Origin of the sequence: Arthrobacter sp. AG367, from assembly GCF_007828995.1 — a bacterium.
In the GTDB taxonomy this organism is placed as follows: domain Bacteria; phylum Actinomycetota; class Actinomycetes; order Actinomycetales; family Micrococcaceae; genus Arthrobacter.
Genome location: NZ_VIVE01000003.1, coordinates 114,433 through 169,878, shown reverse-complemented (window position 1 = coordinate 169,878; position 55,446 = coordinate 114,433). Strand labels below are relative to the sequence as shown.

General features: G+C 67.2%; 57 protein-coding genes, 3 tRNA genes and 1 riboswitch (2 of these 61 cut by a window edge). Of the genes, 39 read left to right on the top strand and 21 right to left on the bottom strand.

Annotated features, from left to right (window positions below; genetic code table 11):
• From FB478_RS10605 to FB478_RS10590, 4 genes are all read left to right on the top strand, one after another.
• A protein-coding gene (locus tag FB478_RS10605; protein ID WP_144600401.1) for a bifunctional o-acetylhomoserine/o-acetylserine sulfhydrylase crosses the window boundary here: on the top strand, positions 1–695 show its 3' portion. It extends 628 nt beyond the left edge of the window; the window shows 695 of its 1,323 coding nt (coding positions 629–1,323); its start codon lies beyond the left edge, outside the window; the stop codon is at positions 693–695.
• 100 nt (positions 696–795) lie between these two features.
• Positions 796–910, top strand: a riboswitch (SAM riboswitch).
• Between the two features lie 12 nt (positions 911–922).
• Entirely contained in the window at positions 923–2,038 is a 1,116-nt protein-coding gene (locus tag FB478_RS10600; protein WP_144600399.1) for a homoserine O-acetyltransferase, read from the top strand.
• 166 nt (positions 2,039–2,204) lie between these two features.
• A complete protein-coding gene (locus tag FB478_RS10595) occupies positions 2,205–3,587 on the top strand; it encodes an MFS transporter (RefSeq protein ID WP_018771618.1) in 1,383 nt (460 codons plus the stop codon).
• A gap of 8 nt (positions 3,588–3,595) precedes the next feature.
• The gene (locus FB478_RS10590; RefSeq protein WP_144600397.1) at positions 3,596–4,741 is read left to right on the top strand and encodes a zinc-binding dehydrogenase; all 1,146 of its coding nucleotides are present in this window, start codon (positions 3,596–3,598) and stop codon (positions 4,739–4,741) included.
• A gap of 34 nt (positions 4,742–4,775) precedes the next feature.
• Here FB478_RS10590 and FB478_RS10585 read toward each other — a convergent pair whose 3' ends face one another.
• Positions 4,776–5,678, bottom strand: coding sequence for a LysR family transcriptional regulator (locus FB478_RS10585; RefSeq protein ID WP_026266127.1), 903 nt, complete (start codon positions 5,676–5,678; stop codon positions 4,776–4,778).
• A gap of 141 nt (positions 5,679–5,819) precedes the next feature.
• Between FB478_RS10585 and mmsB the strand changes: the two genes are divergently transcribed.
• Positions 5,820–6,740: a 3-hydroxyisobutyrate dehydrogenase gene (gene mmsB, locus FB478_RS10580; RefSeq protein WP_144600394.1), complete on the top strand. Its 921-nt coding sequence runs from the start codon at positions 5,820–5,822 to the stop codon at positions 6,738–6,740.
• 34 nt (positions 6,741–6,774) lie between these two features.
• Complete coding sequence (locus FB478_RS10575; protein WP_018771622.1) at positions 6,775–8,259, top strand: CoA-acylating methylmalonate-semialdehyde dehydrogenase; 1,485 nt, start codon at positions 6,775–6,777, stop codon at positions 8,257–8,259.
• Between the two features lie 64 nt (positions 8,260–8,323).
• On the opposite strand, the gene FB478_RS10570 is transcribed toward FB478_RS10575, so the two are convergent.
• Positions 8,324–8,929: a hypothetical protein gene (locus tag FB478_RS10570; protein WP_144600392.1), complete on the bottom strand. Its 606-nt coding sequence runs from the start codon at positions 8,927–8,929 to the stop codon at positions 8,324–8,326.
• Between the two features lie 49 nt (positions 8,930–8,978).
• Positions 8,979–9,848: an SGNH/GDSL hydrolase family protein gene (locus FB478_RS10565; RefSeq protein ID WP_018771624.1), complete on the bottom strand. Its 870-nt coding sequence runs from the start codon at positions 9,846–9,848 to the stop codon at positions 8,979–8,981.
• Positions 9,849–9,926: 78 nt separating this feature from the next.
• On the opposite strand from FB478_RS10565, the gene FB478_RS10560 reads away from it, so the two are divergent.
• The gene (locus FB478_RS10560; RefSeq protein ID WP_144600390.1) at positions 9,927–10,577 is read left to right on the top strand and encodes an alpha/beta hydrolase; all 651 of its coding nucleotides are present in this window, start codon (positions 9,927–9,929) and stop codon (positions 10,575–10,577) included.
• A gap of 41 nt (positions 10,578–10,618) precedes the next feature.
• Here the strand turns inward: FB478_RS10560 and FB478_RS10555 are convergent, their stop codons facing one another.
• A complete protein-coding gene (locus FB478_RS10555) occupies positions 10,619–10,849 on the bottom strand; it encodes an RNA-binding S4 domain-containing protein (protein ID WP_144600388.1) in 231 nt (76 codons plus the stop codon).
• 32 nt (positions 10,850–10,881) lie between these two features.
• Between FB478_RS10555 and FB478_RS10550 the strand changes: the two genes are divergently transcribed.
• From FB478_RS10550 to FB478_RS10540, 3 genes are all read left to right on the top strand, one after another.
• A complete protein-coding gene (locus tag FB478_RS10550) occupies positions 10,882–11,880 on the top strand; it encodes a DMT family transporter (protein WP_144600386.1) in 999 nt (332 codons plus the stop codon).
• A gap of 132 nt (positions 11,881–12,012) precedes the next feature.
• Complete coding sequence (locus tag FB478_RS10545; RefSeq protein ID WP_018771628.1) at positions 12,013–13,398, top strand: glycine--tRNA ligase; 1,386 nt, start codon at positions 12,013–12,015, stop codon at positions 13,396–13,398.
• Positions 13,399–13,400: 2 nt separating this feature from the next.
• Positions 13,401–14,441 (top strand): GNAT family N-acetyltransferase, encoded by a 1,041-nt coding sequence (locus tag FB478_RS10540; protein ID WP_144600384.1) that lies wholly within the window; start codon positions 13,401–13,403, stop codon positions 14,439–14,441.
• A gap of 69 nt (positions 14,442–14,510) precedes the next feature.
• On the opposite strand, the gene FB478_RS10535 is transcribed toward FB478_RS10540, so the two are convergent.
• Genes FB478_RS10535 through FB478_RS21340 form a run of 3 tightly spaced genes read right to left on the bottom strand, consistent with a single transcriptional unit; the run spans position 14,511 to position 16,274 of the window.
• Entirely contained in the window at positions 14,511–15,368 is an 858-nt protein-coding gene (locus FB478_RS10535) for a 1-acyl-sn-glycerol-3-phosphate acyltransferase (protein ID WP_144600382.1), read from the bottom strand.
• A gap of 10 nt (positions 15,369–15,378) precedes the next feature.
• Positions 15,379–16,104 (bottom strand): alpha/beta hydrolase, encoded by a 726-nt coding sequence (locus FB478_RS10530; RefSeq protein ID WP_018771631.1) that lies wholly within the window; start codon positions 16,102–16,104, stop codon positions 15,379–15,381.
• Complete coding sequence (locus tag FB478_RS21340) at positions 16,056–16,274, bottom strand: hypothetical protein (protein ID WP_056390007.1); 219 nt, start codon at positions 16,272–16,274, stop codon at positions 16,056–16,058. The genes FB478_RS10530 and FB478_RS21340 overlap by 49 nt, the downstream gene beginning before the upstream one ends.
• Between FB478_RS21340 and FB478_RS10525 the strand changes: the two genes are divergently transcribed.
• From FB478_RS10525 to FB478_RS10475, 11 genes are all read left to right on the top strand, one after another.
• Complete coding sequence (locus FB478_RS10525) at positions 16,260–17,813, top strand: YibE/F family protein (RefSeq protein WP_235509763.1); 1,554 nt, start codon at positions 16,260–16,262, stop codon at positions 17,811–17,813. The two genes, FB478_RS21340 and FB478_RS10525, sit on opposite strands and share 15 nt — an antisense overlap.
• Before the next feature lie 154 nt (positions 17,814–17,967).
• Complete coding sequence (gene dusB / locus FB478_RS10520) at positions 17,968–19,146, top strand: tRNA dihydrouridine synthase DusB (RefSeq protein ID WP_018771634.1); 1,179 nt, start codon at positions 17,968–17,970, stop codon at positions 19,144–19,146.
• Positions 19,130–20,443 (top strand): deoxyguanosinetriphosphate triphosphohydrolase, encoded by a 1,314-nt coding sequence (locus tag FB478_RS10515; protein ID WP_051081449.1) that lies wholly within the window; start codon positions 19,130–19,132, stop codon positions 20,441–20,443. Before dusB ends, FB478_RS10515 begins: the two co-directional genes overlap by 17 nt.
• 118 nt (positions 20,444–20,561) lie before the next feature.
• Entirely contained in the window at positions 20,562–20,930 is a 369-nt protein-coding gene (locus tag FB478_RS10510) for a hypothetical protein (RefSeq protein ID WP_018771636.1), read from the top strand.
• A 1-nt stretch (position 20,931) separates the two neighbouring features.
• The gene (locus FB478_RS10505; protein WP_144600380.1) at positions 20,932–22,062 is read left to right on the top strand and encodes an FAD:protein FMN transferase; all 1,131 of its coding nucleotides are present in this window, start codon (positions 20,932–20,934) and stop codon (positions 22,060–22,062) included.
• Complete coding sequence (locus FB478_RS10500; RefSeq protein WP_223994590.1) at positions 22,055–22,612, top strand: ferric reductase-like transmembrane domain-containing protein; 558 nt, start codon at positions 22,055–22,057, stop codon at positions 22,610–22,612. The genes FB478_RS10505 and FB478_RS10500 overlap by 8 nt, the downstream gene beginning before the upstream one ends.
• Entirely contained in the window at positions 22,609–23,931 is a 1,323-nt protein-coding gene (locus FB478_RS10495; RefSeq protein WP_144600377.1) for an NADH-ubiquinone oxidoreductase-F iron-sulfur binding region domain-containing protein, read from the top strand. The genes FB478_RS10500 and FB478_RS10495 overlap by 4 nt, the downstream gene beginning before the upstream one ends.
• Positions 23,928–24,188 carry a ferredoxin gene (locus FB478_RS10490; RefSeq protein ID WP_018771640.1) on the top strand — a complete coding sequence of 87 codons (261 nt, stop codon included), beginning with the start codon at positions 23,928–23,930 and terminating at the stop codon, positions 24,186–24,188. The genes FB478_RS10495 and FB478_RS10490 overlap by 4 nt, the downstream gene beginning before the upstream one ends.
• 28 nt (positions 24,189–24,216) lie before the next feature.
• On the top strand, positions 24,217–26,163 hold the full coding sequence (gene dnaG / locus FB478_RS10485) for a DNA primase (RefSeq protein WP_018771641.1): 1,947 nt from the start codon (positions 24,217–24,219) through the stop codon (positions 26,161–26,163).
• A gap of 93 nt (positions 26,164–26,256) precedes the next feature.
• A tRNA-Asn gene (locus tag FB478_RS10480) sits at positions 26,257–26,329 on the top strand.
• Between the two features lie 124 nt (positions 26,330–26,453).
• Positions 26,454–26,526: transfer RNA gene (locus tag FB478_RS10475), tRNA-Asn, on the top strand.
• A gap of 72 nt (positions 26,527–26,598) precedes the next feature.
• Here the strand turns inward: FB478_RS10475 and FB478_RS10470 are convergent.
• The 3 genes from FB478_RS10470 to FB478_RS10460 all read right to left on the bottom strand — a co-directional run bounded on the left by FB478_RS10470 (position 26,599) and on the right by FB478_RS10460 (position 28,622).
• Complete coding sequence (locus FB478_RS10470) at positions 26,599–27,006, bottom strand: hypothetical protein (RefSeq protein ID WP_018771642.1); 408 nt, start codon at positions 27,004–27,006, stop codon at positions 26,599–26,601.
• Positions 27,007–27,071: 65 nt separating this feature from the next.
• A complete protein-coding gene (locus FB478_RS10465; protein WP_018771643.1) occupies positions 27,072–27,296 on the bottom strand; it encodes a hypothetical protein in 225 nt (74 codons plus the stop codon).
• 102 nt (positions 27,297–27,398) lie between these two features.
• Positions 27,399–28,622 carry a multidrug effflux MFS transporter gene (locus FB478_RS10460; protein ID WP_018771644.1) on the bottom strand — a complete coding sequence of 408 codons (1,224 nt, stop codon included), beginning with the start codon at positions 28,620–28,622 and terminating at the stop codon, positions 27,399–27,401.
• A 181-nt stretch (positions 28,623–28,803) separates the two neighbouring features.
• Here FB478_RS10460 and FB478_RS10455 point away from each other — a divergent pair, with 181 nt between their 5' ends.
• The 6 genes from FB478_RS10455 to FB478_RS10430 all read left to right on the top strand — a co-directional run bounded on the left by FB478_RS10455 (position 28,804) and on the right by FB478_RS10430 (position 34,045).
• Positions 28,804–29,655 (top strand): phage holin family protein, encoded by an 852-nt coding sequence (locus FB478_RS10455; RefSeq protein ID WP_026266129.1) that lies wholly within the window; start codon positions 28,804–28,806, stop codon positions 29,653–29,655.
• A gap of 66 nt (positions 29,656–29,721) precedes the next feature.
• The gene (locus FB478_RS10450; protein WP_018771646.1) at positions 29,722–30,345 is read left to right on the top strand and encodes a CDP-alcohol phosphatidyltransferase family protein; all 624 of its coding nucleotides are present in this window, start codon (positions 29,722–29,724) and stop codon (positions 30,343–30,345) included.
• Positions 30,345–31,253, top strand: coding sequence for a DMT family transporter (locus tag FB478_RS10445; RefSeq protein WP_018771647.1), 909 nt, complete (start codon positions 30,345–30,347; stop codon positions 31,251–31,253). The genes FB478_RS10450 and FB478_RS10445 overlap by 1 nt, the downstream gene beginning before the upstream one ends.
• Positions 31,254–31,365: 112 nt before the next feature.
• Complete coding sequence (locus FB478_RS10440) at positions 31,366–32,562, top strand: glycosyltransferase (RefSeq protein ID WP_018771648.1); 1,197 nt, start codon at positions 31,366–31,368, stop codon at positions 32,560–32,562.
• 74 nt (positions 32,563–32,636) lie between these two features.
• A tRNA-Ile gene (locus tag FB478_RS10435) sits at positions 32,637–32,710 on the top strand.
• 144 nt (positions 32,711–32,854) lie between these two features.
• Entirely contained in the window at positions 32,855–34,045 is a 1,191-nt protein-coding gene (locus FB478_RS10430) for an acyl-CoA dehydrogenase family protein (RefSeq protein ID WP_018771649.1), read from the top strand.
• A gap of 69 nt (positions 34,046–34,114) precedes the next feature.
• Here FB478_RS10430 and FB478_RS10425 read toward each other — a convergent pair whose 3' ends face one another.
• Positions 34,115–34,726 (bottom strand): M23 family metallopeptidase, encoded by a 612-nt coding sequence (locus tag FB478_RS10425; RefSeq protein ID WP_018771650.1) that lies wholly within the window; start codon positions 34,724–34,726, stop codon positions 34,115–34,117.
• 458 nt (positions 34,727–35,184) lie between these two features.
• Between FB478_RS10425 and rpsB the strand changes: the two genes are divergently transcribed.
• From rpsB to FB478_RS10395, 6 genes are all read left to right on the top strand, one after another.
• Entirely contained in the window at positions 35,185–36,042 is an 858-nt protein-coding gene (gene rpsB / locus FB478_RS10420; RefSeq protein ID WP_018771651.1) for a 30S ribosomal protein S2, read from the top strand.
• 128 nt (positions 36,043–36,170) lie between these two features.
• Positions 36,171–37,007: a translation elongation factor Ts gene (gene tsf / locus FB478_RS10415; RefSeq protein WP_018771652.1), complete on the top strand. Its 837-nt coding sequence runs from the start codon at positions 36,171–36,173 to the stop codon at positions 37,005–37,007.
• Between the two features lie 134 nt (positions 37,008–37,141).
• Complete coding sequence (gene pyrH, locus FB478_RS10410; protein WP_018771653.1) at positions 37,142–37,879, top strand: UMP kinase; 738 nt, start codon at positions 37,142–37,144, stop codon at positions 37,877–37,879.
• 129 nt (positions 37,880–38,008) lie between these two features.
• Positions 38,009–38,566, top strand: a complete 558-nt coding sequence (gene frr, locus FB478_RS10405) for a ribosome recycling factor (RefSeq protein ID WP_018771654.1) — start codon at positions 38,009–38,011, stop codon at positions 38,564–38,566.
• Positions 38,566–39,486, top strand: a complete 921-nt coding sequence (locus tag FB478_RS10400) for a phosphatidate cytidylyltransferase (protein ID WP_018771655.1) — start codon at positions 38,566–38,568, stop codon at positions 39,484–39,486. Before frr ends, FB478_RS10400 begins: the two co-directional genes overlap by 1 nt.
• A gap of 119 nt (positions 39,487–39,605) precedes the next feature.
• Positions 39,606–40,190 (top strand): DivIVA domain-containing protein, encoded by a 585-nt coding sequence (locus tag FB478_RS10395; RefSeq protein WP_018771656.1) that lies wholly within the window; start codon positions 39,606–39,608, stop codon positions 40,188–40,190.
• Between the two features lie 21 nt (positions 40,191–40,211).
• Here the strand turns inward: FB478_RS10395 and FB478_RS10390 are convergent, their stop codons facing one another.
• The 5 genes from FB478_RS10390 to FB478_RS10370 are packed head-to-tail and all read right to left on the bottom strand — an operon-like array spanning position 40,212 to position 44,724.
• Complete coding sequence (locus FB478_RS10390) at positions 40,212–40,904, bottom strand: hypothetical protein (protein WP_144600375.1); 693 nt, start codon at positions 40,902–40,904, stop codon at positions 40,212–40,214.
• A 4-nt stretch (positions 40,905–40,908) separates the two neighbouring features.
• A complete protein-coding gene (locus FB478_RS10385) occupies positions 40,909–42,372 on the bottom strand; it encodes a cation acetate symporter (protein ID WP_377204789.1) in 1,464 nt (487 codons plus the stop codon).
• A gap of 52 nt (positions 42,373–42,424) precedes the next feature.
• Complete coding sequence (locus FB478_RS10380) at positions 42,425–42,796, bottom strand: membrane protein (RefSeq protein ID WP_018771659.1); 372 nt, start codon at positions 42,794–42,796, stop codon at positions 42,425–42,427.
• Positions 42,793–43,509 carry a LytTR family DNA-binding domain-containing protein gene (locus FB478_RS10375; RefSeq protein WP_018771660.1) on the bottom strand — a complete coding sequence of 239 codons (717 nt, stop codon included), beginning with the start codon at positions 43,507–43,509 and terminating at the stop codon, positions 42,793–42,795. The genes FB478_RS10380 and FB478_RS10375 overlap by 4 nt, the downstream gene beginning before the upstream one ends.
• 33 nt (positions 43,510–43,542) lie before the next feature.
• Positions 43,543–44,724, bottom strand: coding sequence for a sensor histidine kinase (locus FB478_RS10370; RefSeq protein WP_026266130.1), 1,182 nt, complete (start codon positions 44,722–44,724; stop codon positions 43,543–43,545).
• Positions 44,725–44,956: 232 nt separating this feature from the next.
• Between FB478_RS10370 and FB478_RS10365 the strand changes: the two genes are divergently transcribed.
• Together FB478_RS10365 and FB478_RS10360 are read left to right on the top strand one after the other, a co-directional pair.
• Positions 44,957–45,337: a DUF485 domain-containing protein gene (locus FB478_RS10365; protein WP_018771662.1), complete on the top strand. Its 381-nt coding sequence runs from the start codon at positions 44,957–44,959 to the stop codon at positions 45,335–45,337.
• Complete coding sequence (locus FB478_RS10360; protein ID WP_018771663.1) at positions 45,334–46,950, top strand: cation acetate symporter; 1,617 nt, start codon at positions 45,334–45,336, stop codon at positions 46,948–46,950. Before FB478_RS10365 ends, FB478_RS10360 begins: the two co-directional genes overlap by 4 nt.
• Positions 46,951–47,089: 139 nt before the next feature.
• Here FB478_RS10360 and FB478_RS10355 read toward each other — a convergent pair whose 3' ends face one another.
• The 4 genes from FB478_RS10355 to FB478_RS10340 form a co-directional block, all read right to left on the bottom strand.
• Positions 47,090–47,710 carry a hypothetical protein gene (locus FB478_RS10355; RefSeq protein WP_261377381.1) on the bottom strand — a complete coding sequence of 207 codons (621 nt, stop codon included), beginning with the start codon at positions 47,708–47,710 and terminating at the stop codon, positions 47,090–47,092.
• A 2-nt stretch (positions 47,711–47,712) separates the two neighbouring features.
• Complete coding sequence (locus FB478_RS10350) at positions 47,713–48,117, bottom strand: DUF4383 domain-containing protein (protein ID WP_056389952.1); 405 nt, start codon at positions 48,115–48,117, stop codon at positions 47,713–47,715.
• Positions 48,118–48,287: 170 nt separating this feature from the next.
• On the bottom strand, positions 48,288–48,833 hold the full coding sequence (locus FB478_RS10345) for a hypothetical protein (RefSeq protein ID WP_018771666.1): 546 nt from the start codon (positions 48,831–48,833) through the stop codon (positions 48,288–48,290).
• Positions 48,834–48,978: 145 nt separating this feature from the next.
• Complete coding sequence (locus tag FB478_RS10340; protein WP_018771667.1) at positions 48,979–49,452, bottom strand: Lrp/AsnC family transcriptional regulator; 474 nt, start codon at positions 49,450–49,452, stop codon at positions 48,979–48,981.
• A gap of 192 nt (positions 49,453–49,644) precedes the next feature.
• Between FB478_RS10340 and pdhA the strand changes: the two genes are divergently transcribed.
• From pdhA to FB478_RS10325, 3 genes are read left to right on the top strand one after another with little or no spacing between them, the layout of a single operon-like run.
• Positions 49,645–50,814, top strand: coding sequence for a pyruvate dehydrogenase (acetyl-transferring) E1 component subunit alpha (pdhA, locus tag FB478_RS10335; RefSeq protein ID WP_056389949.1), 1,170 nt, complete (start codon positions 49,645–49,647; stop codon positions 50,812–50,814).
• Positions 50,814–51,824, top strand: coding sequence for an alpha-ketoacid dehydrogenase subunit beta (locus FB478_RS10330; RefSeq protein WP_056389946.1), 1,011 nt, complete (start codon positions 50,814–50,816; stop codon positions 51,822–51,824). Before pdhA ends, FB478_RS10330 begins: the two co-directional genes overlap by 1 nt.
• Before the next feature lie 8 nt (positions 51,825–51,832).
• Positions 51,833–53,242, top strand: a complete 1,410-nt coding sequence (locus tag FB478_RS10325; RefSeq protein ID WP_261377380.1) for a dihydrolipoamide acetyltransferase family protein — start codon at positions 51,833–51,835, stop codon at positions 53,240–53,242.
• An 8-nt stretch (positions 53,243–53,250) separates the two neighbouring features.
• Here the strand turns inward: FB478_RS10325 and FB478_RS10320 are convergent, their stop codons facing one another.
• A complete protein-coding gene (locus tag FB478_RS10320) occupies positions 53,251–53,931 on the bottom strand; it encodes a TetR/AcrR family transcriptional regulator (protein ID WP_082581696.1) in 681 nt (226 codons plus the stop codon).
• 144 nt (positions 53,932–54,075) lie between these two features.
• On the opposite strand from FB478_RS10320, the gene FB478_RS10315 reads away from it, so the two are divergent.
• Positions 54,076–55,446, top strand: the 5' portion of a protein-coding gene (locus tag FB478_RS10315; RefSeq protein ID WP_144600371.1) for a carboxyl transferase domain-containing protein. It continues 237 nt past the right edge of the window; the window shows 1,371 of its 1,608 coding nt (coding positions 1–1,371); the start codon lies at positions 54,076–54,078; the stop codon falls past the right edge of the window.

The window sequence follows — 55,446 nt, the reverse complement described above, 5'->3', positions numbered from 1 at the left end:
ACCTGGGCGGCCACGGCTCCGCAATTGCCGGCGTGATCGTGGACTCCGGCAAATTCGACTTCGGCAAGGACCCTGAACGGTTCCCCGGCTTCAACACCCCGGACCCCACCTACAACGGCCTGGTCTACGCCCGCGACCTAGGCGCCGACGGTGCGCTGGGTGCCAACCTCTCCTACATCCTCAAGGCCCGCGTCCAGCTGCTGCGCGACCTTGGCTCGGCGGTTTCCCCCTTCAACGCCTTCCTGATCTCCCAGGGCCTGGAGACGCTGAGCCTGCGGGTGGAACGCCACGTTGCCAACGCCACGGAAGTGGCGCGCTGGCTGGAAGGAAGGGACGACGTCGAATCCGTCGCCTACGCCGGGTTGCCCTCCAGCCCCTGGTACGAGCGTGGCCGCAAGTACGGGCCCAAGGGAACGGGCGCCGTCGTGGCCTTCAACCTTGCCGGCGGAGCGGAGGCGGGCAAGCGCTTCGTCGACGCCCTGGAGCTGCACTCCCACGTGGCAAACATCGGCGACGTCCGCTCCCTGGTCATCCACCCGGCGTCGACCACCCACAGCCAGCTCTCGCCGGAGCAGCAAGCGGTGGCCGGGGTGAATCCGGGACTGGTCCGGCTCTCTGTTGGCCTGGAGCACATCGATGACATCCTGGCCGACCTGGAAGCGGGTTTCCGCGCTGCCAAAGGCGCCCAGAGCTAAAAGCGCGCCAGGGCTGAGGCCGGGAGGGCCGGCAAGCGGGGAAGTCACAACCAGTCACACTCTTGGCCTGGAGCGGGGGGTGTTTCGTACACTCGAACCAGGTCATGAGTGCCAGTGACAGCCCCGGCTTGCTGGCCGGCAACCCTCCATCCGCGGTGGGGTGCCCGGGTGAGGACCTGGCCTGCCGGTCAGACGACGGCAGGCAAGCGCGTAGAAGAGGTCTTGCCATGACGGTTACCGTCGCCCGAACCACCATCCCCGAACACGGAATTGTCCGCTACGCCTCCATCGGAGGGCTGGAACTTGAAGCCGGGGGATACCTCCCGGACGTCACGCTGGCCTACGAAACCTGGGGCACGCTCAACGCCGACGCCAGCAACGCCATCCTGATCGAGCACGCCCTGACCGGCAGCACCCACGTGACCCGCGGCGACACGGACGAAGAAGGCTGGTGGGAACAATTGGCCGGTCCCGGCGCTCCCGTGGACACGGACAAGTTCTTCGTGGTGTCCGTCAACATCGTGGGCGGCTGCTACGGGTCCACGGGCCCGTCGTCGGCCGCCCCGGACGGAGCCCCCTGGGGCTCCCGCTTCCCCCTGGTCACCCTGCGGGACAGCACGGTGGCAGAGGCCCGGCTGGCTGACCAGCTGGGCATCAGCAGCTGGTTCGCTGTCCTGGGCGGATCCATGGGCGGCGCCCGCGCCCTTGAATGGGCAGTGACCTACCCGGAGCGGGTGCAGCGCTGCGCCGTCATCTCCGTGGGCGCCGCGAGCACGGCGGAACAGATCGCCTTCGCGCAGGCCCAGACCCTGGCCATCCGGCAGGACCCGCACTTCAACGGCGGCGACTACTACGGCGGCCCCTGCCCGGAAGCCGGGCTGGCACTTGCCCGGCGCATCGCCCACATCACCTACCGGTCCGCGGCTGAACTGGAAGGCCGCTTCGGCCGGGAACCCCAGGCGCCGGAGTCGCCCCTGAAGGGTGAGGCTCTGGCCGCCCGCGGCCGCTACCAGGTGGAAAGCTACCTGGACCACCAGGGCAGCAAGCTCGTGAAGCGCTTCGACGCCAACAGCTATATCGCCCTCACCGAGGCGCTGATGAGCCATGACATCTGCCGGGGCCGCGGAACCCTGGCCGAAACCCTGGCCAGGTCCACCGCCAGGTTCTTCGTGGCCGCCGTGGATTCGGACCGGCTGTATTTCCCGTCGCAGTCCCGTGAGCTGGCCCAGGCCCTGCCGGGGGACGTGGACGTGCACGTCATCCAGGCGCCGATCGGGCACGACGGGTTCCTGACAGAGATCGGGCAGCTGGGCAGCCAGCTCCGGAGCAGCTTCCTGGCCTAGCGCCCCGCATGTGCATTCCTGCAGATGCCTTCTGCACTAATCGGCGTTGAGGTTGCACCGCAGGCAGACCATACTCAATCGAATCCGGTGCGTTCGTGGTGTGCATCACACCCGGCCGCCATTGATTGGTCCCCGTGGTGTCGACGACGACGCCGAAGGAGTTCGCATGAGTACGGAAAGCTCCGCCGCAAGGCGCACAGAGGAAACCGACGTCAAGGCTTCAGGCCTTAAGAAAGTGGTTACGGCCTCCATGGCCGGAACCGTTGTTGAGTGGTACGAGTTCTTCCTCTACGCCTCGGCTGCCACCCTGGTGTTCGGAAAGGCCTTCTTCCCCAACGCCGGCACAGAACTGGATGGCATCATCGCCGCCTTCCTCACTTATGCCGTCGGTTTCGTGGCGCGCCCCATCGGCGGCATCGTCTTTGGCCACTTCGGCGACAAGTTCGGACGCAAGAAGCTGCTGCAGCTGAGCATCATCCTGGTAGGCGTCTCCACCTTCCTCATGGGCTGCCTGCCCACGTTCCAGCAGATCGGCTACTGGGCTCCCGCACTGCTGGTGGTCCTCCGGTTCGCCCAGGGCTTTGCCGTTGGCGGCGAGTGGGGCGGCGCCGTCCTCCTCGTGGCCGAACACAGCCCCAGCAAATCCCGCGGTTTCTGGGCCAGCTGGCCACAGTCGGCAGTGCCGCTGGGAAACCTGCTTGCCACCGCCGTCTTGTTCACCCTGTCCTCCACGTTGACCCAGGACGCCTTCCTGGGGTGGGGCTGGCGCGTAGCGTTCTGGCTGTCCGCGGTGATCGTCCTGATCGGTTACTACATCCGCACCAAGGTCAATGACGCACCGATCTTCCTCGAAGCCCGCAAGGAGGTCGAAGCCGGCCACAAGGGCTACGGCGTCGCTGAGGTATTCCGGCGCTACCCCCGCGGCGTCTTCACCGCCATGGGCCTGCGCCTGGCGGAAAACATCCTGTACTACCTCGTGGTCACGTTCTCCATCACCTACCTGAAAACCGTGGTCCAGGCCGACACCACCCGTATCCTCCTCCTGCTGCTCCTTGCCCACGCCCTGCACTTCGCCGTCGTGCCCATGGTCGGCAAGCTGTCGGACCGGTTTGGCCGCAGGCCCGTCTACATGGCCGGCGCCATCATGGGGGCCACCTGGGGCTTCTTCGCCTTCCCCATGATGGACACCAAGAACGATGCCATCATCCTGGCCGCCATCATGATCGGCCTGGTGTTCCACGCCTTCATGTACGCCGGGCAGCCTGCCATCATGGCGGAAATGTTCCCCACCCGGATGCGCTACTCCGGGGTTTCCCTGGGCTACCAGGTGACGTCGATCGTTGCAGGATCCCTGGCCCCGATCATCGCTGCCTCGCTCCTGGGCGCCTACAAGTCCTCCGTCCCCGTGGCGGTCTACCTGCTGATCGCCTGCGCCATTACCGCCGTCGCGGTCTACTTCCTGAAGGAAACCCGCGGCATCTCGCTGCACGACGTGGACGCCGCCGACGCCCAGGGCACCGCCGACCTCCTTGCCGCCCGCAAGAAGTAGCAGGATCCGTGAAAGCCGCCGTCCTGTACTCCACCGTTCCCGCCGCCCCCACCACGGGGGCCGGCAACGGGAAGCAGACCTACTCCGAGGCCGCTCCGCTGCTGGTGCAGGAACTGGAGCAGCCGGAGCCCCGCGCCGGTGAGCTTGGTGTTGCCATCACGTACTCCAGCCTCTGCCACTCGGACCTCTCGGTGGTGGACGGTTCCCGCGTCCGGCCGCTGCCCATGGCCTTGGGCCACGAGGCGGTGGGTCGGGTGGTGTCCGTGGGGGCCGGCGTGTCCGACGTGTCCGTGGGCGACCATGTGGTGCTGGTCTTCGTGCCGAGCTGTGGCGGGTGCCGTGCGTGCCTGGCCGGCCGGCCGGCCCTCTGCCACCGTGCAGCAGAGGTCAATGGCTCCGGCGACCTGCTGCGCGGGCCGGCACTGCTGCGGACTCCGGCAGGGGAACGGATCAACCACCACCTTGGCGTCTCGGCCTTCGCCGATTACGCAGTGGTGGCAAGGGAATCGGTGGTGGTGATCGACGACGACGTCCCGGACACGGTTGCCGCGATGTTTGGTTGCGCCGTGCTCACCGGAATGGGTGCAGTGTTGAATACCGCGGCTGTCAGTCCGGGGCAGTCCGTAGCGGTGTTCGGCCTCGGAGCCGTGGGCCTGTCAGCCGTCATGGCAGCGCGCCTCGCTGGAGCCGCCGACGTCATTGCCATCGATCCAAACCAAGGCAAGCACCAGCTGGCCCGCGACGCCGGCGCCACATCGGTGGGAACGCCGGAGGACGCGGCACGGCTGATCGCGGAAGCGTCCGGGGACGGTGTGGACGTTGCCATTGAAGCGGTGGGATCAGCAGGCGTTATCGCCTCCTGCCTGGAGCAGGTGACGCGGGGAGGCGCCGTGGTGTCGGTGGGCCTGCCCCATCCGTCCGCCCAGTTGACGGTGCCGGCCCTGCAGTTTGCCGGGGCGGGAAAACGGCTGCTGGGCTCCTACATGGGGGATGCCGTGCCGGCGCGCGACATTCCGCAGTACCTGGCGTTCTGGCGCGAAGGCAGGCTGCCGGTTGAGCTGCTGCATACTGACACCCGGCCGCTCAGCGAGATCAATGAGGGCCTGGATGCGCTGGCATCCGGGCAGGTGGTAAGGCGGCTGTTCCAGGCCTGACTTGTGCGGGGGCCTGGGTCCGCAAGAACAGCGCTTACCCCGCCAGCACCCCGGAGCGCTCCTTCATTTCCGCCTTGAGTGCCGCAATCACTGCCTGGACCGGTGCGGACCGGAGCGACTCCGGGCGGGCAACGGCCCAGATGGGGAGCTGGCGCTCAAAGTCGGCCGCCAGGACGGGCACGAAGTCCCCGCAGCCCGCCACCATGAAGTTGGGCAGCAGCCCAATGCCTGCACCCTGCCGTACCGCCTCCACCTGGGCGAACACGCTGGTGGCCTGGAAGCTCGTCCTGGGCAGCGGAAGCTGCGAGGACCAGCGCGGCCCCAGCTCCGCCACCTGGAGTGCGGACTCGACGTAGGACACAAACCCGTGCTGCCCCACGTCGTCGAGCGTTTCCGGCAGGCCATGCCGGGCGGCATACGCTGAGCTTGCGTAGAGGCGCAGGTAGTAGTTGCTCAGGAAGATTGTCTGCGCGGTGGTGACGTCCGCCCGGCCCACCACGATCTCCAGGTCCACGCCCGACCGGTTCTGGCTGACTTTCCGGGTGGCGCTGAGCATTTCGATGTTCAGCTGCGGGTTTTGCTGCTGGAGCCGCACCAGCGACGGGGTGACGAACACTGCCCCCACGCCGTCCGTCGTGGCGACGCGGACCAGGCCGGCGAGGGTGCTTTGGTCCTGGCTGATCAGGCCGGACAGCGAGCCAAGGGTACCTTCGATCGCCTCTGCCGCTTCCACGGCCGCGGCACCGAGCTGCGTCAGCTCCCAACCCTGCGGGCTGCGTTCCAAAGTCCGGCCGCCCAGTTGCCTGTCCAGGGCGAGGATGCGGCGGGAGATGGTGGTGTGGGTTGTTCCCAGCGTCTCGGCTACCGCGTTGAACCGGCCCAGGCGGGCAACGGTGAGCAGGATGAGCAGGTCGTCGGGGCTTGGCAACCGTCTCAGGTCCACTCCGGTCCTTCCTTCGATGTGCAGCAATGCACATGGCCTCTGTGATTTTTCCCCTTGATTGCACTCTAGCAGGGTGTGATCGTTGACACAGACATGCCGGCAGTACGGCTGGAATGGAAGCAAAGGAGCTTACTCGTGGCAGTTATCGGTTGGATTGGCCTGGGCAACATGGGCGGCCACATGTCCGTAAACCTGGCGAAAGCCGGGCATGATGTGCGCGGTTTCGACCTCAACCCGGCAGCCCTGGCAGCCGCTGAAGCAGGCGGCGTCAAGCGGACCGCCAGCATCGCCGAAGCGGTGGATGGTGCGGACGCCGTGTTCACCATGCTGCCCAAGGGCGAACATGCCCGTGCGGTGTATCTCGGCGGGGACGGCGTGCTGGCGCACGCGGACACCCGGACGCTGCTGATTGACTCCTCGACTATCGACGTCGCCTCCGCCCAGGAACTGCACGACGCCGCTGCTGCCGCTGGCTTCAGCTTCGTGGACGCGCCGGTGTCGGGTGGAATGAGCGGGGCGGAAGCGGGAACGCTTACTTTCATGGTTGGCGGCGAAGAGGGGGCCGTGGCGGACGCCACGGGCTACATCGGCCCCATGGCCGCCAACATCATCCCCACGGGCGGCCCCACCACGGGGCAGGCGGCCAAGATCTGCAACAACCTGATGCTTTTCATCAACCTGGCCTCCACCGCGGAGGGCGCTGTGCTCGCCGACCGGCTGGGCCTGGACAAGCAGGTCTTCTGGAACATTGCCTCTGTCTCCTCGGGCGACTCGTGGGCACTGCGGACCTGGTACCCGGTGCCCGGCGTGGTTCCTACCGCAGCCTCGAACAACGGCTTCGCGCCCACCTTCACCACAGAGCTGGCGAACAAGGACATTGGGCTGGCCATCAGCGCAGCCGAGGATACCGGCACGCCCCTGGAGATCGGCAGGCACGTCCAGCAGCTGTTCCAGCGGCTTATTGACGCCGGTGACGCCGGCAAGGACTGCTCCATGATCATCAAGCTCGTGGACGGCTCACTCGAACCCGCCAACCCGGCGCCGTCCGCCAACTAGCCCGCACCACGCAACGCAGGAAAAGAGACTCCCCGTGGAAACCATCCCGCACTACATCAACGGCACCCGCGTCAGCGACGCAGATCGCTTCGGCCCGGTGTTCAATCCCGCCACCGGTGAACAGGAGAAGCAGGTGGCGCTTGCCTCGGCGGCACGGACAGAGGAAGCCATCGCGGCTGCCCGTTCCGCGCTGCCGGCCTGGCGGGCCACCAGCCTGGCCCGGCGGACCGGCATCTTCTTCCGGGTCCGCGAAATCCTGACCCAGCGGAAGCCAGAGCTCGCAGCCATCCTCACCAGCGAGCACGGGAAGGTCCTCTCCGACGCAGAGGGCGAAATCGCCCGCGGCCTGGAGAACATCGATTTCGCCACCGGCCTGTCCCACATGCTCAAGGGCGAGCGGTCCGAGCAGGTCTCCACCGGGGTGGACGTGCACTCCGTCCGCCAGCCGGTGGGCGTCGTAGCCTGCATTACGCCGTTCAACTTTCCGGCCATGGTGCCGCTGTGGATGATCGGCAGTGCCCTGGCCTGCGGCAACACCGTGCTGCTGAAGCCCAGCGAGAAGGACCCGTCGGCCGCCGTCTTCATCGCGGAGGCCTTCGCCGAAGCGGGCCTGCCGGCCGGGGTGCTGAACGTGGTCCACGGTGACAAGGAAGCCGTGGATGTCCTGCTGGAGCACCCGGACGTCAAAGCCGTGAGTTTTGTCGGCTCCACTCCCGTTGCCCAGTCGATCTACAAGCGGGCGGCAGAACACGGCAAGCGGGTGCAGGCACTGGGCGGTGCCAAGAACCACATGGTGGTGCTTCCCGACGCCGACCTGGACATGGCTGCCGACGCTGCGGTTTCGGCCGCCTACGGGTCAGCCGGCGAACGCTGCATGGCCGTCAGCGTCCTGGTGGCCGTGGGCAACATCGCGGACGACCTGGTGAAGGCAATCTCCAGCCGCATGGCGGGTTTGAAGATCGGCCCGGGAACGGACCCCGCGTCCCAGATGGGCCCCTTGATCACCGCGGAGCACCGGGACCGCGTGGCCTCCTATGTGGCGGGGGCCGAAAATGAAGGCGCATCCGTGGTTGTGGACGGGCGCTCGCAGCAGTTCGATTCAAACGGATTCTTCATCGGCGTCAGCCTGGTGGACCACGTCAAGCCGGGCATGAAGGTGTACGACGACGAGATCTTCGGCCCGGTCCTGTCCGTGGTCCGCGTCGATACCTACGGCGACGCCGTGAAGCTGGTCAACGACAACGAGTTCGGCAACGGCACGGCCATCTTCACCCGTGACGGCGGGGCGGCCCGGCAGTTCGAGTTCGACGTCGAGGCAGGCATGGTGGGCGTCAACGTGCCAATTCCGGTGCCGGTAGGCACGTTCTCGTTCGGCGGCTGGAAGAACTCGCTGTTCGGCGACACCCACATGTACGGCCCGGACAGCATCCGGTTCTACACCCGGGGCAAGGTGGTGACCACGCGCTGGCCGGATCCCTCCACCTCGGTGATTGACCTGGGCTTCCCGCAGGTCCACTGAGCTTGACAGGAGCACTGAACGCATAAAGGAGCGCCACCGGGCAGGCCCGGTGGCGCTCCTGTTACTAGCCGTTCATGATGTCGCTGCGCCGCTTCATGTAGTCCTCCATGGACAGCTCACCGTTGGTGTACTGCTGGTCCAGTTCCGCGAGCTTGCGGGCGCGGTACCCTTGCGGTGCTGCCGGCGGCGGGGGAGTGGCCGGCGCTGGGGACTGTCCCGGCGTCGGCTCTCCGGGACGCGGCTGCTGAGACCCCTGCTGATCAAAGCCGGGCTGGCCAAAGCCTGGCTGACCAAATCCCTGTCCCTGCGGGGGACCGTAGCCGGGGTCCGGCAGAGGCTGCTGGCCGTACTGGTGGGGCAACGGCTGCGGGTCGCCCAGGGGCTGCGGCCGCTGGATACTGCGGAAGCCGCCGGAGAAGTAGTCCTGCTGGGTATAGCCGTCGCGGGGCTGGTTGCTCTGCGGCCCGGCCGAGCCTGGATACTGGCCCGGTCCCGGGTACTGGCCGGGGCCGGGATACCCGTCTTGTCCGTGTTGCCCCGGGAACTGTTCAGGGAAGCGCCCGGGCAACGACTGGTCCCGGTCCCGCCGTGCCACGGACCGCCGGTACATCCGCATGGCCATGGGGACGACGAAGGACAGGACGATAATCCAGAAAAACAAGCTGCTCACGGTGCCGCGCCTCTCGAGTGTTGTCCTTCCAGCCTAACCCCGGGCGGCCTTACCGGCGGCTGGGCTCCGACGTTCCCAACGGGCCCTCACCGGCACCCAAGGGAACGCCCGGACCGAAGACGGGGCCCGGCGTCGGCCGCTTTGCCGTGATGCCGTCCCCGGAGGACTGGCGGCGCAGCCGCCGCAGCACCCACGGCACGAAGTATTCGCGCGCCCACACCAGGTCCCCGCTCCTGGCCTCGCGCCAGGTCCGGGGCGGCAGGGGCTTGGGCTGCAGCGGCTCCAGGGAATGCTCAACGTTGAGCGCGTCCAGCACCATGGCCGCTATGGTGTGGTGCCCCAGCGGGGAGAAGTGCAGCCGGTCCTGGTCCCACATCTGCGGATCGCTCAACTGCCGCAGCGACCACATGTCCGCGATGATGGCGTCGTGCCGCGTTGCCACCGTCCGCAGGTTCTCGTTGTAGATGGCCACCTTGCTGCGGATCCTGCCGAGCACTGACGAGCCGGTGTCAGGTCCGTTGAACAGGACCACCGTGGCACCACCCAGGGACAGGATCTGGACCACGGAATCGAGCTTTTCGGCCAGCACGTCCGGGTCGCCGCCCGGGCGGATGAGGTCGTTGCCGCCCGCCGACAGGGTTACCAGGTCCGGCTTCAGCTCCAGGGCAGGCGCCAGCTGCTGGTCAACGATCTGCTGCAGCAGGCGGCCGCGGACGGCCAGGTTGGCGTAGGCGAAGTCAGGCTGGGTCCTGCCCAGCTCCTCGGCCACCCTGTCGGCCCAGCCGCGGTGGCCGCCGGGGCTCGCGGGTTCGGGGTCGCCGATGCCCTCGGTGAAGGAATCGCCCATCGCCACGTAACGGGTCCACGGGTGGGATCCCGGGTGCGCGGACGGGGCCTTGATGTCACTTGCGTCAGTCACGGTCCTATCCTGCCTTCCGCTTCACTGCCTACGCGAACGTAGGTTGTTACTTGTGGGTAACTGATATGAATGGAAACCATGACTGAAGCCGAAGTATTTCCTGCCCCCGTTGTCCTGTGGTCCCATCCGGAGGACCAGCGCGACGGCAAGCCGCTGCTGGTGCTCCTCCACGGCTACGGCGCCAATGAGCGGGACCTGCTCAGCCTGGCCGACCTGCTGCCCGGGGACTTCGCCGTCGCGTCCGTGCGTGCGCCGATCGCCACGGGCCCCGGCTTCACTTGGTTCCCGCTCACGGCCTCCATCGAGTACTCGCTGGAGCGGGTCAAGAAGGCCTCGGCGTACGTACTGGAGTGGATCGACACCATCCGGGTGGGGCATCCGTCGGTGACCCTGCTCGGCTTCTCCATGGGCATGGCCATGGCAACCACGCTCCTGCGGCAGCGGCCCACGGACTTCGCTGCCGTCGTCGGACTGTCCGGTTTCGTGGTGGACGCAGCCGGCGACCCTTCGTTCAGGGACGATGAGCTGGACGGCACCGTGCCCATGTTCTGGGGCCGGGACCAGCAGGATCCGGTGATCACCCAGGACAAGATCGAGTACACCATGGGCTGGGTCCGCAAGCACGTCAAGCTCACCAAGGTGCTCTACACCGGCATGTGGCACGGGATCAACCAGCAGGAGATCGGGCACGTGGGGGAGTTCCTCACGCACGAGGTGCTGAACAAGTAGGCGTACCACGGCGGGCACGGCGAAGCAGCCGCCGCTGTTAGTCAGGCCTCCGGCGCCACTACCCGGACGCTCTGTCCGTTCACCGTGACAACGTCGCCGTTGTGCAGCTGGCGGCCGCGGCGGTCGTCGATTTCGCCGTTGACCTTGACCAGCCCGTTCTTGATGAGCTCCGCCGCCTCCACGCCGTCCTCCACGAGGTTGGCGAGCTTCAGCAGCTGGCCCAGCCGGATCATGCTGTCGCGGATGGGGACGTCGTCAATGGGGTTGCTCATAGAGCAATAATGCCTGAACTAAGGTGGATTCAATGACCTCCCCTTCCCGCCTGCCGGTGCTCGCAGGCCTGCCCCTGGCCGTGGGTTCCGGCCTTGCCATCCCAGTCCAGGGGCGAATCAACGGGGCCCTGGGCGCCCGCCTCGGTGACGGCATCGCAGCGGCGGCCGTGAGTTTCAGCACAGGCCTGCTGGTCATGATAGTGATTTCGCTGGTCCTGCCGCGCGGGCGGGCGGGGCTGGCCGGCATCCTTCCCGCGGTCCGCAAACGCGCCTTTCCACGTATCTACGTGGTGGCCGGTGCCATCGGCGCGCTGTTCGTTTTTGCCCAGTCGTTCACGGTGGGCATCCTGGGCGTGGCACTCTTCACCGTGGCCACGGTCACCGGGCAGACCGTGAGCGGCCTGCTGGTGGACCGCCTGGGAATCGGGCCGGCCGGGAAGAAATCCGTCACCGGCATCCGCATCATTGGCTGCGTCCTCACTATCGCCGCCGTCGCCTGGGCGGTTTCGCCCCGGTTCAGCGGCGCGGGGGCCGGCGGAACCGACGGTGGTCCGTCCTCCCTGCTGCTTCCCATCCTGCTGCCTGTGGCGGCTGGCTTCCTGATGAGCTTCCAGCAGGCCATGAACGGCACCGCCACCGTCCACTACGGCACACCGATCGCGGCCACCCTGGTCAACTTCGTGGCCGGCTGCATCGTGCTCTGGACAGCGCTGGCGGTGAAGCTGGCGGTGGCCGGCCCAGCCAACCCGCTGCCGTCCGAATGGTGGTACTACCTGGGCGGTCCCATGGGCTGCGTCTTCATTGGGCTCGGCGCCCTCCTGGTCCGCAGCCTTGGCGTACTGGTCACCGGGCTGGGCATGATTGCCGGCCAGCTGCTCGGCTCGCTGGCCCTGGACCTGGCGCTGCCCGCCCCGGGCACCGTCGTCGCCCCGGCCACCGTCCTCGGGACCCTGCTGACCCTCGCCGCGATCATCCTGGCAACTCTGCCGTGGCCGCGGGGCGCGCTCCGCAGGCAGCGGCCGGTACGCTAGGACACGAGCTTTTCAACGATCTTCCTTCATTCGCCCCGGCACCCTGCCCACTGTGCCTCCAGGCATACGGCGGCCGGGGCCTGACAACCCGCGGACCGCACCCAGCGGCCCTGTAGAAATTGGAGTTACCCCATGGCAGCAAAGTCCGTCCTCGACCAGGTCATTTCCCTCTCCAAGCGGAGGGGCTTCGTGTTCCAGGCCGGTGAGATCTACGGCGGCTCGCGCTCTGCCTGGGACTACGGCCCCCTGGGTGCGGAGCTGAAGGAAAACATCAAGCGCCAGTGGTGGCAGTCCATGGTCCGCGGCCGCGAAGACGTGGTGGGCCTGGACTCATCCGTCATCCTGCCCCGCCAGGTATGGGAAGCCTCCGGCCACGTGGAGGTCTTCTCCGACCCCCTGGTGGAATGCCTCTCCTGCCACAAGCGCTACCGCGCCGACCACCTCGAGGAAGAATACGAGGAAAAGAAGGGCCGGCCGGCCGAGAACGGCCTGAAGGACATTGCCTGCGCCAACTGCGGCACCCGCGGCCAGTGGACCGAACCGCAGGAGTTCTCCGGCCTGCTCAAGACCTACCTGGGCCCCGTGGCCAGCGAGGAAGGCCTGCACTACCTCCGCCCGGAAACCGCCCAGGGCATCTTCGTGAACTTCAACAACGTCCTCACCACCTCCCGGAAGAAGCCCCCGTTCGGCATCGGCCAGATCGGCAAGTCCTTCCGCAACGAGATCACGCCCGGCAACTTCATCTTCCGCACCCGTGAATTCGAACAGATGGAAATGGAGTTCTTCGTCGAGCCCGGCACCGATGAGGAATGGCACCAGTACTGGATGAAGGAGCGCATGGCCTGGTACACCGGCCTGGGCATCCGCGAGGAAAACCTGCGCTTCTTTGAGCACCCGAAAGAGAAGCTGAGCCACTACTCCAAGGGCACCACGGACATCGAATACCGCTTTGGCTTCCAGGGCTCGGAATGGGGCGAACTCGAAGGCATCGCCAACCGCACCGACTTCGACCTCACCACGCACTCGAAGGCCTCCGGCCAGGACCTGAGCTACTTCAACCAGGCCACCAACGAGCGCTACACCCCATACGTGATCGAGCCTGCGGCCGGGCTCACGCGCTCCTTCATGGCCTTCCTGGTGGACGCCTACACCGAGGACGAGGCCCCCAACGCCAAGGGCGGCGTGGACGTGCGCACCGTCCTGAAGCTGGACCCGCGCCTGGCCCCGGTCAAGGCCGCCGTGCTGCCGCTGAGCCGCAACGAGGACCTGTCCCCGAAGGCCAAGGACCTCGGCGCGCAGCTGCGGAAGAACTGGAACATCGACTTCGACGACGCCGGCGCCATCGGCCGCCGCTACCGCCGCCAGGACGAGATCGGCACCCCGTTCTGCATCACCGTGGACTTCGACACGCTGGAGGACCAGGCCGTCACCATCCGCGAGCGGGACACCATGAGCCAGGAGCGGGTCTCCCTGGACAAGGTGGAGGGCTACCTGGCGGCACGGCTGATCGGGGCCTGAGCATGGCCATCGAATACCGCGAATGGCGGGACGGCGACGACCTGGCGCTCCTGGAAATCTGGGGCGACCCGGATACCGCCCAGGCCCGCCAGTTCCGCGGGGCCCTGGCCGTGTCCTCCAACGGGAGGGACGGCTCCCCGTGGCGCCGCTGCGTCGTGGCCGAGGACGTCATTGACGGCGTGGGCATTCCGGTGGCGGCCGGCGTCGTCTATGAGGCCTCCCTGCACCCGGAACGCCTCTGGTGCTACATCGAGGTGGCCCGCGACCACCGCCGCGCGGGCATCGGGGCGAGCCTCCTGACCATGCTGCGGCGCGAGGCCGAACACGCGCCGTCGGGGGTCACCAGGCTGCGCGCCAAGGTGGAGCCCGGCACCGCGGGGGCGGCCTTTGCCGAGGCGTTTGGGCTGGCACCCATCCAGCGTTCCCGCCTTGTGGTGGTGGAGCCGGGCGCCCTGCGGCTTCCGGTGTTCCCCGCCAAGGACGACGGCGGCGCGGCCAGCGGCGAGAACGCCGGCTCGGACGTGGTGATGGACCTTGCCACCGGCTCCGTGGAGCTGACCGACGTGGTGGGCCGGTACTACACCTCCATCCACGGGTGGGACTCGCCCGGCGTCCTGTCCGTGGGGCAGGTGCAGAAGCTGTTCCTGGACGAGCTCACCGGGGCCCACGGTGCCATCGTCCTGCGGGCGCAGCCGGAGTCCGCGTTCGGCTCAGGCGTGGCGCCGACCAAAAAGGGCCGCATCCGTGCCTTCGCGGTGAGCTACGCGGCCCCGGCAGACCCGGACGCCGCACCCCATGCTGACGCGGCTGCGGGCTCAGGTTCGGATACGCCCACCGACGTGTTCGTGGGGCACGAGCCTTCGCTGGACGCCGACGATGCCGCAGAGGCGGTCCGGGACATGCTTGCCCTGATCGCGTACCAGCACCCGGTCATGCTGGAACTGGACGACTCCATGGCCGCCCTGCGCGCCGCCGTCGAGCCCCTGCTGGAAAGCGGCAAGGCACGGTTGGCGGGGTCCGAAACCCTGGTGGTCTCGGACTAAGGAACTGCCTGCCTGCCCCCAGGCGGCCCCCGTTGGACGCCCACACAGGCCCTCAACGTTGCGTGCGGGTCACTTGGGGGAACGGGCCGTCCGTTGCGGGGCCTGCCTTCGGCGGGGAGCCCGACGGCGGCCCGCGGCGGCGTCTGCTGCGTCCAGGAGTTGCCGCACGGCGTCGGTCGGCGCGCTGCCTCCCAGGTGCGCGGGCATCCACCACGCGCCGGATTCCGGTCGGAGGGGAAACCCGTCGATGCACTGGTCGATCCCTGACTGCAGTGTCCGGCGCAGTGCTTCCGTGGCCGCTTCAACGTCAACGTCAGGCGGATAGACCACCGGTTCGGCCACGTGCACCCGTACCGGCGCCCGCCAGCTGCGGCGCAGGGAAAAGCCGTGGCCGCGGGTCAACACCCGGTGGGCGCCCCAGACGGACACCGGAATCACCGGGACGCCGGCCTCCGCAGCCATCCGGACAGCCCCAGTGCGGCACTCGCGTACGGTAAAACTGCGGCTGACCCCCGCTTCCGGGAACACGGCAAGGTACTCGCCGTCGCGCAGCTTGGCCACCGCGGCGTCATAGGCGTCCGAACGGTCCGTATATCCCACCACCACGTGGCCGCTGGCGCTGATGGCGGGGCCGGCAAGCCAATGGTCTGCCGCGCCCTGGTGGACCAGGAACCGCAGCTGGGCACGGGCGTGCCGCCACAGGAGCAGCTCCAGCACGGCAAAATCCAGGTAGCCGAAATGCGTGACGGCGAACACCGCCCCCTTGCCGGGGGCCACCAGCCGCGAGGGCCCCCTGGTGGGTCCCTTTTCGGGCAGGTGTTCCAGGCCGGTTGCGTGGATGTCCAGCCGCAGCGCCCAGCGCAGGAACTGCCCGGTCCGGACGATCAGCCGGTAGAAGCGGTCGTTGGTTGGTGGACGCCAGGGCATGGGAAACTGCCTAGAGGGTGACCTGGGCGGATGAGTCCGGCAGCAGCCGGGTGAAGGCAGGCGACGGCCGGACTGCGGCGCCCGTGCTCTCGGCAAAGGACTTGATGACGAACCCGGTGGCGAGTGTCTGCCACACCCGGATCTTACGGAGCATGAAGTGCCCCACGCCTTTGAGGGCCACGTACTGCATGCTCGCGGCGTCGGCCGAGGCCCGGCGGGCGAAGGCAAGGGACTGGGAGGGGCTGGTCATGTGGTCGGTGGTGCCGTGGATGATCAGGACTTTCCTTCCGGCGACACTGGCTGCGGGAGTCTGCGGGCTCAGCCACGGGGCAAGCGCCACAACGGCCTCAACCTGGGCGTGGTCCGCTGCGCACACGGCTGTCAGGCCGCCCATGGAGTGGCCCAGCAGGAAGACCGGAACGTCGGGGTGGCGTTCGGAAATCTTCCCCAGCGCCCAGCGGGCATCCTGCAACGGCGACATGTCAGGCCCGTTCCAGCCGCGGACGCTGTTGCGCAGTGACCAGACGGCCAGCCCGTGTTTCCGGCCGGCGCGGTGCAGGTGCCTGGCGAAGGGGACCATCCTGGCCGGGCTCAGGTGCCGGGCCTCCACCGGATCGCGGCTGTGGGCCTTGCCGCCGTGCAGGACCAGGACCACGCCCTTGGTGTCGCCGGATGCTTCAAGGACGCTCAGTACAGGCTGGTGGCCGGGAACCACCGGCGCCTGCCCGGCCTGCACCCCGCCGGCGTCACCTTCGCCTTGAACTCCTGCCCCTTGAACGCCTGGCCCATGCGTACCACGGTTGCCCATGCCTGGTTCCTCCCCATCCCGATGGTCCATTTATAAACCCTAAGGCGGCCCACGTAGAGTTCAACCATGAGGTTGTACTGCTGATGGGCGCCGGTCACTCCCATGCTTCCTTGGATCATTCGGAGCCGACGCCCCAGGCGATGGCTGCCCGCAGCAAGGCGAACCGTATCCTTGCCGCGGTGCTCATTCCGCTGGCGCTGCTGACCCTGGCCGGGATGGCCGCATTGTGGCCGTCGGGCAGCAGGGAAGGTGTCTCGCTCGCCAACCCGTACTCCACAGCCCCCGGGGTGACCTTCGATACGGGCACCATCCAGAACGTGGTGACCGAAAACTGCATGCAGGGCACCAGCCAGCAGGGGACGGGTCAACAGGGCACCAGCCAACAGGGGACAGGTCAACAGGGCACGGGCCAACAGGGCACCACACAGCAGCCGCCGGGACAGGGCTCGGACTGCACCTTCGCCTTCACGGAGCCGGACAAGGGCGGCAGCCCGGTGAAGGTGGTCATCAACCCGGATGTGGCCTCCTCGCACGGGGTCAAGCCCGGGGACCAGATCCGGTACCTGAATCTCTCCAAGGTCCAGGGCGCCACGGGCTCGCAGGGCTCACCGGCCTACATCTTCGTGGACTTCGTCCGCACGCTGCCGATTGTCCTGCTCGCCGTGCTCTACGCCGCGGTGGTCATCGCGGTCGCCAGGTGGCGCGGCCTCCGGGCCCTGATCGGGCTGGTGGGCGCCTATTTCGTGCTGGCCAACTTCCTGCTTCCAGGCCTGGTGGAAGGCAAACCGCCGCTGCTGCTGGCCCTGGTGGGTTCCACCGTGATCATGATCGGGGTGCTGTATTTCGCGCACGGATTCTCCGCGCGCACATCCACCGCACTCCTGGGCACCATCTTCGGCCTGGCCATCACCGCGCTGCTGGCAGCCTGGGCCACCGACGCCGCCAACCTTGCCGGAGTGGGCAGCCACGACGCCGCCACTCTGGTGAACACCTCGGCCAACATCTCCATCTCGGGGGTGATCCTTTGCGGACTCATCATCTCCGGCCTGGGTGTCCTCAACGACGTCACCATCACCCAGTCCTCCGCGGTGTGGGAGCTCTACGAACTGGCACCGGCCAGCAGTGCGCGGAAGCTGTTCACCTCCGCCATGCGGATCGGCCGCGACCACATCGCCTCCACCGTGTACACCATCGCCTTCGCCTACGCCGGCGCCGCACTGCCCATCCTCATCATCGTCATGCTCTACGACCGGCCGCTGCTGGACACCCTCACCAGCGCCGAACTGTCCGAGGAAGTCATCCGGACCCTTGTGGGATCGATCGGGCTGGTCCTGGCCATCCCCGTCACCACCCTGATCGCCGTGCTCGTAGTCAAGGCAACCGGCATCAGGGCCGCGGACGCCGCTCCTGCGGTTGCCGGGTCACAGGACACTGAGGCGCAGGACATTGCAGCAGGAGACGGAAAGAACGACGGCGGGCACAGCCCCGCGGACGGCGTTGCGGACACCGGGGCGCTCGCCGCTGCCGCGCTCGAGCAGCGCAGCCGGCGCGCCGCCGTCGAACCCCCGCACGAACAAGTGAACGAACAAGTGCACGAACCCGCCACCCGGCGGGGCCGCCGGGCCGACCGCGGCTGAACAGCCTTACGACGGACGGCCTTTCAGCGGGCTGCTTTGCTGCCGCGTGCTGCTGGGCGTCGGCCAGCCTGGAAATCCGGTTGCCCAAAACCTGCGACGGGCCACTGGCACTGGCGGGAATGGCCGATTTGCCCGGCTTTGCAACAATGGACAGGTGACTGTTGCAGCAACTCCCCCCGCCCCCAAGCTGGAACTCCCGCCCCTGAAGCTGGGACCCATCACGGTTGACACCCCGGTGATCCTGGCCCCGATGGCCGGCATCACCAACTCCGCCTTCCGCAGGCTCTGCCGTGAGTACGGCGGCGGCATGTACGTGGCGGAGATGGTCACCTCCCGCGCGCTGGTGGAGCGGACACCCGAATCCCTCCGCATCATCTCGCATGACGAGGACGAAAAGGTCCGGTCCGTCCAGCTGTACGGCGTGGACCCCGTCACCGTCGGCGCCGCCGTCCGGATGCTGGTGGAGGAAGACAGAGCGGACCACATCGACCTCAACTTTGGCTGCCCCGTTCCCAAGGTGACCCGGCGCGGCGGCGGCTCCGCCCTGCCCTGGAAGACCGACCTTTTCACCTCGATCGTGCAGACCGCCGTCAGGGAAGCCTCCAAAGGCAACGTTCCACTGACCATCAAGATGCGCAAGGGCATCGACGATGACCACCTGACGTACCTCGACGCCGGCCGCATCGCCCGCGATTCCGGCGTTGCCGCCGTCGCCCTCCACGGGCGCACCGCCGCCCAGTTCTACTCAGGCAAGGCCGACTGGTCCGCCATCGCCCGGCTCCGTGAGGCCCTGCCCGACATCCCGGTGCTGGGCAACGGCGATATCTGGTCCGCGGAGGACGCCGTCCGGATGGTCCGCGAAACCGGCGTGGACGGCGTAGTCGTGGGCCGCGGCTGCCAGGGCCGGCCGTGGCTCTTCGGCGACCTGCAGGCCGCTTTCGAAGGCAGCGACGTCCGCCACCGGCCCAACCTGCGGCAGGTGGCAGAGGGCGTCTACCGCCATGCAGAACTGATGGTGGAAACCTTCGGCGATGAAGGGAAGGCGCTGCGCGAGATCCGCAAGCACATCGCCTGGTACTTCAAGGGCTACGTGGTGGGCGGGGAACTGCGCACCCGGCTGGCCCTGGTCACCAGCCTGGAGGTGCTCCGGGACACCCTGGCCGAGCTGGATCTGGATTCGCCCTATCCGGGGGTGGACGCCGAGGGCCCGCGCGGCCGCGCCGGCTCACCCAAGAGGCCTGCCCTGCCCAAGGACTGGCTGGACTCCCGGGCCCTGAACGATGATCAGTCCCGGGATATTTCCGCCGCAGAACTGGATGTTTCCGGTGGCTGAAACACCGACGGCAGGAACCCCCACCGCCGCCCTGGCGCTTCCCGGGTACGACACGCACGATTCTGCCCGCTGGTTTGAGGAGCCGCCGAAGAGCACCTACCGGTCCGACTTTGAGCGGGACCGCGCCCGGGTGCTGCATTCCTCGGCCCTGCGCAGGCTGGGCGCCAAAACCCAGGTGGTGGCACCGGACACCGACGACTTTGTCCGCACCCGCCTCACGCACAGCCTGGAAGTGGCGCAGGTAGGCCGCGAATTGGGCCGTGCCCTGGGCTGCGATCCGGACGTGGTGGACACCGCCTGCCTCAGCCACGACCTGGGCCACCCGCCCTTCGGCCACAACGGCGAATCGGCGCTGAACGAGGTGGCCCATGCCATCGGCGGTTTCGAGGGCAACGCCCAGACCCTCCGCCTGCTCACCCGGCTCGAACCCAAGGTGCTCACTGCTGACGGCCGGCCTGCCGGACTGAACCTCACCCGCGCCAGCCTTGACGCGGCGTCGAAATACCCGTGGTCCGCGCTGGAAGCGCCGGTGATCCACGGCCAGCGCACCAGCAAGTTCGGCGCGTACGAGGACGACCTGCCCATCTTCAACTGGATCCGCGAGGGCGCCCCGGAACGCCGGACCTGCCTGGAAGCCCAGGTGATGGACCTGGCCGACGACATCTCCTACTCGGTGCACGACGTGGAGGACGCGATCGTTGCCGGCCACTTCCAGCTGCGCTGGATGGACAACCCGGACCACCGCGCCCGGGTGGTGGGGTACGCCAAGCAGTGGTATCTCCCGCACAACGACCCCGCCGCCATCGACGCCGCCCTGGGACGGCTCGAAGCCACGGACGTCTGGGTCCGCGAGGCGGATGGAAGCCGCAAGTCCATGGCTGCCCTGAAGAACATGACCAGCCAGCTGATCGGCAGGTTCTGCCAGAGCGCCCTGGAAACCACCCGGGCCGTTTACGGGCCGGAGAACCTCACGCGCTACAACGCCGAACTCATGGTCCCGGACGAGACCGTCATGGAAATCGCGGTGATGAAGGGCCTTGCCACCACCTTCGTGATGACCACCGAACACCGGCAGCCCATCTATGAGCGCCAGCGCGAGGTGCTGCACGCCCTGGTGACAGCCCTCAGCGCCACGGGGGACCGGCATCTGGAGCCGATGTTCGCTGCGGACTGGCGGGCGGCGGACGACGACGGCGCCCGCCTTCGCGTGATCATCGACCAGGTGGCGTCCCTCACCGACGGGTCCGCCCTGGCCATGTACGAGCGTTTGGTGGGGAGCCTGCCCTCGCTCTGGTGAACCGCCCGTGAAGACCGCCCCTGGACATCGGCCGGATCAACAGCTTCCTTAAAGGATCTACACAGGAATGAAGCGCACCATGGGAGGAAAGACGGGCCGCTAGGATCGGGAGCAGGTCATGAGTACTCGCAGCAGGGGCAAGCGCCTCGCCACCGGGATTACCGCGGCCGTGGGCGTTGGCAGTTTCGCCGCTGCCGGCGTGGCGGCGGCTGCCGTCTATGCTGCAACGCCGTCCGTGATAGCCAGGACCACCCACACCCAGGACAGCAGCACCCAGGACAAGAGCACCCAGGACAAGAGCACGCAGGACAAGAGCACCCAGGGGAGCACGCCCAAATCCGGTTCTTCCCGCTCTGACGGCGACGACTACGGAACCCGCAAAGACAACAGCACGCGCCGCTCCAAGAGCTATGGCAATAACGGCAGCACCAGTCCGGTCCAGCCCGGGAACGGCGGCACCGTCCATGGCAGGTCCTCAGGGTCCTGACGTGGACAGCGTAGATGTTTCCGGTACCGGGGTTGCTGGTTCCACCACCACCGGCGGCGCAGCAGCCTCCGTCGACACCATAACTCCGGAAGCCACAGCAACTCCGGAAACCACAGCGCAATCCACCTGGACAGTCTGGCAGTTGGACGCATCCGTGACCGTTACCGATCCCGGCAGGCTTGCCGCGGCGGAAGCCATTGTCCGCGGCGTGGTGGCCGCCGTCGACCTCGCCTGCAGCCGTTTCCGCGGTGATTCTGAACTGGTGCGGCTCCAGCCGCGAATGGCGTCGGGCGTCAGCGTAAGCCCACTGTTCCGGCTGCTCCTGGAACGCGCCCTGGACGTGGCGGAGATGACCGGCGGCGATGTGGATCCCACGCTCGGGGCAGACCTGGCAGCCCTGGGCCACGGCCCGGGGATGCAGGGCCTGCCCGGGCTGCACAGCGTGCCGGCGCTGCCCGCGCCGTCGCCGCACGTCCCGTTGCCGCCCGCCCCTGCTCCCAGGCTCCCGGGATGGTCCCGGGTAACACTCGATTCGGCCAAGCTGACCGTACCGGCTGACCTGCGCCTCGACCTGGGTGCGTCAGCCAAGGCTGTCGCCGCGGATCTTGCCGCCGCCGAGGTGCACCGGAAGCTGGGCTGCGGGGTCCTCGTGGGCCTGGGCGGCGACCTTGCGTCCGCAGGGCCGGGACCCACGGTGGAAGGGAACCCGGGCCAGTGGCAGATCCTGGTTCAGGACCTTCCCGCAGACCCAGCCCAACAAATCTCTTTGGCGCCGGGATATGCCCTGGCTACGTCCAGTACCCAAAAGCGCCGCTGGACGCACGAAGGGACGACCGTCCACCACATCCTTGACCCCCGCTTTGGCCTCCCGGCCGAAACAGTTTGGCGTTCGGTGACCGTGGCGGCCCTTACCTGCCTGCAAGCCAACGCGTTCAGTACTGCTGCCATAGTCCGCGGCTTCGCGGCCCTGGAATGGTTCCGGGCCGAAGGGATCCCGGCCCGGCTCGTGGACAGCAGAGGCAGGGTGACAACCACCGGTGGCTGGCCGGCCGGTGGCTGCCACCCTGCCGCAAACGCTGCAGGCACCAGCGCTGGAAGCTTCACGGCCGGTGGGGGTGTCCGCCATGGATGAAGCGATGTGGGCCTTTGGCCGCGTCAGTGGGTTTGTGTCCCTTGCCCTGTTCACCGGATCCGTACTGCTGGGGATCCTGAACCGGTCCGGCCGGCCGTTCATGGTGCTGCCCCGGTTTTCCATCAGCCTCCTGCACCGGAACATCTCCCTGCTCGCCACGGTCTTCCTGGGGCTGCACGTGGGCTCCCTGCTTCTTGACTCCTACGCAAAATTGAACCCGGTGGACATCGTGGTGCCGTTCCTTGGTTCTTTCCAGCCGTTCTGGCAGGGGCTGGGGACGGTGGCCCTGGACCTTGTCCTGGCTGTGGTGGTGACGGGGCTGCTGCGCCACCGGATCGGGCTGCGCAGCTTCAAGGCCGTCCACTGGCTCAGCTACGGCGTGTGGCCGGTGGCAATGGCGCACGCCCTCGGCAACGGCACCGACGCCTCAAGCGGCTGGTTCCTCCTGCTGGCTGTGGCGTCCGCGGTGGCTGTTGCCGCGGCCCTGCTGTGGCGGCTGAGCCCGTCCTTCCTCGAGACCTCGCATGCCAGGCAAGGAAACCTCCCGTGAGCCGTGACATCCACCCCCAGGTGGCCCCCGGGATCCAGCCGCAGGTGTCCCGGAAGGGCCACGATGACCCCCACAACAGCGGTCACCGGCCGGCATCCCGGGACAGCAGCCACCAGGAGCCGCGCCTCCTGGCCGCAGGCCCCGACGCAGGGTGGGCCCAGCACCTGGACACCTTCGGGCCCTGGGAGCCGCAGCCTGCCGCGGGCGGCCTGCTGGAGGCGCTGGTAGTGGCCGGACTGACTGGCCGGGGTGGAGCCGCCTTCGAAACCTGGCGCAAGGCCACGGCGGCCGTCGGCCCGGGCAGGAAGGGTTTGTTTTCCGCCAAACCTGTGGTGATCGCCAACGGCGCCGAAGGCGAACCGCTCAGCTTCAAGGACCGGACGCTCCTGGCCCATGCGCCCCATCTCGTCATTGACGGACTGTTGGTCCTGGCCGCTGCCCTGGGCGGCGCCGGCATGTACGTCTACGCGCCGGCGGCCAGTCTGCCCCGCATGCGGCAGGCGCTCAAAGAGCGCCCGGGGGCCGCGAAGATCCGCCTGGTGGAGTCACCCGAAACGTTCATCTCCGGGGAGTCAAGCGCGGTGGTCAACATGATTGCCAACGGTGCCGCCGTGCCCACGGACCAGCGCGGGCGCCTCAGCGAGTCGGGACTCAACGGCCGCCCCACCCTGGTGGCCAATGTCGAAACCCTGGCCCAGGTTGCCCTGATCGCACGCTACGGGGCGCAGTGGTTCCGCCAGGCCGGCACCGCAACGGATCCCGGCACCCGGCTGGTGTCCGTGTCCGGCCCCGCCCCGGTCCGGGATGTGGTGCTGGAGGTGCCCGGCGGCGTGCAACTTTCTGCGGTCCTGAAGGAAGCGGGGATGGATCCTGCCTCCTTGTCCGCCGTCCTGGTGGGCGGCTACCACGGCCGGTGGGTACGTCCCGGGGCACACGCCATCTCGCCCGCGGGACCGCCGGACCGGACCGCCCGGCCGGGTGCAGGAGTGATCCATGCCCTGGACCTCCAGGACTGCGGCATCCAGGCGACGGCCCGGATTGTCAGCTACCTGGCCAACCAGTCCGCCCGGCAATGCGGGCCATGCATGTTCGGCCTGCCGGCCATGGCATCCGTCCTGAACAGGATTGGCGGAGGGGAACGCAATCCCCGCTTGGCCTCCGAGCTGGACCGCCTGGGGCGGCTGGTTTCCGGCCGCGGCGCATGCCGGCATCCGGAGGGAACCACCGGACTGGTCAGCAGCGCCCTTGAGGTGTTTGCCCCGGACTTCCGGGCCCACCTTTCCGGATACTGCACGGGTCCGGGAGGCGCAGCGGCATGACGACGTACCTGCACATCGACTGGACCAGCTGTGACGGCCGGGGCCTGTGCACCGAACTTCTTCCCGGCGTGCTGGACCGGGACGACTGGGGGTATCCCGTGGCCCGCGGCAAGGCGGGCCGCGAACGCACGGACGTGCCCCTGCGGGAAGCCGACCGGGAAGCCGCCCAGGAGGCCGTCTTCCTCTGCCCCAAACTGGCACTGAGCCTGCACGGGAGGACGCCGCAGCAACCGGACCAGAAGGTGCCTGGCCGGTAGGGGCCAGGCCTGACACTAAGATTGCTGTGTGGCTGGGCTGATCAAACGTGAAGATATCGACGAAGTACGCCAGCGCACGGACATCAAGGAAGTGGTGGACGGCTACGTCACGCTCAAGGGTGCCGGGCTGGGAACCTTCAAGGGTCTGTGCCCCTTCCACGACGAGCGCTCGCCGTCCTTCACCGTCCGTCCCCAGGTAGGCCGCTACCACTGCTTCGGCTGCGGCGAGGACGGTGACGTCATTGCCTTCGTGCAAAAGCAGGACCACAGTTCCTTCCAGGAAGCCGTGGAAAAGCTTGCCGCCCGGATCGGCTACGAGCTCCGCTACGAGGACGGCGGGACCGGGCCCAACCGCGAGGAGGTGGGCCGCCGCCAGCGGCTCCTGGACGCGCACAAGATCGCGGACGAGTTCTTCCGCGCCCAGCTGCTCACCCCCGGCGCCGCCGAGGCCAGGAATTTCCTGTTTGGCCGGGGCTTTGACAGGGCAGCGGCGGAACACTTTGGCTGCGGGTACGCCCCGCAAGGGTGGGATGCCCTCCTGAAGCATCTCCGCGGCCGCGGTTTCACCGATGCCGAGCTCAAGCTCACCGGGATGTTCAGCGAGGGCAACCGGGGAATTTACGACCGTTTCCGTGGCCGCCTCATCTGGCCCATCAAGGACATGGCCGGCGACACCATCGGCTTCGGCGCGCGCAAGCTCTACGAGGACGATCAGGGCCCCAAGTACCTGAACACCCCGGAAACCACCCTCTACAAGAAGTCACAGGTCCTGTACGGCATCGACCTCGCCAAGCGCAGCATCGCCAAGGACCGCCAGCTGGTGGTGGTGGAGGGCTACACCGACGTGATGGCCTGCCACCTGGCGGGAATTACGACGGCGGTGGCCACGTGTGGCACCGCGTTCGGCACCGAGCACATCAAGATAGCCCGCCGGCTGTTGTCAGACGACGGCACCGGGGGAGAGGTGGTGTTCACCTTCGACGGCGACGCCGCCGGCCAGAAGGCGGCCCTCCGGGCCTTCGAGGAGGACCAGCGGTTCACCGCGCAGACCTACGTGGCCGTGGAACCCACGGGTGCCGACCCCTGCGACCTCCGGCTCAGCCGGGGCGATGAAGCCGTGCACGCCCTGATCCAGTCCCGGCGGCCGCTGTTCGAGTTCGCCATCCGCACCACGCTGAAGCAGTTCAACCTGGACACCGTCGAGGGCCGCGTGCAGGGCCTGAAGGCATCCGTGCCCGTGGTGGCGGCCATCCGCGACGCCTCCACCCGCACCGGCTACTGCCAGGCGCTGACCGGCTGGCTGGGCATGCCGGACCCCAACGAGGTCCTGCGCCTGGTCAATGCGGCCGTAAAGCGCGGAGACACGGGGCGCCCCGCCGCACCCGGCCAACAGCAGGGGGGAGGGGCTGCCCACCCGGCCACTGCCAACTCCGCCACCTCCCAGGCCGGCGGGCCCGGCGTGGCTGCCGGGCCGTCGTCGGGCGCTGTGCCCTCCTACCACCGCCCCGACCCGCGGGACCCCGTGGCGTCCATGGAACGGCAGGCGCTGGAAGTGGCGCTGCAGCAGCCGTCGCTGCTGGCCGGTGGGGTTTGGGAGCGGTTCGCCGCCGCCAGGTTTGCCACCCCCGCCTTCCAGGCCGTCCATGACGCCATGCGCGCCACCGGCCCCGGGCTTGTGGGCGATCCCGTGCGCTGGGTGGAGCACGTCATGCACGAGGTTCCCGAGCCCCTCCGCCCGCTCGTCTCGGAGCTTGCCGTGGTGCCGCTGCCTGCCCACACGGAGGAAGCCGTGCTGAAGTACTGCCGCGACATCCTGTCCCGGCTTTTCGAACTCCAGATCACCCGCGTCAAGGCGGACAAGATGGGCCAGCTGCAGCGCCTGGACGCCGCAACGGATCCGGAAACCTACCAGCGGCTCAACCGTGAACTGATGATGCTGGAGATGGAACGCAGGGCACTGCGCGCGGAGACGTAGGCGGGAGCCTGGAGCGGGCGGGCGTGGCAGAGGTCACCGGCCGCCCGATTTCGTTTCCGCCGCAGGTGTTTGCTAGGCTAATACCCGCTTCATTCCTCCTTAGCTCAATTGGCAGAGCATTCGACTGTTAATCGAAGGGTTGCTGGTTCAAGTCCAGCAGGAGGAGCTTCCAATCCCCGTTCCGGCCTCCGGAACGGGGATTTTTTGTCTCCCATATGGGGCGTGTGGGCCCGTGAAACCGCCGATTTCCCTTGGGCCGGAATCCTTTGCTAATGTCGTACCTGCTTCATTCCTCCTTAGCTCAATTGGCAGAGCATTCGACTGTTAATCGAAGGGTTGCTGGTTCAAGTCCAGCAGGAGGAGCGCTACGAAAAATCCCCGTTCCTCCACTCGGAGGAACGGGGATTTTTTCTTTCCGCGGGGCGGGAAGCCGGGCTAGACGAAGTCCATTTCCACTTGCAGGAATCTTTCGGCCTCGGCAATTGCTGCCTCGAAGGCCTCCTTCTCGGTAGGTGACTTCCGGGGCTCACGGGGGTTCCATTCGTGCGGAGCGGAGTGGATCCTGACAAAACCGGCGTCCGGCGGGGCGTAGAAGATGCCGAACCGCTGCACGGGCCATTCCGGCGAGGTCTCCGGCGCCACCAGCAGGGCTGCATTGAAGGCGGGGTTGAACCATTGGGCGATGGGCCGGCGCCGGTCTTCGGTGAACAGCCCGGCCGCGTACAGTGCCGCCGACTGCTGGCCCGCCTGCGCGCACAGCCGCTCCCACCACAGTGGCAGGATTCGGGCGTCGCACCGTTGCCATGTGGCCGGAAGTGGCGGTTGGTTCTGCCAGCTGGACACGGGATTATTTTATCCCTGCAGGCAGCCGCAGGGGCAGGGAAAGCCGCCCCGGTGCGGCATGTCGGTCAGCGGCGGTTCCTGCGCCCGCGCTTCTCTGGTCCGTCCTTCCCCGGTCCACCCTTCCCCGGTCCAGGGTTCACGCGGTAGAGGAGAGCGGCGCCTGCCAGCATCCCCAGGACGATGCCGATGGCAGGGTTGCCAAGGGCGCGGCCGGCGAAATAGCCCACGACGGCGCCAAGCACCGCCCCGAGGAAAAGTCCCCTGCCGTTGCGGTGCGGTTTGCTGCTCATGGGCTGCCTTTCACAGGACGGCTGGAACGTGGAGTGGATTGACGGGGCTCAGTGGATCGGAGGGGCTCAGTGGATTGAAGGGGCTCGGTGGATTGAAGGCACTCAGTGGATTGAAGGTACGGTGCGCGGCCGGACCACCAGCCAAAGGGCGGCGATGGCCAGCAGGATGCAGGAGGCCTGCACCGCACCCATCGGCGCGGCGCTGGTGATGCCCAGCCAGCCCACCACGGGCGAAATCAGTCCTGCCATGAGGAACGTGGCCGCACCCAGCAGCGATGCCGCAGTCCCGGCCTGGGCCGCATGGCCCGCCAGCGCCAGCACCTGCACGCAGGGGAACATGAAGCCCGTGCCCAGGATGTAGAACCACAGCGGGACCATCACGCCCCACAGCCCAAGGCCCGCCCGGTCGAACACCACGATCAGCAGGCCCATCAGGAACATCCAGGCGGTGGCCCCGGCCAGGATCCATTGCGGCGGGACGATCCTGATCAGCCGGGCACTGGTCTGCACGCCGGCCACGATGCCCAGGGAATTGATGCCGAACAGCAGCCCGTACTGCTGGGCAGAGAATCCGAACACTTCCTGGAACAGGAAGGGGGAGGCGGAGAGGTAGGTGAAGAGGCCGCCGAAGTTGAAGCCGGCCACCATCAGCAGCCCCACGAAGATCCGGTCGCTGAAGAGTGCCTTGTAGCGCTGCCGGGCCGTCATGCCGCTCTGGCCCCGCTTCTCCGGCGGAAGGGTTTCGCGCACCAGGAGGAGGGCGGCCACGATCACCAACGTCCCGTATACCGCCAGGAACACAAAGATGCCGGGCCACGGCATCACCAGGAGCAGCTGTGAGCCGATGACGGGGGCCAGGATGGGTGCCAGCCCGTTGACCAGGGACATCCGGGAGAACATCCGCACCATGGCATAGCCGGAGAACAGGTCACGCACCATGGCCATGGCCACCACGCCGCCCCCGGCCGCGCCGACCCCCATGAGCACACGGAAGACTCCCAAGGTGGCGATGTCCGTGGACAGGGCAGCACCCAGGGAGGCCGCAATGTGCACTGCCGTGGCCAGGATCAGCGGGGTCCGCCGGCCGAACCTGTCACTGAAGGGACCCACCACCAGCTGTCCAAACGCAAAACCGACCGTTGTCCCGGCCAGGGTGAGCTGGACCTGCGCCTCGGTCACCCCCAGGCTTGCCTCCAGCGCGGGAAAGGCCGGCAGGTACAGGTCGATGGTGAACGGGCCGAGGGCCGTGAGGGCGCCCAGGAGGAGGATGTACAGGAGCTTGCGGCGGCGGCTCAGCAAGTCGCCCGGATTGGGGGGATTGGTCACGGAGAACAATCCTAGGCCCGGCCACGGCAGTTTTTGCAGCGTTGTAGGCCGCGCCGCCCGGCAAGCCCCCAAGTTCGCCCTGAACCTGAATGGTAGTTTGGGTGGCGTGGACTGTGCGGCTGCACATTTCCGCAGTAGACGGAAGCAGTATGTGACCCATGAGACCAGTAAGGCGGAACCGATGAGCGGACGTCACAGCGGGCGTACCAGCCCCGGATTGCGTATCACTGCGCTGCCCGGGACGGCAAGACTCCTATTCCGGTTGGCGCCCCGCCAGCTCAATGACGAGATCGCATTCGCCAAGATCGAACTCAAGCGCAAGGGAATCCAGGTCGGCGTGGCTGCGGCCTTCTTCGCCGTGGCGCTCCTGTTCCTTGCCTTCCTGGTGGTGGGCCTGATTGTCGCAGCCATCATGGGACTGGCCACCATCATGCCCGCCTGGTTGGCAGCCCTCCTGGTGTCCGCCGCTTTCCTGCTGGTGGCCCTCATTGGCGGACTGGTTGGCCTCGCGAGGTTCAAGAAGGCCATGCCGCTGATGCCGGAGGAAACCATCCGCGGCATCAGGCACGATATCGGCGTGGCCCGCGAAGGGTCCGCCTTCAACCCGGCTGTGCTGGATCCTGAAAGCCCGGAGGGCAAGGCTGCGAAGGCCGCCAAGGCTGAAGCAGCTGCCAAGGCCAAGGCCGAGAAGGCGGCAAAGGCCGCCGAGCACGACAAGGAATTCCCGCACGCGTCCGAGCCCGAGCTTGTCCGCCGGCTCAGCCAGCGGCGCCACCACATCACCGAGGTCCGTGACGAACTCGGCGTGGAGCTGGACCTCAAGACGCAGGCCCGCTACGTGCTGGCCGCCGCCCAGGTCAAAGCCCGCGAGAGCCAGGTGCTGGCGCAGCGCGGTGTGGAGGCCGCGGGGCAGAGGTTCGCGGCGTTGTCCGGATCCGCGGACCTGTCCACGCGGTGGAAGCCCCTGGCAGCTTTCGTGGCAGCCGGAACCGTCCTAGTGGTCCTCCTCCGAAAGCTGCTCCGCTCCAACTAGGCCGTTTCCGCTCAACAACTCATGACCGAAAGACCGCCACGCGGCGCAGGAAGGAGAGGGGGACGGGTGAAGTTCATTGGTGCAGGTGCCCGCCCCGGCCGTCCGCAGGTGGACCACGACCTCGTACTCACCATCCCCAACCTGCTCACCGTGGTGCGGTTCATGGGCGTTCCGCTCTTCATGTGGCTCGTCCTGGCCCAAAAGGAATATGGAGCCGGCGTGGTCGTCCTGGCAATCATGGCCGGAACGGACTGGATCGACGGCTACATTGCCCGCCGCTTCGACCAGGCCTCCAAGCTCGGCAGGGTCCTTGACCCGATCGCCGACCGGCTGGCCCTGCTCGCCGTAGCGTTCACCCTGGTGATTGCCGGCGTCGTGCATTGGCTGTACCTGGCCGCGCTGGTAGTCCCCGACGCCGTCCTGCTGGTCCTGACGCTCTCCCTTTTCCGCGGGCACCCGGATCTTCCTGTCAGCGTGGTGGGCAAGGTTCGGACCGGGCTGCTGCTCCTGGGAACGCCGCTGCTGGTCCTCTCCCGCCTGGACACCGGCTTCGCCGGCCAACTCTTCATCGCCGCCTGGGTGGTGCTGGGCCTTGGCCTGGTTGGCCACTGGGTGGCCGCCTACAACTACTTCTGGGCCATCCTGCGAAAGGGCAGGGAACTGAAACAGCACGACGGCGGGAACGGCTGATGGTGTGGGTTGCCGTCGGCCTGGCGGTGCTGGGCGCCTTCTGCCTGGCCTTGGGCGCCCAGCGCCAGGGCAGCGCTGTCAAAGCCGACACCGGCGGCCTCGCCCTGAGTTCCAACGGGTTCCTGCGCCTCCTGCGCAACCCCCGGTGGATGTTCGGGCTCCTGCTGCTCTGCACCGGAATGGCCATGAACGCGGTGGCCCTGGTCTCCGCGCCGCTCACCGTGGTCCAGCCCATCGGCGCCATCGCCCTGGTGATCACCACCGTGGTCAACGCCCGGGACCAGGACCTGACCATCAACCGTGCCACCACCGTGTCCATCGCCGCATGCGTCACCGGCTCGGCGCTCTTTGTCCTCCTGGCGGTCAACGTCACCCAGGAGAGCCACCACGTCAGCCTGGCGGACGAACTCACCATCGTGCTGCTGCTCGCCCTGGCGGTGGGCCTGTTCGGCACGCTGGCCGTGATGTTCAAGCACCGCATGAACGCGTTCGTCTACATCCTCGGCGCCGGTATCCTGTTCGGCTTCGTCGCGGTCCTGACCAGGATCATCGGCAAGCACCTCCTGGACCCCAACGGCCTGTTCCTGCTGAACGTGCAGTGGTACTCGGTGGTGGCCATCGTCGCGGCCGGCGGCCTGGGGTCCTGGTTCGTCCAGAGCGCTTACTCCACCGGTCCGCCGGACCTGGTGATAGCCGGCCTCACGGTTGTCGACCCCATGGTGGGCATCGCGATCGGCATCATCATCCTGGGTGAGCTGCGTCCCGACGTCCATGCCGTCATGGCGATTGCGATGGGAACGGCCGCCTGCCTTGCTATCGTTGGGGTTATCGCCCTTTCCCGGCACCACCCGGAGGTCACCAAGCGCAAGAAGGACGCTCGGAAGGCCGCCGGCAGGCCGTCCCACTAGCCCATTCCAGCAATTCCAAGCAATCCCACGAGGCCGCGGGCCAACTGCGCCGCCGGCCAACCGTGCTGTCAGTTCCACGCTGCCCGCACCGTGACCATCAGGAGTACTCCATATGACCACGCCAGCCGACCAGCGCCCCCTGACCATCCTGATCGCGGCGGACACCTATCCGCCGGACGTGAACGGCGCGGCACAGTTTGGATACCGGCTGGCCAAGGGCATGACTGCACGGGGACACGACGTCCATGTTCTGGCGTCCCGCGACAGCAAGGGAAAGAGCTTCACCGAGTTCCGCGAGGAAGCAACCGTGCACCGGCTGCGCTCGCACAGGGCTTTCACCCACGAGACCTTCCGCCTCTGCTTCCCCTGGGAAATCAAGAAGGACATCAGCCTGCTCTTCGACCGGGTCAAGCCGGACGTGGTGCACATCCAGAGCCACTACATGATCGGCGAGCACGTGCTCTATGAGGCCGTGAAACGCGGCGTCAGGATCATCGCCACCAACCACTTCATGCCCGAAAACCTCAACCCCTTCCTGCCCTTCCCGCAGTGGTTCAAGGACATCATCGGGCGCGTCTCCTGGAAGGACATGGGCAAGGTCATGGGACAGGCAGACGTGGTGACCACCCCCACGCCCCTGGCCGCCCGGGCCATGCACGACCATGCCTTCCTGCGGAAAGTCCTCCCGCTGTCCAACGGCATCGACTCCGCAGCCTACGAACTCAAGCCGGGCGAACACATCGAGCCCCATGCCAACCCCACCGTCCTGTTTGCCGGACGCCTGGCGGAGGAAAAGCATGTGGACGTGCTCATCGAGGCCATCGGCAAGACCCCGCCGGAGCTGAACGTCCATCTGGAGATCGTGGGCGGCGGCGAAGTGCGCTCCGCCCTCGAGGACCTGGTGCGGCGTCTGGGGCTGGGAAACCGGGTGAAGTTCCTGGGCCTTGCCAGCGACGAGGACCTGCGTAAGGCCTACATCCGGGCGGACCTGTTCTGCATGCCCGGAACGGCGGAATTGCAGTCGCTGGTGACCCTGGAAGCGATGTCCGCCTCCACCCCGGTGGTCCTTGCGAACGCCATGGCGCTGCCGCACCTGGTGCGTGACGGCGAGAACGGGTATCTGTTCACGCCCAACGACAGTGACGACCTCGCCAAGAAGATCACCCAGGTCCTGGAGCTGCCCAAGGAAGAACAGCGCGCCATGGGCCGTGCCAGCCGCCACATGGTGGAGCCGCACAGTATCCAGACGACGCTGCAGACCTTCGAGGACCTCTACCGCGGCGCCACCTACGAGGACAAAGTGGTCTGAACCCTTTCCCGGGTTTGCTAGAGTGTTTCTGCCCTGCCGGAGCGTGGCGTTTGACCACGTGTCTGCGGGGGTTTGGGGCTATAGCTCAGCTGGTTAGAGCGCGGGACTCATAATCCTAAGGTCCTCGGTTCAAGTCCGAGTAGCCCTACCGCCAATCGACAACCGCGGCCGACGATCTTCGTTGGCCGCGGTTTTCTTGGTTAACCCCGCCTCCTGCGGTATGTTACTGACCAGTAACATACCGTGCTCCGCTCCGCGGCATGGTCAGCGCTGATCACCAAAGAAGGTACCCATGGCCAGCTCCGCAGCCGATCCCCACGAACTTCCCTACGCCGACGGGGATTTCTTTGCCTTCGAACAGCTTCTCTCCGGCAAGGAACAGGACCGCCTCGCCGAGGTCCGCGACTTCCTGGCACGTGAGGTCAGGCCCATCGCGGTGGACTGCTGGAACCGCGGTGAGTTCCCCGCGGACCTGGTGCCGAAGCTTGCCGGCCTGGACCTGGTCAGCCCCGTCCGCCGGCAGGGGTACTCCAACCTCTTCGCCGGCATGCTGCACGCCGAGGTCACCCGTGCCGACGCCTCCATCGCCACATTCCTGGGCGTGCACGACGGGCTGTTCACCGGTTCCATCGAGCTGCTGGCGTCCCAGGAGCAGAAGGACGCGTGGCTTCCCGACATCTACTCGCTGAAGAAGATCGGTGCCTTCGGCCTGACCGAGCCGCTGGGCGGCAGCGATGTTGCCGGCGGAACGCGCACCACGGCGCGGAAAGACGGAGGCAACTGGATCCTCAACGGGGCAAAACGGTGGATCGGCAACGCCACCTTTTCCGACTGGGTGGTGGTGTACGCCCGGGACGTGGCGGACAACCAGGTCAAGGGCTTCATGGTGGACACCACGCTTGACGGGTTCAGCGCGACGAAGATCGAGAACAAGATCTCCCTGCGCACCGTCCAAAACGCCGACATTGTCCTGGCGGACGTGGTGGTCCCGGAACGCTTCAAACTGGCCAACGCCAACAGTTTCCGGGACGTCAACAAAGTACTCAAGGCCACCCGCCTGTCAGTCGCCTGGCAGGCCGTTGGTCTCCAGCTGGCCGCGTTCGACGTTGCCCGCCGCTATGCCGTGGAGCGCCACCAGTTCGGCCGCCCCCTGGCTTCCTTCCAGCTCATCCAGGACCAGCTGGTCCGGATCCTGGGCAACACCGTCAGTTCGACAGGGATGATGGTCCGGTTGTCACAGCTGGAGGACGAGGGCGCGGCAAGGGACGAACAGTCGGCGCTGGCCAAGGCTTTCGCCACGGCGCGCATGCGGGACAGCGTGGCGCTGGGCCGCAGCATCCTTGGCGGCAACGGAATCGTGACCGACTTCGAGATGGCCAAGATCTTCGCCGACGCCGAGGCCATCTACTCCTACGAGGGCACAGCCGAGATCAACACGCTGGTCACCGGGCGGGCCATCACGGGCATCTCGGCCATCGTCTAGCCGGCATTCCCAAGGTGCGACCCCACCGCCTGGCCGCCACCGACCCGCCGCCCCCGACGGGACTGCAGGTCACGGCGGGCCTGGCAGCGGAAGCAGGATGGACGGGCGAAGGTCCAGGACGAACTGCAGCGGATTGACGTAGTCCTCTCCGTCCCGGACTCCCCAGTGAAGGCACTGCGCCGCCGGGCAGTGTCCCGGCAGCACGGCCCCCACCACCTGGCCCGCAGTTACGGTGGCCCCGACTGCCAGGGTGCTCTCCACGGGTTCGAAACTGCTCCGCAGTCCACCGCCATGGTCGATGGTGATCACGGGCCGGTCCACCACGACCCCCACGAAGCCCACCGTTCCCGCCGCGGGGGACGTGACGGGAGCCCCGGCCACGGCGAAACCCAGGTCAACGCCCCGGTGGCCGCTGAGCCAGGGCTTTGGCGGGGGATTGAAACCGCGCAGCACAGGCGGGCGCGGTGCCAGCGGCCACTGCCAGGAAGGTGCTGCACCCGCCGCGGCAGCCGCCGTCGTTCTGTCCCTGTGGATGGTTGCCGCGCGGGTGGATGCCTGGAGTGTGGATGCCTGGAGTGTGGCTGCCTGGAGTGTGCCAGCGCCGGACGGCAGGGCCGGGCCGGGCGAGGCCACGGACGCAGGCAACAGCAGGAGTGCGGCCAGGAGCACCGGTGGTTTCATGGGACCAGCCTGCCCGGCCGCGCGTGGTACCGGCAGGGCATTTTCCGCCTATGTGGACAACCACCTGGCGGCGTGCGCCGGCAGCGCCGGGTGTCCGGTGGAAGGGGACGCCTGTAGTACACTTGATGGAGCAGTTTGCTGCGCCCTCAACGCTTCCCGTCCCAGTGGTTTACCCCCGCGGTACATGCCCCTGTCCGGATTGCGTCGGCACATCTCATTCAGAAGTGTGGGGGAGCGGCGGCTGACTACGCGCATCCAGCCCTCCGGCTGCCGACGCCCCGGTGTCGTGCACGGAGGACTGCGCTTCCTGCGGTCAGGCTTTGGTCCTGATGGGAAGGGCGGTGGATGCCAGGAGCACGGCCCGCCCGGGCCACGCTAATCAACCGTCAACTATTGGCAGGGTAAGAAGCCTCCGGGTTTTCTCATGAATGACCTGCCGGAAAATAAGGAGCGTCGGAATGCCCGTCGTAACCATGCGCCAGCTGCTTGACAGCGGCGTCCACTTTGGACACCAGACCCGCCGTTGGAACCCGAAGATGAAGCGCTTCATCTTCACCGAGCGCAACGGCATCTACATCATCGACCTTCAGCAGTCGCTGTCCTACATCGACCGTGCCTACGAGTTCGTCAAGGCCACTGTTGCCCACGGCGGCACCGTGCTCTTCGTCGGCACCAAGAAGCAGGCCCAGGAAGCAATTGCCGAGCAGGCCACCCGCGTGGGCCAGCCCTACGTCAACCAGCGTTGGCTCGGCGGTATGCTGACCAACTTCCAGACCGTCGCCAAGCGCATCCAGCGCATGAAGGAACTCGAAGAGATCGACTTCGACGACGTCGCCGGCTCCGCGTACACCAAGAAGGAGCTGCTGCTCCTCAAGCGCGAGCTCACCAAGCTGGAGTCCAACCTGGGCGGTATCCGCAACCTGACCAAGGCTCCGTCCCTGCTCTGGGTCGTGGACACCAAGAAGGAACACCTCGCCGTTGACGAGGCCAAGAAGCTGAACATCCCGGTTGTGGCCATCCTGGACACCAACTGCGATCCGGACGAAGTCGACTTCCCGATCCCGGGCAACGACGACGCCATCCGCTCCGTGAACCTCCTGACCCGCGTTGTCGCCGACGCCGTTGCCGAGGGCCTGATCGCCCGCAACAACCGCGGCACGGGCGCCACCGAAGCTCCGGAAGAGCCGCTGGCTGAGTGGGAGCGCGAGCTCCTCGAAGGCAGCAAGGCCGAGGAAGCTGCTGCAGCCCCCGCTGCTCCGGCTGAAGAAGCCGAAGCTCCGGCCGCCGCCGAGGCTCCCGCCGAAGACGCCAAGTAACACAACTTAAATCCGGATTTTCCGCGCTGTCCGCAGCCGGAACTGCTGACAGGATGGCAGCCCACCTTGTGGGCCGCCGTCCTGTCGGTCCGTACACCACCACACATTTTCTAGACAGAGGGGTTCACATGGCGAACTACACTGCCGCGGACATCAAGGCCCTGCGCGAGCGCACCGGCGCCGGCATGATGGACGTCAAGAAGGCTCTTGACGAAGCCAACGGTGACGCCGAGAAGGCCATCGAGATCATCCGCATCAAGGGCCTCAAGGGCGCTACCAAGCGCGAAGGCCGCTCCACCGCTGAAGGCCTCGTGGCCGCCAAGGTCAGCAATGGCGTCGGCGTCATGATCGAGGTCAACTGCGAGACCGACTTCGTTGCCAAGGCTGACAAGTTCATCCAGCTGGCCGACAAGGTCCTGGCCGTCGCCGTCGAGTCCGGCGCCGCCGACCTCGAAACCCTGCTGGCCACCGAGGTCGACGGCAAGCCGCTGTCCGAGGTCGTCATCGAAGAGGGCGCAGTCCTGGGCGAGAAGGTTGTTGTCCGCCGCATCTCCCGCATCGAGGGTGCAACGGTTGACGCTTACCTGCACAAGACCTCCAAGGACCTCCCGGCCCAGGTTGGCGTCCTGTTCGCTGTCGACGGTGAAGGCGAAGCCGCCGCCACCGCCGCCCACGACGTCGCCGTGCACATCGCCGCCATGGCTCCGAACTACCTCACCCGTGAGGACGTTCCTGCCGAACTCGTTGAGTCCGAGCGCCGCATTGCCGAGGAGACCGCCAAGGCCGAAGGCAAGCCCGAAGCTGCCCTCACCAAGATTGTGGAAGGCCGCGTGACGGGCTTCTACAAGGGCGAGGTCCTGGTTGACCAGGCATTCGCGAAGGACGCAAAGAAGTCCGTGGCACAGATCCTCGAAGAGGCCGGTGTCAAGGGAACCGCGTTCACGCGTTTCCGCGTCGGCTCCTAGTCGATTCCGCAAGGGGGTGGCCACTTCGGTGGCCGCCCCTTTTGCATGCGCGCAGTCCACATGGAGCGCGGCCGGTTCCGACCACAGGATCCGGCAGGATACCCTTTTTTCAGAGTCATCAACGGGAAGGCATCATGGAAGCCGTCAACACTGTCATCCATTCCGAGAAGAACAAGCGGCGGGTCCTCCTGAAGCTTTCCGGCGAGGTCTTCGGCGGCGGGAAACTCGGTGTCGACCCCGAGACCGTCCGCGACGTCGCCAAGCAGATTGCGGCGGCCGTCCCGCAGGTGGAAGTGGCCATCGTGGTGGGCGGCGGTAACTTCTTCCGCGGCGCCGAACTGTCCCAGAGCGGCATGGACCGATCCCGCGCCGACTACATGGGCATGCTGGGCACGGTCATGAATTGCCTTGCACTGCAGGATTTCCTGGAGCAGGCGGGCGTGGAAACCCGCGTCCAGAGTGCCATCACCATGGGCCAGGTGGCCGAGGCCTACATTCCGCGCCGTGCCATCCGCCACATGGAGAAGGGCCGCGTGGTCATCTTCGGCGCCGGCGCCGGCCTGCCCTACTTCTCCACCGACACCGTGGCAGCCCAGCGGGCCCTGGAGGTGCATGCCGACGTGGTCCTCATGGCCAAGAGCGGGGTGGACGCCGTGTACACCGCAGACCCCAAGAAGGACCCCACCGCGGAACGCCTGGAGACCCTGAGCTACGACGATGCGCTGCGCCGCGACATCCGCGTCATGGACCAGACGGCCATGACCATGTGCAAGGACAACAACCTCTCCATGGTGGTCTTCGGCATGGAGGGTGAAGGCAACGTCACCCGCGCCATCCTCGGCGAAAAGCTGGGCACGCTGGTCACTGCCTAGCTCCGGCTAGGATGATTCCAGGACAGTTCCGTCCCCGCCCCTCCCGGCGGGGACGGAAACGGCAACAAAGAACCACGTGAGTGCAGGGAACCGGCGCCCCGGACTGCACCAGAACCGTCAGGAGAGACCGTGATCGAAGATACCTTGCTTGAGGCCGAAGAGAAGATGGACAAGGCGGTTGAGGTAGCCAAGGAAGACTTCGCCTCCATTCGTACCGGTCGCGCCAATCCCGGCCTCTACAACAAGGTCCTGGTGGACTACTACGGCTCTCCCACCCCGCTGCAGCAGCTGGCCTCCTTCGCCATCCCGGACGCCCGGACCATCCTGATCACCCCGTTCGACAAGTCCGCCATGCGCGACATCGAACGCGCACTGAGCGATTCCGAGGTCGGCGCCAACCCGTCCAACGACGGCAACGTCATCCGGATCACCATCCCGGAGCTGACCAAGGAACGCCGCAAGGAATACGTCAAGATCGTCAAGACCAAGGGCGAAGACGCCAAGATCTCCATCCGCAACATCCGCCGCAAGGCAAAGGAGACCCTTGACCGCCTGGTGAAGGACGGCGAGGCCGGCGAAGACGAAGGCACCCGCGCCGAAAAGGAACTGGACAGCCTCACCAAGGCACACGTGGACGGCATCGACGAGCTGCTCAAGCGCAAGGAAGCAGAGCTGCTCGAAGTCTGATGGGCCAGGCAGATCAGGCCCCCGCACCCAGGGCGCGCACACGGGGGAAGCAGCCCAGGAGCAACCCGACGCCAAAGGCCGGGCGGAACCTGCCCGCCGCCGTCGTGGTGGGCCTGGCGATGCTGCTTGCCGTCCTGGGCGGCCTGCTGTTCATCCCGCTGGCTTTCGTAGCCATCGTCGCGGCCTTCGCCGTTTTTGGCGTGTGGGAGATCTACCGGGCGTTGGAGCACAACGGGACCAGGATGCCCATCGTGCCGGTCATGACCGGCACGGTGGCCTTGCCTTTCGCCGCCTACTTCGGCGGCATCGAGAGTCAACTGTTTGCCCTGCTCCTCAGCGCCGTGGCAGTCCTGCTGTGGCGGTCGATCGAAAGCGCCGCCGGATCGGCCAACAGCATTTTCGCCGGTGTCTTCACGCTGGGCTGGGTACCGTTCTTCATCAGCTTCGCGGCACTGCCGCTGCATGCGGCCGGTACCACGCCGCTGGGGCTTTGGCCCGGCGGCGCCGCCCCCATCGGTGCGTGGGAGATTGCCGTCATGCTGCTGCTGGTGGTCTCCAACGACACGTTCGGCTACCTCGTGGGCGCGTCCATCGGCAAGCACCCCATGGCGCCGAAGATCAGCCCCAAGAAATCCTGGGAGGGATTCGCAGGGTCCGCGGCGGGCGCCATGCTGATCGGCGTGCTGGCTGCCATCTTCGTGCTGGACAAGCCCTGGTGGGTAGGAGTGGTGCTGGCGGTGGGAACCGTTGCCGCGGCCACAGCCGGTGACCTTGGCGAATCCATGGTCAAGCGTGAACTGGGCGTCAAGGACATGAGCAGCATCCTGCCCGGACACGGGGGTGTCATGGACCGGCTGGACTCCATCGTCTTCGCCTCGCCCGTGGCCTTCATCCTGTACGGGCTCGTGGCCGGCGCATAACCCATCAGTCCCGGCACAACCGGGCGTCCGACATAAAAAGGGCCCGGGCGGCTGAAGCAACCCCGGCATCCTAGACTGGTGCGGAAGCACTACGGCTGAAGAGCATTGAAGGAATCGAAGTGGCATTGGACATTCATCGGCAAATCCCTGCGTCCTTTGAGCGCGTGCAGCGCAGTGAGTACGGGTACAACGCCAAGCAGGTGGACGAGTTCCTGCAGCGGGCGCGGGTCTCGCTGGAAACACCCCATGCCGCCACCGACCCCGTCAACAGCGCCGATGTCAGGGCCGTGTCCTTCGACCCCGTCAAGGGCGGCTACTCCGCGGCCGTCGTGGACGCCGCACTGGACCGGCTGGAGGACGCCTTCGCCCGCCGGGAACGGGATGAGCTCATCGCGGCCCAGGGCGAGGAAGCCTGGCTGCGCGAGATCGGAAGCCTCTCCGGCATCCTCCGGGGACGGCTGCACCGGCCGGACGGTGACCGCTTCCGCCGGCCCACCAAGAAGAAGGCCCGCAGTTACAACACGGCCGACGTCGACCGGCTGTGCCACGAACTTGTCGCCTACCTCGAACAGGACAAGCCGTTGAGCGTGGACAGCGTGCGCCGCGCAGTCTTCCGCCCGGCGGTTGGCCAGGATGGCTACGAGGAATCCCAAGTGGATGCCTTCCTGGACCGCGTCGTCGAACTGATGGCTGCCATCGACTGACGGGGCCACGCCCCGCAGCCGCTATTCCCGGTCCCGCGGCGGAGTGGGGGAGAGCGGCGCAAAACGACGCCATACATCGCGATAGCCCCTGTACCCCTTCACGGCGGCCACGCCGAGGAACCCTGCACCGCATGCGGCGCCCGCCACAAGGGCTGCCGCCATACCCGCTCCGGCCAGAGTCACCAGCAGGCCCGAAAGGATGGCAATCAAGGCGGCGTTCGCCGTCGCCATGAAGATCATGCTGCTGCCCGCCACATGGCTGAAGCTGCCCCTGCCCCCAAAGAAGTAGTACGTCTGCCGGGAGCCTGGCTCGTCGTCGTGGTGCGCAGCCATCAGGTACGGTGCCACTCCCGGATCAAGGTCCACGTAGGCAGCCCGCAACCTGTTCATTGCCGTGACGTACATGAGGTCCTCGTGCGCCACGTTCATGACCCGGAGCTGGGTCAGGAGCCCGATCGCCACGTCGATGAAGAGAATAACCACGGCCAGCAGGACAAAGGCATCCGAAAACCCTGTGGCCTGCCCCACCAGCGCCACGCTGACCAGGCTTGCCGACGTAAAGGTGAGGAACATGCTGATGCGGGTCAGTACCTCGCCTTGGGCCGTGCTGCGGGATGCCAGCAGGCCCCAGTGTTCCGTGGCGAGCAGCTGCGCACGCACGGAGGCCGGAACTGCACCATGCTGGTCGGACGTACCGCCGTCCTGGGTGGACATGGCGTTATTGTCCTCCCGGCCCCCGTTCGGTGGCCAGCGGCCGCTCCGGGGTATGGAGGCGGGTCATGATCCGCGGCATCGTGGCGGGAACCCGGTGGGAGGTGGCCCGGGACACGATGACCATGACGGCGAAGGCGGCAGGCACGCTCCACGCCGCAGGCTGCGCGAGCCACGCGGGTGTCTGCACCGAACCGGTCACGGAGCCCGCAATCATTGCCCCGCCGCACAGCACCCCGCCGGTCAGCATGCCGGCGATGGCCCCGGCGTCGGTCAGGCCGCGCCACCAGATGCCCAGCAGCAGGACCGGGCACACGGTGGAGGCGGTGAAGGCGAAGACCAGGCCCACGCTGCCGGCCAGTGCCAGGGATCCCGTCATGAAGGCAAAGCCAAGGGGGACGACGGCGGACACGACGGCGGCGAGGCGGAAACCGCGGACGCTGCCGCCCAGGACGTCCTGGCTGATGACGCCGGCAAGCGACACCACCAGGCCCGACGTGGTGGACAGGAACGCGGCGAAGGCGCCCGCCACCACCAGGGCAGAGAGCAGGTCCCCGGGCATCCCGCCGACGAGTTCACCCGGCAGCCGCAGGACCATGGCGTCCGGCTGTCCGGAACGGGCCAGGCCGGGTGCGTACATGCGGGCCACCAGGCCGTAGGCCGTGGGGAAGAGGTAGAACACGGACAGCAGGCCCAGGACGATCAGGGTGGTGCGCCGCGCCGAGTGCCCGTCCGGATTGGTGTAGAAACGCACCAGCACGTGCGGCAGCCCCAGGGTGCCGAACAGCAGGGCCACCAGCAGGGACACGTTCTGGTACAGCCCGGCGGGTGCCAGGTCCGTGGGGTTGACCGCCGGCGCGGACTGCGGCTGGGCCCCGTGGCCCGCCAGCACGAAGATGATGAACAGGATGGGCACGGCCAGGGCGGTCAGCTTGAGCCAGTACTGGAACGCCTGGACAAAGGTTATGGACCGCATTCCGCCCGCCACCACCGTCAGGCAAACCACCACCACGACGGCCACGGAACCCACCCAGGACGGCAGGCCCGTGGCGATGTGGATGGTCAGGGCCGCTCCGTGGAGCTGCGGGACGATATACAGCCACCCCACCACGACCACCACCAGGCTGGTAACCCTCCGCACCGTCCTGGAAGAGAGCCGTGATTCGGTAAAGTCCGGGATGGTGTAGGCGCCCGAACGCCGCAGCGGCGCGGCGACGAAGAGCAGCAGCATCAGGTAGCCGGCGGTGTATCCCACCGGGAACCAAAGCGCGTCTGTCCCGGACAGCAGGATGAGCCCGGCCACGCCCAGGAAGCTGGCGGCGGACAGGTACTCGCCGCCGATCGCCGACGCGTTCCACCACGGCCGCACGGTGCGCGAGGCAACGTAGAAGTCCCCCGTGGTGCGTGAGATCCGCAGCCCGTAGAAACCAATAATGGCCGTGGCAAGGGACACCACCGCCACGGCTGCCATGGCGACGCCGGCATTCACCCGTACCTCACCGGGTTGTGGTGCGAACGCGTGTTCATGGTTCGCCGGCCAGGTCCCGGTAGCGGGCCTCGTTGCGCGCCGCAGTCCTGACGTACAGCCAGGCGCTCAACCCGATCACCGGGTAGATCCCAACCCCCAGCAGGAGCCAGCCGAACGGGAGGCCGCCGATCCGGGTTTCGGCCAGGCCGGGAACCACCACAAGGATCAACGGGAAAGCGGCAAGGATCAGCAGGAAGCCGCCCGCCACCACCAGGGCAAGCCGCAGCTGGGACCTGATGAGGGAGCGGACGAACACCTGACCCACCTCGGAATCCTGTGCGGCTTCACGCGATTCGAGCGAACGCCGCCCGCCCTGCGCCGGGGACCGGGGGAAAGCGTGCGGTGCGGTGACCCGGACGCGGCTCATGCGTGCGGCCTGATCCTGGTGGCCTCCAGCCTTTCCCGCACGGTGGGCAGGTGCCGCCTGCTGATGGGGAGGCCCGCGCCCGCCACCGTGACGCGCGGCCCGTCGGCCGCCAGCTTCATTGAGGACACATGCTTCAGTGCCACCAGGTAGGAGCGGTGGGTGCGGATGAAGCCGGCGTCCGCCCATTGCTGTTCAAGGTCGGCCAGCGGCACCCGGATGAGGTAGCTGGCATCGGCGGTGTGCAGCCGCGCGTAGTCCCCCTGCGCCTGGACGTAGGTGACGTCGTCGCGGCGGATCATCCTGGTGGTCCCGCCCTGGTCAACCGTGATCATCTCCGGTGCCGCGCCGCCGTCGCGCAGTTCACTGATCCGCCCCACGGAGCGGGCCAGGCGCTCGGCACGCACCGGCTTGAGCAGGTAGTCCACGGCGGCGAGTTCGAACGCCGCCAGGGCGTGCTCCTCGTCGGCGGTGACAAAGACAACGGCCGGGGGATTGCTGCTCCGGGCGATGGCGCCGGCGATGTCCAGGCCGGACACGGCGGGCATATGGATGTCCAGGAAGACGGCGTCGATGCTCCCGGCGGACAGGGCCGTGAGTGCTTCAGCGCCGGACGTCGCCCGCAGCACCTTGCCGATGCGTTCGTCCCTGCCCAGCAGGAACGCCAGTTCCTCAACGGCGGGCAGCTCATCATCAACGACGAGGACGTTAATCATTCTCCTAGGGTACTTCCAGCTGCAGCGGCCGCCTCACGCATCGTGCCCGGGCTGGGACTTTGGCACCCGCATGGTGATCAGCGTTCCCTCACCGGGCGCGGTTTCCACCACCAGTCCATGGTCGTTGCCGTACACCTGCCGGAGGCGGGCATCGACGTTCCGCAGCCCCACGTGGTCCCCGTCCGCATGCCCCGCCAGCACCGACCGGAGCTGCTCCGGGTCCATTCCCACGCCATCGTCCTCAATGGTGACTTCCGCGAATGCGCCGGCGTCCTCGGCGGTGATGCTGATATGACCGGGCCCCGCCTTGGCCTCGAGCCCGTGCCGGACGGCGTTCTCGACCAGTGGTTGGAGGCTGAGGAAGGGGATGACGGTGCTGAGCACTTCGGGGGCGATGCGCAGGCTGACCTGCACGCGCTCACCAAACCGGGCCCGTTCCAGCAGCAGGTAGCGGTCGATGCAGCGAAGCTCCTCTGCGAGGGTGGTGAAGTCGCCGTGCCGGCGGAAGGAGTAGCGGGTGAAGTCCGCGAACTCCACCACCAGCTCCCTGGCCCGTTCAGGGTCCGTATTGATGAACGACGCGATGGCGTTCAGTGAGTTGTAGATGAAGTGCGGGCTGATCTGGGCACGCAGCGCCCGCACTTCCGCCTCCATCAGCAGGGTGCGGGACGCGTCCAATTCCGCGAGCTCCACCTGCACCGCCACCCAGTCGGCCACTTCCCCCGTCGCCCTGACCAGGCCCGCCCCGGCGGAAGGAGCGAAGGCGGCCACGGCGCCGACTATACGGGTGCCGGCCCGCACCGGGGCGATGACGCCGGCAAGGCGGCCGCCGGTTCCGTCCACGCCTGCGGAGAGGACAGCGGTCCGGCCCGACGAAAGGACCCCTGCGGCGAGTTCCATCAGGTGCGGCCGGATGTCCTCGGCGCCGCCGTCCCAGGCCAGCACGCCGGACGTGTCCGTGATCGCCAGGGCGTCGCAGCCCAGGAGGGTGCGCAGCTGCCGGCTGGCTTTGGCAGCGCCGGCCGGGTTCAGGCCGCGGCGCAGGTGCTGCCCGGCCTGGGATGCCGCGTGGAGCGTGTGGTAGGTGGCGCGCTCGGCGTCAGTGCCAAGGTCCCTGAAGGAGCGGAGCACCTTCAGGCCCACGCCGACGACGACGGCAATGGCCATGGCGATCACCGCAACGGCCGCAGCGGTGAGGAGGGGGGAGTCCGGCATGGTGCCCAGCGTAGCGGCGGGTGCCGTTTGCCGCAGCATCGCAACCGTTGAGCGACCGTGGGCGGCGAAGTTCTGGAACGGGCAGGCCGGCAGCGGCAGAGTGATTGGTGTCACATCTGCGGTGTTCCTGTGCAGTGCCTCTGCGCAGTGTCCCTGTCCGAAGCCCCAGTCCGGGGCCTTCGTCCCAGGGCCTGCCGCCCGGTGTGTACCGGCAACTCAATGAGGAGGAATCATGGGTAATGATGCCCATACTCCGGACGCAGCGGCGTCCGTGGACTTCGAGCAGGTCCAGTCGACCGGGCAGTTCCAGGAATTGCGCAAGCGTCACCGCAGCTTTGTCTTCCCCATGGCAGTGGCCTTCCTGCTGTGGTACTTCGCCTATGTCCTGCTCGCCGACTACGCGGTGGGGTTCATGTCCACCAAGGTCTGGGGCAACATCAACGTGGGCCTGATCCTGGGCCTGCTCCAGTTCATCTCGACCTTTGCCATCACCGGCTGGTACGTCCACTACTCGAACCGGAAACTGGACCCCATCGCCTCGGAAATCAGGCATGAGATCGAGGGCCACGAATTCGATAAGAATGGAAACCGAGTGGGCGGAGCCAACAAATGATCGCAATCCCAGCCGCGGTGGACGTTGCCGCCCTCAAGGAAACCACCCTTTTGAACATGGGCATCTTCGGCCTTTTCGTGGCCGTGACCATGGTGATCGTGTTCCGCGCCAGCCGCAACAACAAAACTGCCGCCGACTACTACGCCGCCGGGCGTTCGTTCACGGGCTCGCAGAACGGCACCGCCATCGCCGGCGACTACCTGTCGGCAGCATCCTTCCTGGGCATCACCGGTGCCATCGCCATCAACGGCTATGACGGCTTCATGTACTCCATCGGCTTCCTGGTGGCCTGGCTGGTGGCGCTGCTGCTTGTGGCCGAACTGCTGCGCAACACCGGCAAGTTCACCATGGCCGATGTGCTCTCCTTCCGGCTGAAGCAGCGCCCGGTGCGGATCGCGGCCGCCATCTCCACCCTGGCCGTCTGCTTCTTCTACCTGCTGGCCCAGATGGCCGGTGCGGGAAGCCTGATTTCGCTCCTGCTGGGCATCAGCGACTGGGGCGGCCAGGCCCTGGTGATCGTCGTCGTCGGCGCCCTCATGATCATGTACGTCCTGATCGGCGGCATGAAGGGCACCACCTGGGTCCAGATCATCAAAGCCATGCTGCTGATCGCAGGCGCCGCAGTCATGACCCTGTGGGTCCTGGCCATCTACGGCTTCAACCTTTCCGCCCTGCTGGGCGGCGCTGTGGAGACGGCCAACAACCCGGCCGTGCTCAACCCGGGCCTGCAGTACGGCAAGACCGAGACCTCCAAGCTGGACTTCATGTCCCTGGGCCTGGCGCTGGTCCTGGGCACGGCAGCCCTGCCGCACGTCCTGATGCGCTTCTACACGGTGCCCACGGCCAAGGAAGCGCGCAAGTCCGTGGTCTGGTCCATCTGGCTGATCGGCCTGTTCTACCTGTTCACCCTGGTGCTGGGCTACGGTGCTGCGGCCCTGGTGGGTCCGGACACCATCAAGGGCGCCCCGGGCGGCGTCAACGCTGCCGCCCCGCTGCTGGCCTTCCACCTGGGCGGGCCGCTGCTGCTCGGCTTCATCTCCGCTGTCGCCTTCGCCACCATCCTGGCGGTGGTGGCAGGCCTGACCATCACGGCTGCCGCATCCTTCGCGCATGACATCTACGCCAACGTCATCGCCAAGGGCAAGGCCGACGCGGCGACTGAAGTCCGGGTGGCCCGGCGCACCGTGGTGGTAATCGGCATCCTGGCCATCCTGGGCGGTATCTTCGCCAACGGCCAGAACGTTGCCTTCCTGGTGGCGCTGGCCTTCGCCGTCGCCGCTTCAGCCAACCTGCCCACCATCATCTACTCGCTGTTCTGGCGGAAGTTCACCACCCAGGGTGCCGTGTGGAGCATGTACGGCGGCCTGGCCGCGGCGATCCTGCTCATCGTGTTCTCCCCGGTGGTTTCCGGTGCGAAGACCTCAATGATCCCCGGGGCCAACTTCGCCCTCTTCCCGCTCAGCAACCCGGGCATTGTGTCCATTCCGCTGGCCTTCTTCCTGGGCTGGCTGGGCACCACCCTGGACAAGAGGACGGAAGACCCCGCGAAGCAGGCGGAAATGGAAGTCCGCTCGCTCACGGGCATCGGAGCCGAAAAGGCCGTGGACCACTGACAGCCGGACCACTGACTGGCTGGCCACTGGTGGATATGCCGGCAGCGTCGGCATGACAGCGAAGAGCCTCCAGCCGCATACCGCGGCCTGGAGGCTCTTTGCGTTTGCCGCCCCCGCGCGCTTTACCGGAAGGGGGGATTCAGTGCTGGTGGTGGCCGCCCGGCGCCGGGTTCCCGTGCCCGCCGTGCGGGACGGCGTACTGGCCGGCCGTCGAGGCGGCGAGGCCCGGCGTCGCAATCCCTGCCACCAGGACGGCGCCGGCGAAAGCTCCCAGCAACAGCCGGCCCGGCCGCCCTCCGGCCCCTGCGGACGGAATCCGCGGTTCGCGGTGCTGCCGTTCGCGCTGGAGCCACCCGAGCGACGCGAGGATCATCAGCGTGAGCAGCAACGCCGAAAGGTGGGTCAGGCTGAGGCCTGAGGCCGGGCCGGCAACGGGAGGTGATGCCATCGCGGCCAGGTGGACGGCGGCTGCACCGGCCAGCACATACCGCGACTTCCGGCCGCCCGGCAGCCGGTCCCTTGCCAGGAACACCACGGCAGCGGCGAGCAGCATCAGCCCCCAGGCCCCGGCCGCAACACCTGCGGCAACCGCTGGGGTGGCCGCAGGTCCCGCTGCTGCCGAAAAGATACTGGACGAAATGGCGAGGTTGACCGATCCCGCACCAAAGCCCGCAAACCCGGTGACGAGTCGAACAGCACTGCCCGCCTGCAGGCCTGGTTGGTCCGGCGCCATCGGCCGGACCGGTACCGGGACCGCCACGGCTAAGCCCTTGCGGTGGCCGGGGACTTGTCCAGCGACAGGCCCACGCCGAGGAGGAGTACGGCGCTGGCGAGGTGCAGGACGTTGTCGGCGCCGTTCAGGGCGATGATGTTCAGCGGCGAGTTGAGCAGGAACAGACCCACGATGCCCACCAGGAGGTAGACGGCGCCTACCGTGGCGTTCACGGTTCGGGCGGTGGCCGTTCCGCGAAGCCCGGCGAAGAGCAGCGCGGCGCCGATGGCCAGGTGGATGACGTTGTGCAGCGGATTGACTTCGAAGATGATGAGGTTCGCGCCTTCGGTGGCGGCGAAACCGACGCCGGACGTGACAGCGAAGCCCAGGAGGCCCACCAGCAGGTAGACGGCTCCGAAAACGGTGGCGACGAGGCGGTTGGGTGAGTTGCGCATGGCCGGTTCCTTCCGATAGGGCGGGCAGCAGTTCCCGCCGGATAAACAGGCCCCTGGTCGGGACCCTCGGAAGCGATTCGGATCATGGCCGCGCATGGATGGGTAAAAAGATCAGTACCCTTTCCACTTTCCCGATCGGTGCCGCGCTGCCCGGGGCGCCGGCCGTCCGGCTAGGCTGCCGGCCGCAGTTTGATGTTGGTCATCAGCAGCCGGTCCGTGCCTTCGAAGCGGTAGGCGAGGTCCACCTTCTTGCCGGTGCAGCTGATCTGGCCCACTACCTCGGCCGACTTCATCCCGTTGTCGGTGGCCACCTTGAGCTCGTTGTAGGCGGGCTGGCAGGAACTGTCCATCTCCAGGCTCTTCACCCCTGAGATGAAGGCCTCCTTGGAAAGCTGCTTCTGCAGGGCCGGGTCAAGGTATTCGTCATAGGCGCGGGAGGTGTCGCCGGCGATGACTTTCCTGGTGAAGCCGTCCGCCAGGCCCCTGGCCTGGTTGGTGGCGCTTCCCACCACGTTCACCAGGATGACGACGCCGAGGATCACCAGGAGCAGCACCCCGCCGATGCTGCCAAGGATGATCCACAGCCTCCGCCGGCTCCGCTGCCGGGGCGGTTCCCCCGGGAGGCCGAACGGGGCGGGCTGCTCCGGCAGTGCTGGAAACTGCTGTGGCGTGTAGCCCGCCCGGCCCTGCCGGTACGGATCCTGGGGACTGCTCAAAAGGGAGGCCTCTCGTCTGACAGGCGCTGTGGCGCCGGCGTACTGGCCCGGGCCTCTCCCGGCCCGGCATATGACGGAATCCAGCCTATAACCCTGCCCCCCGCCGTCGTGCGTGCAGCGCCGCGCGAAAGGTCCGGTGCCTGCGCTAGGCGCCCTCCGTGCCGCGGTCCAGCAGGGGCTGCACCCGGAAGGGGATCAACTCACCCATCGCCAGGGCGGTGTCAGCCCGCTCCACGCCATCACAGGCCAGGATCTTGCCGTTGATACGGAAGAGATCCTCTGCGTCCCTGGCCACCACGCGCAGCAGCAGGTCCGCTGATCCTGTCAGCCCGTAACCTTCCAGCACCTCGGGGATGGCGGCAATGTCCTCCGCCAGCTGCCCGAGCCTCTGCTGTTGCACGTGGACGGAGATGAAAGCCATGAGCGGATACCCCAGGGCCACGGGATTGATGCGCCGTTCAAAGGACAGGAAGACGTGCTTCTTTTCCAGCTGGGCCATGCGCGCCTGGACGGTATTGCGGGACAGACCCAGCTTCTGCGCGAGGGCCACCACGGTGCGGCGGGGATCCTGCGCGAGTGCCGACAACAGGCGGGTGTCAGTGCCATCCAAAGCTCGCATAATGCGCAACGCTAGCACGGTGCCAGCTCTCCAGACAGGGCATCCTGCTCAATAAGCGCCGCAGTGGTTGTACCCGTTGGGCATTGTGAGTAGGGTCACAGTATCTGGGGCAATGACGCCCGGAAGGCCGGTGGCGGCAGGGCCAAAAGTCCGCAAACCACGGGTCAACGACGTACGAAGGTTGCGGCAATCGTGTCTACAGACGAAACGGGCCCTGGCGGCGCAAAAACCCCCGAAAGCACGAAAACCCCCGGCGAAGCCGGACCGGATCTCCTCCAGCTGATCACCCCGTCAGGTGAGCGCATCAGCCACCCGGAGTTTGATTTCTGGGTCCGGGACATTACCGACGATCAGTTGTGCTCCCTCTTCGAGGACATGACCGTCATCCGCCGGATCGATGTGGAGGCCACGGCCCTGCAGCGGCAGGGTGAACTGGCCCTGTGGCCCCCGCTCCTGGGCCAGGAGGCAGCCCAGATAGGGTCCGGAAGGGCGTTGCGGGCGGACGACTTCGTGTTCTCCAGCTACCGCGAGAACGGAGTGGCGTACTGCCGCGGTGTTGACCTGACCGACCTCCTCCGGGTGTGGCGGGGGAACGCCTCCGGCGGCTGGGACCCGTACAGCATCAACATGGCAACGCCGCAGATCATCATCGGCGCCCAGACCCTGCACGCCACGGGCTACGCTATGGGGATCCAGAATGACGGCGCCGACGCCGTGGCCGTTACCTACTTCGGGGACGGTGCCACCAGTGAGGGCGACCTGAACGAGGCCATGGTGTTCGCCGCCAGCTTCCAGGCCCCGGTGGTGTTTTTCTGCACCAACAACCACTGGGCCATCTCCGAGCCCGTACGGCTGCAGACCCACATCCAGCTCGCGGACCGGGCCACGGGTTTCGGCATCCCAAGCCTGCGGGTGGACGGAAACGATGTCCTGGCGGTCATGGCTGCCACCCGGCTGGCACTGGACCGGGCCCGTCGCGGCGGCGGTCCCACCTTCATCGAGGCCGTCAGCTACCGCATGGGCCCGCACACCACCGCCGACGATCCCACCCGCTACCGGGACGCCAATGAACTGGAGGACTGGGCCGCCAAGGACCCCATCTCCCGGCTGGCCGGCCTCCTGGACCGGAAGGGAATCCTGACCGCGGAGCTGCAGCAGCAGGTCAAGGACAAAGCCGATGCCGTTGCATCGGAGATGCGCCGAGGATGCACCACCATGCCGGACCCCCAGCCCATGGACATCTTCAAGCACGTCTACAGCACGCCCAATTCCTGGCTGGAACGCCAGCAGGAGCATTACGCCCGTTACCTGGCGTCCTTCGGTGACCCCGACGGAGCCGTTTCCAAGGAAGGTGCACGCTGATGACCCAGTTGACCTTTGCCCGTGCCATCAATGCAGGGCTGCGCAAGTCGCTGGAAAACGACTCCAAGGTGGTCCTCCTCGGCGAGGACATCGGCGCCCTGGGCGGCGTCTTCCGGGTGACGGACGGCCTGCAAAAAGACTTCGGCAAGCACCGGGTGGTGGACACCCCGCTCGCGGAGTCCGCCATCGTGGGCACCGCCGTAGGCCTGGCCTACCGCGGCTACCGGCCCGTGGTGGAGATCCAGTTCGACGGCTTCATCTACCCGGCGTTCGACCAAATCGTCAGCCAGGTGGCAAAACTCCACTACCGCACCCGCGGGGCGGTCAGGATGCCCATCACCATCAGGGTGCCGTTCGGCGGCGGCATCGGCTCGCCGGAACACCACTCCGAATCCCCGGAAGCCTACTTCACGCACACCTCAGGGCTTCGGGTGGTGACCGTGGCCAACCCGCAGGACGCATACACCGTGATCCAGCAGGCCATCGCCTGCGACGACCCCGTGCTGTACTTCGAACCCAAGCGCCGCTACCACGACAAAGGCGAAGTGGATGAGTCCATGGACCCGCGTTCCGCCCTGCCCATGGACAAGGCCCGCGTCCTGACCGACGGCAGCGACGTCACGCTGGTGGCCTATGGGCCCCTGGTCAAGACGGCCCTGGATGCCGCCTCCGCCGCGGCGGACGAAGGCATCTCCATTGAAGTCATCGACCTGCGCTCGCTGGCGCCCGTGGACTATGAGCCCGTGGTGGCGTCCGTGCGGAAGACCGGGCGCCTGGTGGTGACGCACGAGGCCGCACAATCCGGCGGGCTGGGCGCGGAAGTGGCGGCCAGCATTACGGAGCGCTGCTTCTACCATCTGGAGGCCGCTCCGGTGAGGGTGACCGGGTTCGACATTCCCTACCCGTACTCCAAGCTGGAAATGCACCACCTGCCGGGCCTGGACCGCATCCTCGATGGCGTGGACCGCGCCCTGGGCCGCCCCAATTCCCTGAGCGGGCTGGAAGGATGAGCGCCACCATGATCAAGGAATTCCGGCTCCCCGACCTGGGTGAAGGACTCACGGAGTCCGAAATCCTCAGCTGGAAAGTGGCCGTTGGCGACACCGTCAGCCTGAACCAGGTCATCGCCGAAGTGGAAACCGCCAAGGCCGTGGTGGAGCTCCCGTCGCCGTTTGCCGGCGTCATCAAGGAACTCCACGAACAGCCGGGTTCCGTGGTGGAGGTGGGCAAGCCGATCGTCTCCTTCGAGGTGGCGGACGACGCCGGTGCGTCACCTGCGCAGGCGCCCGGCGCCTTTTCGCCGGGGATGGGGGAGGCAGCACCCCCGGAAGCTCCAAGCGCAGCGGAGACGCCGAAACGGGAACCCAACCTGGTGGGGTACGGCGCCGTCGTCGAAGGTTCCGGCCGGCCAACGCGGCGGCCGCGGAACTTCGCCCCGGTGGAGGCTTCCGGGAACCTGGCGCCGGTGGTTGAGCCCGCCCGGCCTGCCGATGTCCAGGTTGGCCATGTCCAGGTTGGCCATGTCCAGCCTGCCGAGCGACCCCGGTCCACGCCTCCCGTCCGCAAACTGGCCAAAGACCTGGGAGTTGACCTCGCGCAGGTGCACGGCACAGGTCCCGGCGGGCTGATCACGCGGGAGGACGTCCAGGACTTTGCAGGGCACGAGGGCGAGCCTGCTGCGCCGCCGGCCGGACCCGTGCCGGTAGCCGGTGGAACCCGGCCGGGGGAGCGGGAGACCCGGACTCCCATCAAGGGCGTGCGCAAGCTCACCGCGGCGGCGATGGTGCAGAGCGCCTTCACCGCTCCGCACGCCACCGAATTCCTCACCGTGGATGTCACGCCCAGCCTTGAGTTGCTGGCGAAACTCAAGAACAGCAGGGAGTTCTCCGGAATCAGGCTCACCCCGTTGACGCTCGCTGCCAAGGCCGTCCTGGTGGCCGTGCGGCGGAACCCGGCGCTGAATTCCCGCTGGGACCAGGACAACCAGGAGATCGTCACCTTCAACTACGTGAACCTGGGCATTGCCGCCGCCACACCCCGCGGACTGATGGTCCCCAACATCAAGGACGCCGACGCCATGGCGCTCCCGCAGCTTGCCCAGGCGCTGACAGCGCTCGCGGAAACCGCCAGGGCTGGCAAGACCCAGCCCGCTGACCTGTCCGACGGTACCATCTCCATTACCAACATCGGCGTATTTGGCATCGACGCGGGTACCCCCATCCTCAACCCGGGGGAGGCGGCGATCCTGGGCCTGGGTGCGGTGCGGACCATGCCGTGGGAGTACAAGGGCGAGGTGGCACTGCGGCAGGTGCTCACGCTGAGCCTGTCCTTTGACCACCGCCTGGTGGACGGCGAACAGGGGTCCCGGTTCCTGGCCGACGTCGGAGCGATCCTTGCCGAGCCGGGAATGGTCCTCACGATGGTCTGACCGGGGGACTAGGCGCCCCGTTCGGCTGTAGGTGCGCTGTCCACCATCAGGGCTGCCAGTGCCATCCGTTCAAGCAGGGGGCGGGCAACCCCGGCCGCCAGTCCGGTGCCGTGACGCCGGACGGAGTGCGGCGTGGAGTTGATCAGGCCGAATGTCGCGTGGGCCCGCATGCGCAGTTCAGCCGCACCGATGCCGGGGTGCACCTTGCCCAGGATGTCCACCCAGACCTCCACGTAGCTGCGCTGCAGGGTACGCACCGCGGACTGGTCCTGCTCCGACAAGTTGCTGAAGTCACGGTCCTGCACCCGGATTACGTCCGGTTTTCCGAGCGCGAAATCCACCTGGAATTCCACCAGTTGCCGCAGGGCAGCCAGGGGATTGGGCGTGCTCTGCGCCACCCGCCGCCCGCCGTCCAGCAATTCCTGGCTCACGGTGACCAGGAGGTCGGCCAGGACGGCCTGCTTGCCGGGAAAGTGGCGGTAGACCGCTGGGCCGCTGACGCCTGCCGCCGCGCCGAGGTCCTCCAGCGAAACGCGGTTGAAGCCATTCAGCGCGAACAGCGAGGCCGCGGCGGACAGCAAAGCCTGCCGCCGGTTCTCCTTGGCCTTGCCGCGCTGGGTTGTGGGAGCGGACTGGGTTGTGGGAACGGGCTGGGTGGCAGGGGCCGGCTGCACTGTATTGCTGCGCACTTTTCCTCCTTGGACCCCGCAGATTCTAGCAAGACAGCAGTGTGTTGGACATCACAGTTAATCGAGACTAACCTGAATTTCAGTTATTAGTCACTAACCGAGTTGGCTTGGGCCGGCTTGGCCCACCCTTAGGACGGACCGTCGATGGAGACCCTGGCCACCCGGCTTGATCCCGCAAGCGAGTCCTTCCGCGCCAACCGGGAAGCGCAGTTGTCGCTCGCCGGCGAACTGCGGAAGAGGCTGGCGGATGCAGCGTTGGGCGGGCCCCGGAAGTCGCGCGAGCGGCACGTGGCCCGCGGCAAGCTCCTGCCGCGGGACCGCATCGACCAGTTGCTGGACGAGGGCAGCCCGTTCCTGGAGATCGCACCGCTGGCCGCCAACGGCATGTACGGCGATGATGCACCCGGTGCCGGAGTCATCGCCGGCATCGGCCTGGTGCACGGCCGGCAGGTCCTGGTCATCTCCAATGACGCCACCGTCAAGGGCGGCACGTACTACCCCATGACCGTGAAGAAGCACCTCCGCGCCCAGGAGGTCGCGCTGGAGAACGGCCTGCCCTGCATCTACCTGGTGGATTCGGGCGGGGCCTTCCTGCCCAAGCAGGACGAGGTCTTCCCGGACAGGGACCACTTTGGCCGGATCTTCTACAACCAGGCGCGTCTCTCAGCCGCCAAAATTCCACAGATCGCTGCCGTGATGGGGTCCTGCACGGCCGGCGGCGCCTATGTCCCCGCCATGAGCGACGAAACCGTCATCGTCCGGAACCAGGGCACCATCTTCCTGGGCGGACCGCCGCTGGTGAAGGCGGCCATCGGGGAAATCGTGACGGCCGAGGAACTCGGTGGGGGCGAGGTGCACTCCCGGGTCTCGGGTGTGACGGACCACCTCGCCGAAAATGACGAGCATGCCCTGCAGATCGTCAGGGACATCGTCTCCACCCTGCCGCCTCCCGCGGCGCCCGCCTGGCAGGTGGAGGCCGCCGTCGAACCCGCCGTGGACCCGGACGGGCTCTATGGTGCGGTGCCCACGGACGTCAATGCTCCCTACGACGTCCACGAGGTGATTGCCCGGCTGGTGGACGGCAGCAGGTTCCACGAGTTCAAGAAGGACTACGGCACCACGCTGGTCACAGGTTTCGCCCGGATCCACGGGCACCCGGTGGGAATCGTGGCCAACAACGGCGTCCTGTTCAGCGAGTCGTCGCTCAAGGGCGCGCACTTCATTGAACTGTGCGACCAGCGCGGTATCCCCCTGCTGTTCCTGCAGAACATCTCCGGCTTCATGGTGGGCAGGGACGCCGAGCAGGGCGGCATCGCCAAGAACGGCGCCAAGATGGTGACGGCCGTTGCCACCGCGCGGGTCCCCAAGCTGACCGTGATGATCGGCGGCTCCTTTGGTGCCGGCAACTACTCCATGTGCGGCCGTGCCTACTCGCCGAGGTTCCTGTGGATGTGGCCTGCTGCCCGGATCTCGGTGATGGGCGGCAACCAGGCCGCCAGCGTGCTGGCCACCGTT

Excerpts from the sequence above, each read along its gene's own strand:
- FB478_RS10560 (WP_144600390.1), top strand. The coding sequence starts at position 9,927 with ATGACTGAAGCCGAAGTATTTCCTGCCCCCGTTGTCCTGTGGTCCCAT.
- FB478_RS10500 (WP_223994590.1), top strand. The coding sequence starts at position 22,055 with ATGGATGAAGCGATGTGGGCCTTTGGCCGCGTCAGTGGGTTTGTGTCC.
- FB478_RS10525 (WP_235509763.1), top strand. The coding sequence starts at position 16,260 with ATGGGCGCCGGTCACTCCCATGCTTCCTTGGATCATTCGGAGCCGACG.
- FB478_RS10425 (WP_018771650.1), bottom strand. The coding sequence starts at position 34,726 with ATGAAACCACCGGTGCTCCTGGCCGCACTCCTGCTGTTGCCTGCGTCC.
- FB478_RS10555 (WP_144600388.1), bottom strand. The coding sequence starts at position 10,849 with ATGAGCAACCCCATTGACGACGTCCCCATCCGCGACAGCATGATCCGG.
- FB478_RS10325 (WP_261377380.1), top strand. The coding sequence starts at position 51,833 with ATGATCAAGGAATTCCGGCTCCCCGACCTGGGTGAAGGACTCACGGAG.
- FB478_RS10490 (WP_018771640.1), top strand. The coding sequence starts at position 23,928 with ATGACGACGTACCTGCACATCGACTGGACCAGCTGTGACGGCCGGGGC.
- FB478_RS10465 (WP_018771643.1), bottom strand. The coding sequence starts at position 27,296 with ATGAGCAGCAAACCGCACCGCAACGGCAGGGGACTTTTCCTCGGGGCG.
- FB478_RS10515 (WP_051081449.1), top strand. The coding sequence starts at position 19,130 with ATGTTTCCGGTGGCTGAAACACCGACGGCAGGAACCCCCACCGCCGCC.
- FB478_RS10455 (WP_026266129.1), top strand. The coding sequence starts at position 28,804 with ATGAGCGGACGTCACAGCGGGCGTACCAGCCCCGGATTGCGTATCACT.
- FB478_RS10545 (WP_018771628.1), top strand. The coding sequence starts at position 12,013 with ATGGCAGCAAAGTCCGTCCTCGACCAGGTCATTTCCCTCTCCAAGCGG.
- rpsB (WP_018771651.1), top strand. The coding sequence starts at position 35,185 with ATGCCCGTCGTAACCATGCGCCAGCTGCTTGACAGCGGCGTCCACTTT.
- FB478_RS10390 (WP_144600375.1), bottom strand. The coding sequence starts at position 40,904 with ATGTCCACCCAGGACGGCGGTACGTCCGACCAGCATGGTGCAGTTCCG.
- FB478_RS10385 (WP_377204789.1), bottom strand. The coding sequence starts at position 42,372 with ATGGCAGCCGTGGCGGTGGTGTCCCTTGCCACGGCCATTATTGGTTTC.
- FB478_RS10365 (WP_018771662.1), top strand. The coding sequence starts at position 44,957 with ATGGGTAATGATGCCCATACTCCGGACGCAGCGGCGTCCGTGGACTTC.
- tsf (WP_018771652.1), top strand. The coding sequence starts at position 36,171 with ATGGCGAACTACACTGCCGCGGACATCAAGGCCCTGCGCGAGCGCACC.
- FB478_RS10370 (WP_026266130.1), bottom strand. The coding sequence starts at position 44,724 with ATGCCGGACTCCCCCCTCCTCACCGCTGCGGCCGTTGCGGTGATCGCC.
- FB478_RS10440 (WP_018771648.1), top strand. The coding sequence starts at position 31,366 with ATGACCACGCCAGCCGACCAGCGCCCCCTGACCATCCTGATCGCGGCG.
- FB478_RS10400 (WP_018771655.1), top strand. The coding sequence starts at position 38,566 with ATGGGCCAGGCAGATCAGGCCCCCGCACCCAGGGCGCGCACACGGGGG.
- FB478_RS10380 (WP_018771659.1), bottom strand. The coding sequence starts at position 42,796 with ATGAGCCGCGTCCGGGTCACCGCACCGCACGCTTTCCCCCGGTCCCCG.
- pyrH (WP_018771653.1), top strand. The coding sequence starts at position 37,142 with ATGGAAGCCGTCAACACTGTCATCCATTCCGAGAAGAACAAGCGGCGG.
- FB478_RS10445 (WP_018771647.1), top strand. The coding sequence starts at position 30,345 with ATGGTGTGGGTTGCCGTCGGCCTGGCGGTGCTGGGCGCCTTCTGCCTG.
- FB478_RS10350 (WP_056389952.1), bottom strand. The coding sequence starts at position 48,117 with ATGCGCAACTCACCCAACCGCCTCGTCGCCACCGTTTTCGGAGCCGTC.
- FB478_RS10540 (WP_144600384.1), top strand. The coding sequence starts at position 13,401 with ATGGCCATCGAATACCGCGAATGGCGGGACGGCGACGACCTGGCGCTC.
- FB478_RS10550 (WP_144600386.1), top strand. The coding sequence starts at position 10,882 with ATGACCTCCCCTTCCCGCCTGCCGGTGCTCGCAGGCCTGCCCCTGGCC.
- FB478_RS10360 (WP_018771663.1), top strand. The coding sequence starts at position 45,334 with ATGATCGCAATCCCAGCCGCGGTGGACGTTGCCGCCCTCAAGGAAACC.
- FB478_RS10510 (WP_018771636.1), top strand. The coding sequence starts at position 20,562 with ATGAGTACTCGCAGCAGGGGCAAGCGCCTCGCCACCGGGATTACCGCG.
- FB478_RS10340 (WP_018771667.1), bottom strand. The coding sequence starts at position 49,452 with ATGCGAGCTTTGGATGGCACTGACACCCGCCTGTTGTCGGCACTCGCG.
- FB478_RS10535 (WP_144600382.1), bottom strand. The coding sequence starts at position 15,368 with ATGCCCTGGCGTCCACCAACCAACGACCGCTTCTACCGGCTGATCGTC.
- FB478_RS10600 (WP_144600399.1), top strand. The coding sequence starts at position 923 with ATGACGGTTACCGTCGCCCGAACCACCATCCCCGAACACGGAATTGTC.
- FB478_RS10375 (WP_018771660.1), bottom strand. The coding sequence starts at position 43,509 with ATGATTAACGTCCTCGTCGTTGATGATGAGCTGCCCGCCGTTGAGGAA.
- FB478_RS10330 (WP_056389946.1), top strand. The coding sequence starts at position 50,814 with ATGACCCAGTTGACCTTTGCCCGTGCCATCAATGCAGGGCTGCGCAAG.
- FB478_RS10595 (WP_018771618.1), top strand. The coding sequence starts at position 2,205 with ATGAGTACGGAAAGCTCCGCCGCAAGGCGCACAGAGGAAACCGACGTC.
- FB478_RS10430 (WP_018771649.1), top strand. The coding sequence starts at position 32,855 with ATGGCCAGCTCCGCAGCCGATCCCCACGAACTTCCCTACGCCGACGGG.